The following is a 57,671-nucleotide window of genomic DNA, read 5'->3' as shown; positions in this document are numbered from 1 at the left end:
CTTTTTTTGTTCTTACAATTGGCATTGGACAAGCAAGGCCTTTTGCATCTACCGTAAAGTTTGCTTTTAATGTTTTCATTTAGAAATCCCCCTATTATAAAAATTTGGTTTAGATGAATAAGTTTACATTTCCATCTTCTGCATCAGCCAAGTAGGCTGCTACACCAGCATATTCAACGCCATCAATAATTTCATCTGGTTTAAAGCCCAGAAGATCAACTGTCATCTGACAGGCTACCAGCTTTATATCCTGCTCTTTTGCCATTTCAATCAAATCCTTTACTGGCATCGTGTTGTGCTTTTTCATAATATCTTTAATCATTTTAGGACCCATGCCAGCCATATTCATTTTTGAAAGACCCATTTTTTCAGGACCTCTAGGCATCATTTTTCCAAACATTTTTTCCATAAATGATTTTTTCACTTGAATAGACTCATCTTTCCTTAGAGCATTCAGTCCCCAAAAAGTGTGAAAGATTGTTACCTCATGGTCATAAGCAGCTGCTCCGTTGGCAATGATATAAGCTGCCATCACCTTGTCATAATCTCCGCTAAATAGAACAATTGTTGTTTTCTTCTTATCCATTCTTCTCCCCCTCTTACCCCAATGGGTATTTATATAATCAAAAAAATATAGTTTTTTATTGTGTAAAGAAAATCAGCAGCATCATAATCTCCTCTGCATTATTCATTCAATTACAGTTCATATAATATACCCTATATGGTATTATGTCAATAACTTGATCCAATCTTATTGTCAAAAAAAAACACCCAAACGGGTGTTTTTAATCACTGTCTTAACAGCAATCACTTTCGTTGCCTAATAAGACTAGTCTTTCATTTTCCTGATCATGGTCCAGAATCATACTTTCTGTATGCTGCTTGATCTCCGGGTCAAATGCAACTTGAATTTCATTGATTGTCTCGATTATATCGTCTGCTTCCGGCTCATCCAGAGCCAGTCCAATTTGTGGGCCTCCTCAGCCAAAGCCTGCGAAATAAACTCTAATGCCACCCGTATCTTTCTCTTGAAACACTTGCTTCAATAGGTCACGAGCTGAATCTGTAATTTTCAAGATTACCATCCTTTCTTTAGTTTATAAATGGATTCAAGCTATATCAGTAACTGGTAAGTCATTAAATAACCTATTCCAATACCCCCGCCTGTACACGTTAATATTACTGCAATACTCCTTAGGAAGAAAGTATTTAGTTTATATCCTGTCCATTTTTTAATAAACCTCTTTTTATTGCTCAACCTGAAAAAGACGAACCACTTCAGATGTGGTTCGTCCTCCATTGTTATAAGTATTTTCTATGAATGCTCTTCCCGTCGTAAGTGAAAAGCATATTTTTTCCTTCAACCATGGTTTCCATATGAACTCCTCTTCCCCAAAGCTGGTATACGTATGGGAGTACTTTTTCAAGATATTTAAGATCAAGCTCCACTCCTTCAAACCAATGCTTGAGGTAAAGCTCTCCATTCTTCATATAATCGCCGTCATTAACCGTCAAATACGGGAATCCTCCATTTACACGCATGCTGACAAGCTGATCCCGAACATGCTCCCACTGTTTATCAACAATTTTATAATCCTTTCCCTGCTTTTGAAAAAGGTACATATCTTCTCTCATGACAAGGTCTTTTGTTAAATAATTTCTCAAAAAAGAAATATCGGATTCGATTTCACGCACCTCAAACATTTTTTCCCTGCCTGAACCTGGAACTGCACCGCGCCTCTTCATTTCCTCCGTCGGGTTGTTATACCTCTCTTCAATATCTTCAAAAATTTTCAGGCCCAGATAATATGGATTGATTCCGGTTCTGGACGGCTGAACCACTCCGGCATTCAATTTGGCAAATTCAAGCGCTTCTGCAGATGTCAAATCCATTTCCCTTAAAATACGCTGATGCCAATAGGAAGCCCATCCCTCATTCATGATTTTTGTTTCGAGCTGCGGCCAAAAATAGAGCATTTCTTCCCGCATCATAGTTAAAATATCCCGCTGCCAGTCGGTTAGCTCCCTGCTGTAGCTTTCAATAAATAATAGTAAATCCTTTTCGGGTTTTGGAGGGAATTTCTTTTTCTTCTTCTTTGGCTCATGCTTTTTGTTCCTTTCATCCAAACCCCATAAATCATCATAAGGGCTAGGCGCTGCCGTATCACCGCTGCTTTCATATTCATCTTCCGTACTCCAGGCGAGCTTAGGTCTCATAAGAGACGGATCAATATGTTCTTCAATTGCCAGCACTGCATCCAGGAAAGTTTCCACTTCCTTCTTCCCAAACTCAATTTCATATTGCCTGATTCTTTCGGCGGTGGCAGCCATGCTCTCTACCATGTCCCTCTTTGTGTTTTGAAAACGGACATTATTTTTAAAGAAATCGCAGTGTGCTAAAACATGCGCCACAATTAATTTGTTTTGAATAAGGGCATTGGAATCGAGCAGAAACGCGTAGCAAGGATCCGAATTGATTACAAGCTCATAAATTTTTGATAATCCTAAATCATAATGCAGCTTCATTTTATGAAACTGTTTTCCAAAGCTCCAATGCGAAAACCTGGTCGGCATGCCATAAGCGCCGAATGTATAAATGATTTCTGCAGGACAAATTTCATACCTCATTGGGTAATAGTCCAGGCCAAACCCATTTGCAATTTCAGTAATTTCCTGAATGGCATATTCCAATGACTTATTTTCTTCTTCTCGCATTGCCACTCCCCCTTTTAGTCCTTACCATAATCTATGAACCAACAAGAGGATTGATGAGTAGTCTCTTCATAAGCTTGTAACAAATTACATCAAAAAGCGGAGCATTTCGCCCCGCTTTTCATTTGGATTTACTCATCAAATTCGGCTTTTAATACTTTTCCTGTTTCAGCATCAATATCAACATCTGCTTCGCCTTTATTTGTTTGCAGTTCAACTTCATATAGGATTTGTCCATCGTCTTCATCTATTTCAATTTCTTTCATCGTTCCATTAACTTCTTTTTCAGCTATTTCAATAGCCTTTTGTTCGGAGATTACATTTTCCCGATTTACCTCTTTTTCAGACTGATCATCGTCATCATCGTCGTTTCGCTCTTTATTAATTGAAATGACTTCACCATCTAAGGCGTGAACTTTAATATCGAAATCTTCTTTCCCGTTCTCAATATCAATTTCATAATACTGTTTGCCATTTGCTCTTTCCAATTCAATGCTCTCTACTCTTCCCTCTGCTTCAGAAAGAGCAATCTTTTTCGCTTCTTCAACAGTAATCATATCCTGTGCAGCTTCTTTTTTACTCCCAGTGCTTCCTTTTCCATTCGTATCTGCTGCACCTGCTGCAACAGCACCTCCCAGCAATAAGGCTCCTGTCAAAGAAATAACTGCAAATTTTTTGTTCATTTTATTTTTCCTCCTTTTTCTTTTCTACATGTTCAATATAACCGGTGAAAATGAGAGAAAAAGGATAAGAAAATTAAAATTTGATGAGAAAGGGATTAATCATCCCAGGTAACCGACAACACTTCTCCTGTAATAGCATGGATCTCGACAGCTGCCTCCCTGCCATCATCCTTTTCTATCTCAACAAGATAAGAAGGTCCCTTGTCTGTTTCTCCAAAGCTGATATCATCCACTTCCCCAGGTTCATTTTTTAGAGCAATTTGGACAGCTTCCTCTTCGGTTAGATTTTTTACAGGGACCTTTGTTTCCTCAGCAGCACGGGATAAAACTTCTCCATTCAGAGCATCAACAGTAATCTTAATCTTCTCTTCATCTTTCTGAACGATTGCCTCGAAGGCTGATATTTCTTTATGAGTCACTTTTTTAATGGAGAGTAATTCACCAGATTCTTCTGCCTGAATAATTTCCTTTATTTTTTCTTCATTAAGCTGCTTCTGTTCACCATTAGAAATTTGATCTTTTTTTTCAAAAGAAAGAATTTCTCCTCCGTTTTCACTCAGCTTTATTTGATAGAACCCTTTGCCTCTTTTCATTTCAATCAAATAAGTGCTGTTCACTTTTTTCAAATTCAGAATTTCACCCTGATACCGGTCTTTTATTATCTCCATGGCTTCACTTTCAGTAATTGATTCTGAAGCCGAGACATTTGTGAATTGTATTACAGCAAATACAAGGAGCGCAGCCAGCAGAAGCCCCGAAGCTGAAATTATTATAAGTTTATGCTTCATTTCCTTACACCTCTCCACTTGGCTTATTTCTCTATTATCTGATAATAAAATGAGAAAATGATGAGAATGGTTAAGATATTTTAATTCTTATGGATGCTGCAGTTCCCAATCCTTCAGTACTTTCGAGCCTGATCTCAACCCCAAGAGCATCGGCGATTTCTTTGGCAAGGGACAGTCCCAGTCCCGATCCTCCTGTTTTTCTGTTTCTTGCCTCATCTACCCGGTAAAAACGGTCAAACACTCTTGGCAGATCCTTCTGAGGAATACCCATGCCGCGATCTTCAATCCGGATATAAACCTTACTTTTCTCTGTCCCGATAGTAACCCTTATGATATCATCACTGTATTTCCTGGCATTATCCAGAAAAATAAACAGAAGCTGCTTTAATTTATTTTCATCCGTTTGAATAAAGGTATTTCCAGCCAAACTGGATTCCAACTGTATAGTCCTTTTAAAAGCATCTCCATAAGTCCGGATGACCTGGGTTAAAAAACGGTTAAGATCTATCATCTTCAAATCGAGCATCCACTGATCATCATGCCGTGCAAGCAAAAGAAGCTGTTCTGTCATTTCCTTCATTCTTAATGCCTCTGAATGAATGGCTTCTATTGATTCATTAAATAATTCAGGTTCTTTCAATCCCCTTCTCTTAAGCAGGCTTGAATAACTCTCAATAACAGTTAATGGGGTTTTTAATTCATGGGAAGCATTTGATATAAAAAGTTTTTGCTTTTCATAATTGGATTCAAGAAGATCTATCATATGGTTGAAGGTTTCACCCATTTGATGCAGCTCATCCTGGGATTTCCCCTCCAGTTCAAGACGCTTGAATTGGCCGCTTTTTCTAATTTCTTTCATGGTGGTTGTCATTGTCGCAACTGGCCTTGTAATAAACTTACTGAGGATAGCGCTGGAAATTAGAACTGGAATCATTGCCAGGACTGTGACAATCCCCAGAACGAAGCGCAGAGTCCTTAATATATTTTCTGCACTTTCCATGCTTCTGGCCAGCTGAAAGCTCCCTATTTCACCATCTGGAAGGATCACAGGTGCAGACGCAAACATATAGACCTTCTTATCAATCTCCATTGTTTTTATCAATTCACTGCTGATATACTCTGCAGGTATTTTACTGAGCGCCTTTTCATCGGAGGATGCGGAGGTTACTGCCTTTTTATCTGGCTGAACCAGTCTCACCATTCCGCTTGACGGAACAAAAGCTCTAAGCAAATCATCTTCTGGAACATTCCCGATTGATCTTTGCGCAATCTTTGTAATATTAGCCATTTCATTTGAAATGGATGCCTGCTCATTTTCATATATTAATTTGCTGAAAACAGCATACACAGCGATATTCATGATAAGCAGAAGTACTGCAAAGAGAACGGTTGTATACAAATATATTTTCTTCCGAAGATTCATTTCGTCTCCTTTAATACATACCCTACTCCGCGAATTGTGTGAATAAGAGCTGGCCTCTCAGGCATGTCTATTTTCTTGCGCAAATACCTGATATAAACATCAACTACATTTGTGTCCCCCAAAAAGTCATATCCCCAAACGGCCTCCAAAATCTGTTCCCTGTTCAGGACCTGTCTTTTATTTGTCATTAAATAAACAAGCAAATCAAATTCTCTTGGGGTGAGTTCTATGGCCTTATCTCCCCGGCTGACTTCTCTTGTTTTTTCATTAAGCTTTAAATCTGACACTTCCAGACAGTCATGAACTGCAGGTTCCTCTGTACCTGCTGACTTTATTCTTAGTGCAGCCCGTATCCTGGCAAGCAGCTCTTCAATCTGGAAAGGTTTTGTTATGTAATCATTGGCACCCAAGTCTAAACCCGATACTTTATCTTCCACTGAGCTTTTAGCCGTCAGGAGCAAAATGGGGGTTTGTTTATCCTTGCTGCGAATTCTTCGCAGAATTTCTATCCCGCTAAACCCAGGAAGCATAATATCCAGAATAATTAAGTCCCATCTTCCAGTCCGGTATAACTCCATTGCCTGATAGCCATCCATTGCCTTTGTCACTTGATAGCCCTCGAATTCAAGTTCAATTTCCAGAAGCCTCGCAATTTTAGCTTCATCTTCCGCAACAAGAATTGATTCCTTCAAAAAACTCACTCCCTATATTTGACGGTTTTATTCATAACCCAAGAGTATCAGAAAAATATTTTTTTATCATTATTTTAAATAAGGAGTTTGTTTGCCAAATACAATGAAAAAAGCTCCCGAAGGAGCTTACTGCGTTTTTCTCTCTACAGATAGGCTTACCGCTTTGTTATCCTTAAGGTTATGTGTGACCCTAACCAGCACGGTTACAGGCTTCCCATCTTCCTTTACAGTAAAAGTGAAGGTGTCTGTTACATCTGTTTCAGTAACTTTTTGCCTTCCTCCATACTGATAATCCACCACTTCTTCTCCAGGATAGTCTTCTTTCACAACTGCGATGGCAATTCTCCCATACTTTTCATAATCCGGTTTTTGGACAGCTCCTGCCAGTGAGCCTCCCCCGGCTAATAAACAAACCAGCATAAACATCGATAAATACTTTTTCATATATCCTCCAAAGCATGTGTCGTTAATTATATTTTTGTCCCAGTCATCAATTTTATGTATGGTATTTGTCTTATAAATGGATGTGGCCAATATACAGGTAAATGATGAAAACCCTTGTAAATCAACAAGTCCAAGATTTACTTCGAAATAAAATTCTGCATCATCATAAACTATAATCAACTCCTGAAAGAGGAGGAGAGGACAAATGAATAAAGTGGATTATGACCGGGCGCTATATTATACGCACCGGTCAGAATGGGATAACCTGCTGATCCTGATGGTCAGAACAGATGATCAATTTCTTTCGAAGAAGATCGAACATTTTCTTCATGCCTACAACTTCGAAAAAGACTATTCTGTCATTGAGAAACATTTATATTCACTGCTGAGATATATTGACCATGCCAATGAATTATCGGAAAAACAGCTGCCAAACACTGTATTTTATGAACTAACTTAAAAAAAGAATTCCACCAATAATAAAACACGGATTTTTTGGTCCGTGTTTTTTTTAATTAATTATTTTAATTCCTGCTTAATCTGGCCATATGCCTTCATATATACCTGAAGTTCTTTCATTAACCCCTCAACAAGTTGGGCAGGTTCCTCATAAAGGCCATCATTTTCATAATCAAAACAATGCGGATCCAGGACCAGCTGCTTAGGAATGACATTGGCATATACGCCTCTGCCGGCAATTCTTAAATTATTCAGGGCATTGATGCCGCCTTTTCCGCCTCCTGCCACAACAAGCAAGCCGACTGGCTTATGGGCAAATTGCTCACTTCCGAGAAAATCCAGCGCATTCTTTAGAGCTCCGCTCATGGCACTGTGGTACTCAGGGGAAGCTAGAACGACCCCATCAGAGTCTGCAATCTGCTGGCGCAGCTTTCTAACGGCAGGCAGCTGATATTGATCTTCTGTACCATTATATAAAGGAATTTCTCCAAGACTTAAATCGATCAGTTCAGCGTTATATTTCCTTGCAATATAACGAGACGCTATTCCCGTTCTTCCTTTCAATCGCGGGCTTCCATTAATAATTGTAAGCTTCATCATAAACTCTCCTTTTAGTTCCTATACTACTTAGTATATAGAAGTTTGCATTTTTAAACATCGTCAGTATGGCTGAGTTTTACAAAGCTTATCTTAGGACTAATTCAGTGAATATCTCCTGCAACTTTAGGATGATTTTTCTTAATTTGACTCTGCAATACCATGACGAACTGCATAAAGTGCTGCCTGTGTTCTGTCCGCAAGTTCCAATTTGGACAATAAGTTGGAAACATGGGTCTTGACTGTCTTTTCTGTTATATAAAGGGATGAAGCAATTTCTTTATTGCTCTTCCCTTTTGCAATCTCCCGCAGAACCTCCAGTTCTCTTTTTGTCAGTTCTTCCAGCGGCTGTCTTTCTGTACTGTTTTTATTCGTTAAATGTGTGAGCAGATGGGAGGTGGCTTTTGGATGCAGCTGGTTCTCCCCTTTCATCAGCTGGATAATTGCCTGGACAAGAATATCCGGCTCAATATCCTTCAGCTGATATCCTGAGGCCCCTGCCTCAATTGCCGGAATCACATGATCCTGATCTGAAAAGCTTGTAAGTATCATGATTTTCACTTCAGGGCAGCTCGCTTTAATTTGCCTGGTGGCTTCAATACCATTCATAACAGGCATATCCAAGTCCATTAATACAACATCAGGCTGATTCGTTTGCATCATCTCTACAGCTTCACGGCCGTTCTTTGCTTCTCCGATGATTTCTATTTCCGGCTGTGTTTTCAGAAAAAATACAAGACCCCTTCTTACAACATGATGATCGTCCGCTATTAAAACCTTGATCGCCATCTATTTCCCTCCCTTTTCCAAAGGAATGATAATTTCAATATTCGTTCCTTTGTTTGGCTCTGTTTTTAATTTAAATAAACCATTCAGTGCTTCCGTCCTTTTCTTCATGCTTTTGAGGCCGAGGGAAGGGATATCGTTTTCTCTATAATGAAACCCTCTGCCGCAATCGGAAATCACCATTGAAACTGTTTTTCCATCCACTGTCAGTGCTAAGTCTGCCGTTGATCCACCAGAGTGTTTTTTGCAATTTGCCAGTGCTTCCTGGCCAATTCTCCAAAGTGTCTCTTCAACTTTTCCAGGCAGACAGATCACACCTTTTACTTTTGAATTCAGCTTCAGGCCAAGCATTTGGCTGTATGACTGCATAGCACATACAATCCCATTTTCCAGCCCTCGGGGTTTCAGCTGCCAGATCAGTGCCCTCATCTCGCTTAAAGCTTCCTGTGCGAGATCCTGCATGTAGGAAAAGGTCTCTTTAATTTCAGGGTTATCAGTCATTTCAGCCCCTCCTCTCGCCGTTAAGCTTAAGGAGAACAATAGCTGGTTGACTGAATCATGCAGGTCCCTTGCCAGCCTGTTTCTTTCCGCAGCAAGAGCCGTCTCCTGTTCCAGCTGTGTCAGCTTGATTCGTTTTATAGCCGTTCCGATCTGAAAAGCCACAGATTCAAGCAAAGCCAATTCTTCTTGTGAAAAATGAGTTTTATCAGGTGAGCCGATATTAAGGATCCCAAATTTTTCTTTCCCTGCTCTCAGCGGGACGGAGGCATGATGGGTAAGCCCATTGGTATCCATTCTTTGCTCAGCAATGGCATCTTCTATTCTTTTGCATTCAATAATGTTCGAAGCTTTGTTTAATCTGCCGTCATTATAGCGGTCAATACACCAGCAGTCTCCATTGCACATTGGTTTGCAGTTATCCGCGGCAAGGGCAGGGGGCAGTTTTTCTTCTGCTGCCAGGCGGAACGCCCCTTGGCTATCAATTAAAAATACCCATCCCGTTTCAAGGCCGGTAATATGAAGCAATTTTTGCAGAACCTCTTTAAGAAGGGAATCAATTTCCGTTCCTTCATTCAATATTTCTGCTATTTCTTTTAATATTTTGATTTCAGATTGCCTTTTTTCCCCTAACACCCTTATCCCCCTTGGAACTGTCATATTATGTACTCTCATTATATAACTTTTTTTCCCTTTCTTCCTTGGCATTTGGGAGGAAGCGGACTCCGACCAAAGTTGTATACAGAAAAAACACCGAAGAGCAGGCCTCTTCGGTGAAATCGATTATGCAATTGGATAGTTTTGAACAAATGGATGAAGAACGATTTCGTCTATCATCATGTGCTTCGGCGCAGATGCCATGTAAACAACAGCATTGGCGATATCTTCAACCTTCAGCCAATCTCTTTTCTCTTCAAGCCCCTGCTTAGACTCTGCAAAAAACGTATCTACCATGCCGGGATTAATGGTTCCGACGCGGATGCCGTATTCTCTGACTTCCTGAGCTAAAGACCCTGAAAAGCCCTGCACTGCATATTTCGTAGCTGTATAAGCTGATCCATTGGGGATGGTGTATCTGGCTACGTCAGAAGAAATCGTAATGATTGTGCCGGATTTGCACTCTTTCATGTGCGGCAGTACTGCCTTGCTTCCGAGGAAAACTCCCTGCACATTTACTTCAAAGACCTTTTTCCACTCGTCCAGTGTTGTTTCATCAACCTGCTTAAAAAATCCCACCCCTGCATTATTCACCAGAAGATCAAGCTGTTTGTACTTCTGAAGAGTTTTTTCAACCGCATCTTTTACTTCGGATTCATCCGAAATATCCGCCTGAATGGGCAGTACATCTGCAAATCCCATTTTTTTGAGATCTTCAGCAGATTGATGAATTTCCTCTGACCTTCCAATCAGGGTAAGCTTCATGCCCTGCTGGGCCAGTTTAACAGCAATTTCCTTGCCGATCCCTCTTGATGCACCTGTTACAATTGCCGCTTGTCCCTTTAACATCGAATCTTCCTTTCTGGCTAATCACCTTCTGGATGTTTAACGCTATTGTATTACCGAACTGCCCATTCTTTCTTCAACGATTTGCATAAATTCACTTTGGACAGATTCCAGTTTTTCCTTGCTGCTGGCCAATGTAGAGGCGCTGATTCCAAAATAGAATTTTATCTTCGGTTCTGTGCCTGATGGCCTTAGGCAGATCCAAGTCCCATCTTCGAAGAAATACTTAATAACATTGGACTTCGGCAGGTCGATTACTTTCTCCATTCCATCTGCTTCCGTTCTGATTCCTGTTAAGTAATCTTCAATAGCCTGGACCTTCATTCCTTTAAGGTCTTTTATCGGATTGGCACGGAAGGATGCCAGGGTCTGCTGGATTTTTTCTGCTCCTTCAATTCCTTTTAGAGTCATTGATTTTAACCCTTCAAGAAAATAGCCATATTCGTCAAATAAGCTAAGCAATGCATCATAAAGGGACATGTCCTTCTTTTTATAAAAAGCAGCCATTTCCGCAGCAAGCAAAGATGCCTGGATAGCATCTTTATCCCTTGCAAAGTCGCCGATAAGATAGCCATAGCTTTCCTCATACCCAAACAGGAAACTGTATTCACCCGTCTCCTCATATTCCTTGATTTTTTCTGCAATAAACTTAAATCCTGTCAAAACATCGATGGTTTCTACACCAAATGATGAGGCAACCCTGCGTCCAAATTCAGATGTCACGATCGTTTTTAGCATAATGCCATTGTCAGGCAGTGTATTCTTCTCTTTCTTCTGAGAAAGTATGTAGTGAAGCAGCAGCGCACCTGTCTGATTTCCTGTCAAAAGGACATACTCGCCATCTTTGTTCTTTGCAGCAATGCCAAGTCGATCGGCATCTGGGTCTGTGGCAATTAGTATATCTGCATTAGTTTCTCTTCCATCTCTCATGGCCAGCTCAAATGCAATCTTTTCTTCTGGATTAGGACTCTTTACTGTTGAAAACTCTGGATCCGGCAGCTCCTGTTCCTTTACTACATGCACATGTTCATAGCCCAAAGCAGCCAAAGCCTCTCTAACCGGCTTATTCGCTGTACCGTGCAGAGGTGTAAAAACTACATGAACATCCGTTTCATTTGCGGCATCAGGGTTTTCGGAAATGGTAAGGAGCTGCTTCTGATAGGCCTGATCAACTGTAGCCCCAATCATTGTGATAAGGCCTTTCTCCTTTAAACTATCCTCGTCCATCACTTCAATAAGCAGTTCGTTTTCTATTTCATTTACTTTGCCGATTACAATGTCAGCTTCAGCAGGAGTCAGCTGGGCACCGTCCGATCCATACACTTTATAGCCATTGTATTCCGGAGGATTATGGCTCGCCGTCACGACTATTCCTGCATAAGCATGCAGGTATCGGACTGCGAATGAAAGTTCAGGTGTTGGGCGCAGTTCGTCAAATACATAAGTCTGAATGCCTCTGCTTGCAAGGGTTTTAGCTGCTTCCATTGCAAATTCCGGGGACATGTGGCGTGAATCATATGCTATTGCCACCCCTCTGTTCTTTGCTTCCAATCCTTTTTCTTCTATGTATGCGGCAAGTCCCGCAGATGCCTTGCGGACTGTATATATATTCATGCGGTTTGTTCCCGGTCCTATTTCCCCGCGCATGCCGCCCGTTCCAAATTCCAGTCCCTTATAAAACGCTTCTTCAAGGAGCTTTTCATTTCCCTGCAGACGTTTCAGCTGTTCAAGTAATTCACTGTTCAAATTCTCATGGTTTATCCATCGTTCTGCCGCTGTCTTCCATTCCATTGTATGACCTCCTAAAAAAAGCTTCACCATATCTTTTTCGAGTTCCAGACGGATATTCCTCTTTAAAACATCCGAGTTATTTTGACAAAATCCACCCTAAGATCAGGTATAAAAAGCATTGAGCGCCAGGTGAAAGGCGCTCAATCTGCAACTATATATTACTTCTTATATTTAATGCTGTAAATATCATGCCTGCGGTCTTTTAGCTGGCGCACCGTGCCATCCTGTCTTTGACGGCGGAGAATTTCCAGATCAACATCACCAATCAGGACCATTTCAATATTTGGATTGGTCTCTCCCACAATGCCATCCCTTGCAAACTCAAAATCAGATGGTGCAAAAATGGCAGACTGTGCATACTGAATATCCATATTCTCTGTTTGCGGAAGATTGCCGACCGTCCCTGAAATAACCGTGTATATCTGATTTTCAACAGCGCGTGCCTGAGCACAATAGCGCACTCGCAAATATCCTTGGCGATCCTCAGTACAGAAGGGTGTAAATATAATTTTTGCACCTTTATCAGTCGCAATTCTCGCCAGCTCAGGAAATTCGATGTCATAGCAAATTTGGATGGCTATTTTTCCGCAATCCGTATCAAATACTTTAACTTCATCTCCGCGGCTGATCCCCCACCATTTGCGCTCATTTGGCGTAATGTGGAGCTTATACTGCTTTTCAATCGTCCCATCGCGGCGGAAAAGATAAGCGATATTATAAATCTCATCATCATCTTCTTTAACAAAATGAGAGCCGCCAATTATATTAATATTATATCTGACTGCCAAATCCGTGAATAACTCGATATATTGCTCAGTGTATTCCGTAAGCTTTCTGACCGCCAGGCTTGGTGACCGTTCGTCCAGAAAGGACATTAGCTGAGTGGTAAATAACTCGGGAAATACCGCAAAGTCAGAACCGGAATCAGAAGCAACATCTGTAAAATATTCCACCTGATGGGCAAATTCATCGAAGGATTTAATCTGCCGCATTAAATATTGCACCACGCATATACGGACCGGATAACTTGTTTTGTAAAAGCGCTTAGTCATTGGTCTGTAATCAACATTATTCCATTCCATCAGCGTTGCATATTTATTTGACTGCACATCATCCGGCAAATAGTTCGGGTTAATCCTCATCAGGGTAAAGCCATTCAGTAGCTGAAAGGATAAAACCGGGTCATAGATTTTATGAAGTGAGACCTCATTTACATACTCACGGGGGTTCATTTCTTTCGCGTATTTATGATAATTCGGAATACGCCCCCCTATGATGATACTTTTTAAATTTAAAGATCTGACAAGCTCTTTTCTCTCCTCATACAGGCGGTGGCCAATTTTCATTCTGCGGTAATCCGGATGAACCATTACTTCTATTCCATAAAGGTTATAGCCTTCCGGATTATGGTTTGTTATGTATCCTTTGTCTGTTACATCATCCCAGGAATGACGGTCATCATACTCATCAAAATTGATAATAAGGCTTGAGCACGAACCAATGATTTCCCCATCATATTCTGCAACAAACTGGCCTTCAGGGAAAATATCCAGATGGCTTTCAAGCTGATCCTTCTTCCAGGGTATCATGCCTGGGAAACAGAGCTCCTGCAGGGCAATGATATGATCTATATCTGAATGCCGTGTATTTCTGATAATCATTTTTTTCTCAAACTTCTTTAAATCAAGCTTTGTCAATGGTGGTGCACTCCTTTTGGAAATAATAATTATCATGGGAGCTGATAAGAAAGTTCAGCCTCTCCAGTGACATACGACTCTTTTCCCTTTTTTACTGCATTCATAACACCCTATGAGTTTTCTTAGCCAATTTCCCTCTTATTCTTATCTTGCGTCTTTTCCTTTATATATATTTCTATAAATGTGTTGTATATCTTTTATTAATTTCCGTAATTCCCCCTATTCCTTTCTAATATCAATTAATATTACAAATGCCCTATTTCTGATGGTCCTTTGAACATGTTAATTTACAAGGGATGTCCAATAGCTTTATAATTTTAGAGTACATATTAATAAGGAGATTATTATGGAGAAAACACAAACAGACCGGCGGGAGAATTTGCTGTTTATTGCCTGGGCAGCATCGATTCTGGCCATGTTCGGCAGCCTTTATTTTTCGGAAATCAGGCAATACGAACCTTGCGAGCTTTGCTGGTATCAAAGGATTGTCATGTACCCATTTGCTGTCATATTAGGCTTGGCTGTTATTAAGAAAGATTATCGCATCAGCCTTTATACAATGGTGTTATCTGCAGTTGGAGCAGGGATTTCCATATACCACTATTCCATTCAGAAAATTTCATTTATGGCAGACCATGCAGCAGCATGCGGGAGAGTTCCCTGTACAGGGCAATATATTAATTGGCTTGGATTCATTACGATTCCGTTTTTAGCATTGACAGCTTTTATAATTATTTTTATTTGCAGTTATCTTGTCTGGAAGAAAACCAAGGAGGTAGCAGAATAATGAAAAAGGTCATTATTTTTCTTGCCATTATCATTGCGTTATTCGCAGCTGTTGGAATCTTAACTAAGATGCAAAATGAAGAAAAAGTTTCTGGGAATAATCCATATGAAAAGGATTCACTTCATCCTGAAACAGTCAAACAGCTTGAAGACCCAAATTATCAAAATCTGATTCTTCCTGAAGAATTGGACAAAAAGTTAAATGAAAATGAAGATGTAACTGTGTATTTTTATAGCCCGACATGCCCTCATTGCCAGAGGACAACTCCTATTGTGTCTCCGCTTACAGAAGATATGGGCATTGACCTGGTTCAATTCAACCTGCTTGAATTTGAAGACGGCTGGGACAATTACGGAATTAAGGAGACTCCAACAATTGTTCAATTCAAAGACGGCAAAGAGGTTAACAGAATTACTGGCTACCAGGAAAAAGAAGTCTTTGAACAATGGTTTAATGAGAATTCGAAATAACCAAAAACGCCTGCGGCTGCAGGCGTTTTTCTATACGAGCATTTCATTTGCGGCTTTGGCGTAGACACTGAACAAATTATTCCGCGGCATCCTTTCTCCGCAAAAATGACTGTAGGCAAATGGAAATGACAAACCGAATTCTTGAAGTATTTGAACATTTTTGGCGAAAATCATCTCATATTTGTCATTCATCTGACGGGATTCCAGAATAGCCATTAGCGTCTGCAGTCCTGCTATAACCTGATAAGCCTCCTTTAATGTTCCGAAGTATTCAAAGTGCCGTGTAGAAGTATGTAAAATCTTCTGCTGTTCAAATTCTCTAATGTCATCATCTGTGAAATAAAGAGGAAACACATTTGAATAGAATTTTCTAATTAACTCTTGAATTTTTTGTTCCTGATCAGGAGTTGATGCAAATACAACTTTCACTGATAACCCACCTTTGTAATCCTTGTAATCAGTTCGTAATATATACATAAGAATATCATATTCTGAAAGCCCTTTAGGGTGGTAATTATACCCATGGAGAAGGGATTTGTTGACATTTATTCCTCCTGCGGAAATAGATGGCACAGTCGTAATGCTTTGTAATTAGTTCTAAAGTTCTATATTAACTCCATTTTAAGTAAAATAAAAGGTGGTTTTAAATATTACAATAATAATCTGTGGACATCTATTCCTTTTATCCGCTGATTATAAAGGCTAATATAGTTATTGTAATTAATTTATATGTAGAAAAGTCACGATTATTCAACCAGGATAAGGAGCAATTTATGGTAAAAATACAAAGGTTTGGCGAATGGTGTGAAATAGAGGTGCCTGTTCACTGGGAAGGATATACCGTCGAATACATAGTCCGGACATTATGGGGAGCACCAAAAAAACAGACACACAATATGAGGATGAACAAGAAGGTTGTAACCAATGATGCCCCAGCCAATTGGACAAACCCGCTGCAGGCAGGGGATAAATTAAAATTCCATTTCTTCAGGGAGGAAGATTTGGGACTTATACCCTCTTATTATGACATCGAAGTACTCTTTGAAGATGATCATTTACTTGTTTTGAATAAGCCTGCAGGCATGGACACACATCCTAATTCTCCAGAACAAAATAATACCTTAGCAAACGCTGCAGCCTTTCATATTCAGATGCAGGGCGAATACAGAAGCATAAAACATATACATCGCCTGGACCGAGATACGACCGGTGCCATTTTGTTTGCGAAGCACGCATTGGCAGGAGCAATCCTGGATAAAAAACTGGAAGAAAGAACAATTAAACGTACATATTTAGCATTAGTTCATGGAAGGATTTCTAAGATCAGAGGAACCATCAGCGAGCCAATTGGGCGGGACAGACATCATCCAGCCAGAAGAAGAGTATCTCCCGGCGGCCAGCCTGCTGTCACGAACTATGAACTAATTGAATACTTTCCTAATCTGAAGCTTTCACTTATTAAATGCCGTCTGGATACTGGCAGAACACATCAGATCCGTGTTCACCTCAGCCATATCGGACATCCGCTTGCAGGGGATATTTTATATGGCGGAAAACCTGCTTTTCCACGTCAGGCACTGCACGCCGTAAAACTTGAGATTCCACACCCGTTCTTAGAAGAAACCATAGTCTGTCATGCGCCTTTCTTAGATAATCCTGAGATATTTAAGGGAATTGATCCGTATTGCTTTTAAGAACGATTCATAGCTGCCCTCTAGAGAGGCAGCTTTTTATGTCGCTATAATAAAGAGCAGAGGCTTTCAGCGCAAAAAAAGAAGCCCCATATGGGACTTCTTTCAAATGATTCTATTAGTCATGAGATTTACGCATAGCCTTCATGATGAAGCCTACGATGAATACAAGCACGATAGCACCAATTAAAGCAGGAATAATAGCAAAGTCAGCTACTACAGGACCCCAATCACCAAGAATCAATGAACCTAACCATGCACCAACGAAACCAGCAATGATGTTACCAATAATTCCTCCTGGAATATCTCTTCCCAAAATCATACCTGCTAACCAACCAATGATACCACCTATAATTAATGCCCATAAAAAGCTTAACATTGAAAATCACTCCTCTTTTTGATTTGAATTAGTTTCTGTTCAGATTAAGAATTTCATTCAGCAGCTGCGCAGCTTTTGGTGATCTTATGTGCTTGTATAATTAAATTACCCAGGATTCTCTATCTAAAACCAAAAATTAAAAAACTATTCTTCTGGAAAAATTTTATAATTACCAAAAAAATAAAAAAACATCCCTAAGGATGCTTTTTGAATAGCTTAATTAAAAATCAAAATTGTCCGGGTCAGCCCCAAATCGCTGATCTTTATTTAATGTATTCATTTGTCTCATTTCTTCTTGAGTTAATTCAAAATCAAAAATATTTGCATTTTCCCTTAATCTTTCTTCTTTAACTGACTTGGGGATTACAATAATACTGTTTTGGAAATGCCATCTTAATATAACTTGGGCTGATGATTTGCCGTGACCCGCGGCAATTTCTTTTATGGCAGGGTCCTCCAGCACTCTGCCCCTTGCAATTGGAGACCAGGCTTCCACTTTTATATTGTGCTCATCACAAAATGCCCTCAATTCTTCCTGGGATAGAAGAGGGTGAAGCTCAACCTGATTTACTGCAGGCTTTTCAGCTGAGTTTTCCATTATGTCCTTTATATGATGAATTTGAAAATTGCTCACGCCGATGGCCCTTACCTTTCCATCCCTATACAGCTTTTCAAGCGCTCGCCAGGTTTCCAGGTATTTCTCCTTAACTGGCCAATGGATTAGATATAAATCGATATACTCTAAACCCAGCTTCTTTAAACTTTTATCAAAGGCATCTAATGTTTGCTCATATCCCTGGTCCGTATTCCACACCTTTGTCGTTATGAAAAGCTCTTCCCTGGGAACACCGCTTTCTTTTATTGCCCTTCCAACACCCTCTTCATTTTCATAAAAGGCAGCAGTATCAATTAGCCTGTAGCCTATGTTGATTGCATTTTTCACTGTGTCTTCAACCTGCTGGCCCTCTTCTACTTTATATACTCCCAGCCCGAATTGGGGCATTTCAACTCCATTATGTAAGGTTAAAGTGCTGCTGATATCCTTCATATAATGAAATCATCTCCTTCATGTTTTTTACTTCATTTTATCATTTGCATGAAAAGGACACCTACTATTTACACTTCCAAAACAAAAGCGATTGCCCTAGGGAGGCAATCGCCCATCTATATAAACGGCATATGCCGAGATTGTGATATCGCTATTTTTCGTCACCCCTTCTTATGTAAGATTGATTTTCCCGGTGAAAAAATGTCCTAAACAATGGACAAAAAATACTTTTTGAAGCTCTCCGAAACAATTGAATTTAGGCCAAAAAAAAGCAGCCCGAAAAATCAGCTGCTAAAAGTTTTAACCAATAATAAAATTGTTTCTTTCCATTCCATAGAAATATAACCGGTGCAGAGGCCTTGTCATAGCGACATAAAGAAGCTTAATATCCAATTCAGACTTTATAGAAAATTCTTCCTCAAGCGACAGAATTATGACCCCGTCAAATTCCAGACCCTTTGCCAAATAGGAGGGGACGATGACGATTTCATCCTTTGGTATGCTTTCCTGCTCCTGCAGCAGTTTAAAAGGGAGCTTGGCATGCTTTTTAAAAAGGCCATGAATGAGCAGACAGTCTTTCATCGTTTTCCCGATCACCGCAAATGTTTTATAATCTTCTTTTTTCAATGAAATTACCTGTTCCTCAAGCTGCTGTACAAGCCTGTGGCCATTCTCTCTCTTGATAAATTCAGGACTTTTCCCATGGCGGACAACCGGCTCGACTTCAGGGAATGAATAGGGGAGAAGCTTGAGCAATTCATTCGCCTTTTCCATGATTTCCACGGTGGTACGATAGCTTTTCTGAAGCTCTGTATATGTTGCACGAGGAAAAATAAAGTCAAGAACCTCCTGCCAGCTTGTTAGTCCCCTGTAGGAATGAATTCCTTGTGCAAGATCCCCCACTAATGTGAACATATCCGTATCAAGTGACTTTTTTAAAGAGAGGAGCTCCATGAAACTGTAATCCTGTGCTTCATCAATGACGATATTTTTTGCCTTCAGCTCTTTAGGGATGCCAAAAAGGCTTTCCTGCAAGTAAAGCATTAAAGCTAAGTCTTCTCTCTCATAAACCTTTTTCCTGAACAATTTCCTGCAGTACTCACATAGCAGATCTGCATCTTTTAGAGGCAATTTCCCGCCTGACAATCTTGAAAGACGGTTGGAGTCTTCAAACAGGTCTTTATAATAACGGATAAGGCTTTTTTTCGGAAATTGCTTCATGTATTTTGGCACAGCAGTTCTGAAGCTTTTCTTTAATTCTTCCAGCCTGGCAGCTTTTTTATCAAGCGCATCTGAAACATACTGTCTTCTTTTTTCCGGGTCTTTCCCTCTGTTAAGGGCCCTTTCAATTCTCTCGTCATAATACGTTTCAATTTTCTTTATGATATTTTTCTTTTTCTTAGCAAGATCGTTTTGAAGCACAGCCTTTAATTTTTCAAGCCTTCGATAAAGAGGCAGATAATTGTAATCCTCCAAAAAAAGCTGGAAGAATTTCTTATGGCTGAACAGCCTGAATTTATCTACCATAAAATCATCACTGGGGCAGAAGCTATTATAAATTTCTTTTAGGTAATTGGTGAGGATTGTCTGAAAAACGGGCGATCCTTTAATGGATGATGCCCAGGCTGCAAGGTTTACTTCTTCACTGCCATGGTCTTCAAGCAAGTTCACCAATTTACTGTCATCAGCCATTTTAAGATCCTCACCAAGACATGCCAGCACATATTCCTGGAAGGTAGTCTGGCGGACTCTTTCTACCCCAAGCTCAGGAAGAGCTTCTGAAATATAATCAATGAATAGCCTGCTTGGTGCCAGAATCATAAGCTGTTCAGGTGCAAAATTTTCTTTGTACTGATAAATGAAATAGCTAATCCTGTGCAGGGCAATTGTTGTTTTTCCGCTTCCTGCTGCCCCCTGAACAATGATGGGCTTATTCAAATCAGCACGTATTATTTTATTCTGTTCTTCCTGTATGGTTGAAATAATTTCTGTGAGGCGGTTGCTTGAGCTTTTAGACAGTGATTCCTGAAGCAATTCATCTGTAGTCGTGAGGTCTATATCCCGGATCTCATCCAGAATCCCATCTTCAATCATATATTGCCGTTTCAATGACAGATGGCCCGTAAAGCTTTCTTCATAGGAATGATATTGAACCTCTCCCAGCCTGCCTTCATAGTATAAATTGGCTATCGGAGAACGCCAGTCAACGATAATCTGCTCCTGATTCTCCCTTGAATACAATGAAGTTTTGCCTATGTATAAGATCTCTTTTTCATTTAAATCTTCTCTTAAGAAATCAATTCTGGCGAAATATGGCTTTTTCCGGGCTTTTTTCAATTGTTTTAATTCATCTTTGGACATTTCAAAGAAACGGGCATTTGTCAATAAAGAAGAGTAACTTAAACTGGATTCAAGCCAATCAACGTCTTCAAAAGCTTCTTTCATATTTTCCTGGAACTTATCTTTGCTGGATTCTGACGTTTTAATTACGACATCAATATAACGTTTCGTAAATTCCAGCCGCTGAGTCTCCTGCTGAAAATCGGGGTGTTCAAATTCAGATGGCATATGTTTCTCCTTTCAATTGTTTTTCAGCCGCAATGGAGAAATACATATGAGCATACGCGTGGGCAGAAAAATATATTATCAGAAAAATCTGCAAGAATCAAGGGATGATAAAGACAAATTTGTTTTTGTCGAATTAGGGTGTTAAATGCATTGGCAATCATGTTAATTTATAATATAGAAAAACACTCTTTAGGAGGTGATGAAAGTGGCCATTGCAGTTGCAATGCCTGATAATGCAGCGTCTCATGCAAAGCCTGATATTGGTGGCGATACTTTGCATGAGGCGGTAATAGACTAATTTATTATCGCCCATTCAGCTAAAACCATTTCTGATATCGGCTTTGCACCTTATTCATTTTTTATTAACAAAAATCAATAAGGAGCTGGCAGAAATGAGTTATGTAAAAGCGAATGCCGTTTTACCGGAGACTTTGATAGCAGAAATTCAAAAATACGTTCAGGGTGAGGCAATTTATATCCCCAAGCCTGAAAAGGACTACCAAAAATGGGGCTCACGCTCTGGAGCGAGAAAAGCCCTGGATGAAAGGAATCATTCTATTAAAGGCGCCTTCCAAAACGGCAAAACAATCTCTCAATTGGCGGAAGAATATTTTCTTTCAGTTGAAACAATCAAAAAAATAGTTTATAAAAAGTAAATATTCGCACTGAACCTTGTTCAGTGCTTTTCATATGCCAAGTTCATTTCCTAATCGTTTTATACATTTACATTTTTATGTAATTCTTTTAAAGTGAAGGTGATATATAAAGGTGCTGTAGGTATAGGAGTGTGTATAATGGAACCTTTCATCAGGAATGATCAATATAATTTTATTAAATATCAGACGCAGGTGCTAATTAATGGCCATGCATCTGTCAATGATACAGGAGTGCTGAATGCACTGAAATCTCTTTCTGCTGAGAAGGTATTGGGCCTTTTTGAAGACCTTAGCGAGGAACAGAGACAGCTTCTTTTACCGGTCAGTGATATAAAAGAAAGAGATCAGGCTGATGCCTTTTTAGAACAAATAAAGGAATACGTAATACCGTTTGCATCATTGACGGAACAATCCATCAAAAAGCTGTTCCCTAAAGCAAAAAAATTAAAGATACCAGCACTTGAAGATATCGATTTCAGGGAAATAAGCTACTTAGGATGGGACGACAAAGGCACAAACAGGAAGTATATGATCAGCCTTATGGATGGCAAACTGACTGGCATATATGGAACATTTAAACCGCTGGGCAAAAAAGGGATCTGTGCCATCTGCAACAAATTCGAAGAAACAGGCATGTTCTTAACTGAAACCAAGGGTACTCAGCTGGGTACCTATACAAAAAAAGGGAATTACATTTGCCAGGACAGCCAGAAATGCAATGCGAATTTAAATTCACTGGAAAAGCTTCATGATTTTATCGGAAGGCTTAAAGGATAGATGAATATCTCCATAATTAAGACACCGCCTTATTTGGCGGTGTCTTCTTTCATCTCTTCGTTTATTCTCATTAAACTGGGGAATATTACTGTAATAAAAAAAACTATCATATTTTGTCGATTTCGTATAAAATAATTACGTTTGATTGAATTTTTCCTAAAATAATTGGGGGTAAAAAAATGGTTTTTAAGAAGAAGGACAAGTTTAACACATTGTTAAGCAATATTTCAGTGAATTTAAAAGATAGTGCAATTTACTTTGCCGACTATAAAATTAACAATGTCAGTGATTTAAAAACCTTTTCAAAAACAATGAAGGATTATGAAACAAAAGGCGATTCCTATGTGCATGAAGTCATTAAGGAATTAAATAACGCTTTTATTACACCGATTGAAAGAGAAGATATCCTCCACCTCGCTATGAGCATGGATGATGTGCTCGATGGTTTTGAAGAATGTGCTGATTTATTTGAAATGTATTCCATGACACAAGCTGATGAGTTTATGCTGAAGTTTGTGGATGCAATTAAGAATTGTGCAATTGAAATTGAAAAATGTGTGGAACTTCTTTCAACTAAGAAATTACTGCAGATCAGGGAGCATGCAATCAAAATTAAAGATTACGAATCCAAATGTGATGGAGTCCGCCGTCAATCAATCAAGCATCTTTTTGCTACTGAAAAAGATCCTATCCGGATTATTCAGTATAAAGAAATTTATGAAACTCTGGAAGATATTGCTGACAGCTGCCAGAATGTCGCCAATACGCTTGAAACCATCATCATGAAAAATGCTTAAGGGGCGATTACAATGGATGCAGTATTTATTATTACAATCTTAATTGTCATTGGAGCTCTGGCATTTGATTTTATCAATGGATTTCATGATACGGCAAACGCAATAGCTACCTCTGTCTCCACTAAGGCTCTTAAACCAAGGCATGCCATCCTATTGGCTGCCGTCATGAACTTTGTTGGTGCCATGACATTTACTGGGGTGGCCAAAACCATAACAAAGGATATAGTGGACCCATTTACTTTGCAGAATGGTTCACTTGTCATTCTGGCCGCTTTAGTTGCTGCGATATTCTGGAACCTGCTGACTTGGTATTATGGCATCCCTAGCAGCTCTTCCCATGCGATCATAGGGTCGATTGCCGGTGCTGCGATTGCGGCAGCTGGATTTTCAGCTTTAAATTATCAGGGATTTTTAAAAATCCTTCAAGCACTTATCTTTTCGCCGTTAATTGCCTTTGCAGTCGGTTTTATCGTTTACAGCATATTCAAGATTGTCTTTAAACACAACAACCTTACAAAAACAAACCGGAACTTCAGGCTGTTTCAAATTTTCACAGCCGCTCTGCAATCATATACACATGGAACAAATGACGCGCAAAAAGCTATGGGTATTATTACAATGGCGCTTATCGCAAACAACTATGTCACTTCAACTGATATTCCATTTTGGGTACAGTTTTCCTGTGCATTAGCTATGGGTCTTGGGACTTCCATCGGAGGCTGGAAAATTATCAAAACGGTCGGTGGAAAAATCATGAAAATCCGGCCGATAAATGGAGTGGCAGCAGATTTAACAGGTGCAATGATCATTTTTGGCGCAACATTTATCCACTTGCCAGTCAGTACTACTCATGTTATCTCCTCTTCCATCCTGGGTGTAGGTTCTGCCCACAGGCTTAAAGGAGTAAAATGGGGAACAGCCCAGAGAATGCTTATTACATGGGTAATCACCTTGCCGATATCGGCAACTTTAGCTGGCCTTGTTTATTTAATTTTGAATGCCATTTTCTAATATAAATAAAAGGAGCTGGCTTAGCCCGCTCCTTTTATTAACTCTCGCCTTGCCCCATTATCAGTTCATCAATAGGTATCTCAGAAAAAGCCTTATACCTCATAACCTTTTCATGGAAGGAAAGGAAGTGCGTAACATCATTTGGAACAGCCGCACAGTGCATTCCTGCCTGAACAGCTGCGATTGATCCATTTACGGAATCTTCAATGGCCAGACTTTCTTCAGGCTCGACGCCCATTTCTTCAAGTGCTTTTATGTAAAGAGCCGGGTCAGGCTTTACTTTTTCAACATCTTCTTTTGTTTTGATAGTTTGAAAATGACCCTCAATTCCAAAATGGTCTAAATAATGCTTAACCCATTCCCTGCCAGAGCTGGATGCGACTCCAAGCTTAAGGCCTTTTTCAATGCACTTTTCTATTAGGTCCTGAATCCCTTCCCTCAGAATTAAAATATCCCTCTGACTCTGGAATGCTTTTTCTGTTTTCTCCTGAACAGATTCACGATTAATTTGAATACCTAATTTACTGTCAATATAATTAAATAGAATATCATCTGTAGTGCCAATCCCCTTCGCAAAATCCTCCAGCCCAAGCTCAAATCCATAATCTTCTGACAGGATTTGTTTAAAAACCTCATACCATAAAGATTCTGTGTCTACAATGGTTCCATCAAAATCAAAAATTACAGCCTTTATCATTCTGCCACCGCCTCCTGAATTCTTTCCCCTTACATTAGATGTTACTGCTATATTAAAGTTACTATTTTTGAAGCAAGCCGGGAACTAGCTTCCCGGCTTTTGAAGTATTCTTCTTGTAACCTTTCGGATAATCTCAGGCAAAACTTCAAAAGTATATGGTTTATAGACCCGTTCAGTCCACTTATGGCCAGCCTTCCCATAAACTCCAAGGTTAATGACAGGAATATTTAAATCCCTCATTGCCTTTAATGGAATTGGAAAAAGGTTTTTTATGGCAGGAAAGTTCTTTTTAAGAGATTGTATATCTTCATCCGAGCCGTCAAAAGACAGGAAGCTTCCATCAGATAAGTAGGGAAAATATTTGCGGACCTTGAATGCCTCACCTGTTTTCTTAGCCTCTTCAGCAAGCACTTCCTCCAGGCAATCTTTCAAAAAGACCCCTCTTTCTGTATTCACATCAACTGTGTTGGCAGGAAGAAAAGGTGTTCCATAAAATAAAACCACTCTAGGTTTCTTTTCAGGGTCTGATTGGTGCAAAGCTTCTACAATATCAAAGGCAATCATTCTGGCATCGGTTTCTTTAAGAGAACTTTGCTTCCTCGCTTCTTCCATAACACTCACTGTATCTATGCCCTTCTGTTCAAGATATACAAGAAAATCATCTAGAGCCGTGACTTCTGTTCCCCAGTCCAGCTGTCTTTCCGGCAGCTTATTTACAGTCCGAAAATCTTTATAGGCACCTTTCAGCCGGTGCTCTACTGCGATGGCTGCATCTTCGGCAATCATCCCAAGTTCTTTCGAAAGCTGCTTCAGCGGTTTTTCATAGAAAAAGTAATTGAAGTAAACTCGGCAGCCGACAGCCGTCTGAACGTCATAGCGTTTTTTATCATCTCTCATATATAAACAGCTTGGAGGAAGCACCAGCTCTCCTTCAAGCTTCTCAGTCAGCTGAAAATTCTGGCTTATACGGGCAGTCAGCTCTGCAGCAATTAATGTTGGATCAATCCCTGCCAGACTTTCGCCTGCATGGGTCTCCCTTCCGAAAATGGAGAAACACGGCAAGATTTTTCCTGCTGTACCGGTGTATATATACTTTGTCGTGTCCCCATCATACAATGGCGAGATAAAATCATTATTAATTGCAGCCAAGTATTCCAGGCCCATTTTTTCTTTCAGCCTTAGCAATTCGGCTAGGGCGGCTCTGCTTCCTTTATGCTCGCCCTCTTCATCAGCATTGAACATGACGAGCAAATTGCCGTTCAATTCGTCGGGATTTTCCGAGAAAAACAGAAGATTGGCCAGATGGACAGCAACTCCGCTCTGCATATCCAATGCCCCTCTGCCAAAAAGCCACTCCTCAGACAGGGCATCTTCCTGCACTTCCGGATCAGAGCCATATTGTACAAAGAACTCCTGGAGCTTATCCGGATCATGGGCCATGCCCTGAATCGGGCCAAAATCCTCCGTGCCGACCGTGTCTAAATGCGCCAGATATAGAATAGTCCTTTTGCCTCCGGAACGCCCCTTGAGGAAAGCAAACACATTCTTGCGGCCCAATTCATCACCAGGTATTTCCTGAGTCCATACTAAATTATCATTATCATTAAAAGATGGATACGAATGTATTATTTCTTTTAGAAAGTCAGCTTTATGCCTTTCTCCATCTGAATGGTTGTAGCTCTTCATCTTCACAAGGGCCTTTGTTAAATATTCGGCCTGCTGACTCAAGTTCATTGATTTAAGATTTGCAAACATAGGCCAACCCCATTTCGTCATCGTTTGACACTAGTGTATAAGCATAATCCATTAATAATCAACCATTTGTATATAATGGCTGTTTCACGGAAAGCAAGTTTCCGTATCGAAGCTTTTTTCTTTATATAAGGATGAAACCGCCAATATATAGAATAATAAAATTAAGGTCTTGAAATCTAAACCAAAAACGAATATTATATTATTTGTGCTTTCTAAACGTTCGTATTTATTGATAACACATACAACCTGAAAGAAGTTTTAGTTTATGGGGGACTTTATATGTTCAAACTGAAAGAAAATCAAACAAACGTAAAGACCGAAATTCTGGCAGGCATCACCACTTTCCTGACTATGGTGTATATTGTGGTCGTTAATCCTGTCATATTATCTGATGCAGGTGTACCTTTTGAGCAAGTCTTTTCTGCAACCATTATCGCAACCGTTGCAGGTACTCTTTGGATGGCACTGTTCGCCAATTATCCGATTGCCATCGCACCTGGAATGGGCCTGAACGCCTATTTTGCCTACTCCGTAGTCGGCACACATGGAAATATTGATTACATGACAGCATTCTCAGCAGTATTTATTGCAGGGATTATTTTCATTATATTGTCGCTTACCCCTTTCCGGGAAAAACTGATCATTGCGATACCAGATAATTTAAAGCACGGAATTACTGCCGGAATCGGCTTATTTATTGCATTTATCGGCTTGCGGCTAACAGGGCTGATTACAAGCCACCCAACAAATCTTGTTGCACTAGGGGATTTGCATTCTCCCCAATCCATTCTTGCTCTGGTCGGCCTTGCTGTGACTTTAATCCTCATGACTCTCGGGATTAATGGGGCTTTATTTTTCGGAATGATTCTCACAGCTCTGATAGCCTTCTTTACCGGCCAGCTCTCTTTTGACCAAGGATTTGTTTCACTGCCTTCGCTTCCGGATGGAATCATCATTTTAAATCCATTCGAAGCAATTGGAGATATTATCCAGCATAGTTTATACGCAGTAGTTTTCTCCTTTCTGCTTGTAACGATTTTTGATACGACTGGAACGATGATCGGCGTTGCCCAGCAGGCGGGATTAATGAAAGGCAAAACGATGCCTAGAGCTCGTGAGGCGCTTTTGTCAGATTCCATTGCTACTTCAATCGGCGCCATGTTTGGTACAAGCCCGACTTCAGCTTATATTGAATCTTCCACAGGTGTGTCAGCCGGCGGAAGAACAGGATTAACAACCTTGACTGTTGCAGGTTTGTTCCTGCTATCAGCTTTCTTCGGACCGCTTGTCAGTGCGGTGTCAGGTCTTGCCGCTATTACTGCACCAGCCCTGATTATCGTTGGAAGCCTGATGATGGGCAGCATTTCACATATTAAGTGGAATGAACTTGATGAAGCATTCCCTGCATTCCTGATCATCTTAAGCATGCCGCTGACATCCAGCATTGCAACAGGAATTGCGCTTGGATTCATCGCTTATCCGCTTATGAAAGTGGTAAAAGGCAAATGGAGAGAAGTTCATCCGCTGGTTTATTTATTTGCAGTGCTATTCTTTTATCAGCTTGCTTTCCTGCCGCACTAAAAAGAAAAGCGGAAGCGCCTTATAACAAAAGCTTGTCCAAATCGGACAAGCTTTTTTGTTTTTTACCGCTTCTATTTAATACCTGACCATTCATATTCTATAAGTATACAATTGGACAAGTTAGGGTGATAGCTTATGTATGAAAAGCTGTTTGCAACTTTAATGGGAAGTTTATTATTAGGCATAGGCATTAACGGCTTCCTTGTCCCCCACCATTTGCTTGATGGGGGCATTATTGGCATAGGGCTGATCCTCCATTATTATTACGAGCTTCCCACTGGATTAAGTATGATTGTCTTAAGCATTCCATTATATGTACTTGCCTGGTTTTATGAGAAGAAATATTTTTTCTATAGTCTGCACGGCCTCCTGATTTCATCCTTCATTATTGATTTGCTTTCTGCTATGCGAGGACATTTTAATCTTTCCATATTGCCCAGCTCGATTTTAGGCGGCTGCCTGGTTGGTTTTGGGATAGGCCTTATGCTCCGCTATGAAACCAGCACAGGGGGAACAGACCTGCTGGCACAGCTGATGACAAAGCTCCTCCCTATTAATATCGGCGCTTTGATATTTGCAATTGATGGATTGGTCATTTTAAGCGGTTTAAAAATTGTCGGTATTGAAAAATTCCTGTACTCGTTTTTAACCATCATATTTGTAGGCGCCATGACATCGTTAACAGTTATAAGAAAAGAGCAGAATATCGTTAAATGAAAAAAGCGACAGGTGCCCGGCACCTGTCGCTTTTCTTATGCTTATGCTTCTGCTTCTATTTTTTCATTCATGTCGCTATAAAGATTTCCATCAATTTCACCGGTGATACGGCTCGTTAAGATGCCGGAGGTCATGGATCCGCTGACGTTAACAGCTGTGCGTCCCATGTCTATCAGCGGTTCAATTGAGATCAGCAAGCCGGCCAGTGCAACTGGCAGGTCAAGGGCAGATAATACCAGGATCGCTGCGAACGTCGCACCGCCGCCGACCCCTGCCACACCAAAGGAGCTGATCGCTACAATGAGAATGACGGTAAAAATAAATCCTGGTGACAGCGGGTTAATGCCCACAGTCGGAGCAATCATTACCGCCAGCATTGCCGGATAGATTCCAGCACATCCATTTTGGCCGATGGAAAGACCAAATGACCCTGCAAAGTTGGCAATTCCTTCAGGAACACCCAGTGACTTTTGTGTTTTAATGTTCAATGGCAATGCACCGGCACTTGTTCTAGATGTAAAGGCAAATGTTAATACAGGAAATGCTTTTTTCATATAGGTAATTGGATTTAAACCGCTCAATGTTAAAAGCAGCAGGTGAATCAGGAACATAATGGCAAGTGCCACATAAGAAGCTATAACAAATTTCCCTAAGTTTAAAATGGAGTCGAAATCACTCATGGCCACTGTTTTCGTCATGATGGCCAACACTCCGTACGGAGTCAAGCGCAGAATTAATGTTACAACACGCATAATAATTGCATAGAACGCATCCACAATTTTTGCGAAAAGCTCAGCCTGCTCGGGTGATTTCCGTCTGACACCCAGGTATGCAATTCCTAAAAAGGCTGCAAATATTACAACTGAAATGGTGGATGTAGGTCTTGCTCCTGTAAAATCAAGAAATGGGTTTGCCGGAAGAAGATCAAGCATCTGCTGTGGGAATGTTCTTCCTTCAATACCCTGATAGGTTTCTTCCAGCTGTTCGCCGCGGGCTGTCTCTGCATCGCCTCCGCTGATTTGGACTGCCTCCAAGTCGAAACCGACAGCTGTTGCAATCCCTATAGCGGCAGCAACTGCAGTTGTACCTACAAGCAGACCAAGGATAAGCACACTGATTTTCCCTATATTATTTGTTAATTTAAGCTTAGTAAAAGCTCCTAAAATGGAAATGAAGACTAATGGCATTACGATCATTTGCAGGAATTTGACATAACCCCCGCCTATTAAATTGAACCAGTCTGCAGATTTGGCAATGATCTCAGCACCCGGTCCGTAAATCAGCTGAAGGGCGAAACCAAACAAAATCCCTAATCCAAGCGCTGTAAACACACGCTTTGAGAATGAAATATGCTTTTTTTGCATAAAGAATAATACGCCTACAAGCAGAAGCATAATGGCAATATTTAAAACTAATAGTCCTGTACTCATCGGACTGAATCCTCCCCAAAAGATGTTCTCATAATGACTTACTATAATACATGTATTCCTATGAGTCAAGTCGGAATTAAAATTTAAATTTTCTTATTATATATTCCATTCTGCCATGAAATGTTCAGTATTTTTCCTTTTGATTTGCGCCTAAATTTCACGAACCATTAGATAACCCGGCAGTTGTATAACTGCCGGGTTTAGGTTAATAAATCTTGTTTAATTGTTTTTCCCTGAAAGAGCCTTTGTTTTTTCAAAACATTGATCCATTGCACTCATTACCGCTGCACGGAACCCTTTTCTCTCCAGCTCGGCAACTGCTTCAATCGTTGCCCCACCTGGAGTACAGACCTCATCCTTTAATTCCGCTGGATGCAGACCTGTTTCCAGCACCATCTTGGCAGCCCCCAAAACAGCCTGTGCTGCGAGCTGATAAGACTGTTCACGGGGCAATCCTGCTTTTACACCGCCATCTGCCAATGCTTCAATGAACATATAGACGTAAGCTGGAGAAGAACCGCTTATAGCAGGAATCGCATCCATCATCTTTTCTTCCATAAAAGCTGCTCTTCCAATGCATGAAAATATTTTTTCCACTTCCTCCATATCATCTGGAGATACTGATTCATTAGCTGAAAGGACGCTCATTCCTTCTCCTACTAATGATGGCGTATTAGGCATGATTCGAATTGCTCTAACTTTCCGGCCAAATGACTGTTCCAGAAAGGTTAGACTAATGCCGGCCGCAATGGTTATAATGATGGCATCGGAACGGACGCTATCTTTAATCTCATCAATAACTTCCCCATGTGCATCAGGCTCAATAGCCAAAAACACTATATCCGCTTCTTCCGCTGCTCCAATATTGGAAAGGCGTGTTTGTATATTCCACCTGCTTTTTACATCGTCAAGCGTCTTCTCCGTTCTTGCTGAAGCAATAATCTGGCTTGGATTTACCAGATTGGATTTGAGTATTCCTCCAATTATGGCCTGAGCCATTTTTCCACATCCGATAAAACCGATATTTTTATTCATCAATGCCCACATCCTGTATAGTATTTCCCTTTGCTATTATACTGCAGGTATGGTTATGAAAAAATAGCAGAGGGTAAAAACATAAGACACGATGCTGCAACACTAATAACATACTGTTTGGAGAGATTGATCTTGAAAGATATAAAACCATATGCCCCACTGCCAGAAGACTTCTTTCAGCAGCCGACACTACTATTGGCGGAAGCACTGCTGGGCTGCTTATTGATCAAAGAAACGGAAGAGGGCATCGCCTCAGGCTATATCGTTGAGACAGAAGCATATATGGGCCCGGAAGACAGGGCAGCTCACAGCTTTGGGAACAGGAGAACAAAGCGGACCGAAATCATGTTCAATGAACCCGGATTTGTCTACACGTATGTGATGCATACCCATTGTTTGGTTAATGTTGTGAGCGGCCCAAAGGAAAAGCCTGAAGCTGTATTGATCAGGGGAATTGAACCTGTAGACGGCCTTGATTTAATGAAGAAAAGACGAAAAATGGATGATCTTAAGAACCTAACTAATGGACCTGGTAAATTAACCAAAGCTCTCAATATTACAATAGATGATTATGGGCGGCGTTTTACAAGCCCTCCTCTTATGATTGCTAAAGGAATTCCTCCCGGGAAAGTCACACGCGGAAAACGAATCGGAATTGATAATTCCGGTGATGCGCGGAATTATCCCTGGAGATTTTGGATTGCTGAAAATCCTTATGTTTCACGGAACAGGAAGTAAGAGGAAGGAAGAAATTAATAAACAGCAAACCGGAAAAACTCTTCAAAAGAAGAGATTTTCCGGAAATTTTTATGCTATTAACCGGAATTCTTCTGCACCCGTGAATGGATCCAGGATGATAACTGAAACAGCAGCATGCCGACCAAAGCTGCAATCAGGATATAAGCCCCTGCAAATACTTTAAGGCCTCCTGTGGCCAATCCGGCAATAATTACAGAGAATTCTCCCCTTGATGATAATGATAATCCCGCCCCTAGAGCTTCCTGTTTCGATAGGCCATACCATTGCCCTCCAAAATATCCTGCAGCAAGCTTGTGAATGATGGACCAGGTAACAATAATAACCAGAAGATCCAGAGAAGGAATTTCTTCATTAAACTCAAGCGAAAGCCCGAAATTCAAGAAGAAAAATGGGAGAAACAGATTCCTGACGGGAAGTACAACTTCCTCTGTTTTTTCTTTCACCTCCGTTCCGGCAAGTATGATGCCGGCAAGAAATGCGCCAATAACCTCTGATAGCCCTAGAAATACTGCAAATCCTCCATAAGTAATCGCAACTCCAAGAACAAGAATCAAAAAGGAATCTTCATGAGCAACTTTCTTCATCCAATGCTGGGCTTTATGAAGAACTATTCTGCTCATCCAAACCGCAGCGCCAGCAAGGAGAGATACCTTCAGAAAAATAAACAGAAAGTCTGCAGCGGAGAAACTATTTCCACCGCTCAGCCCAATCAGAACGGTCACAAGAATCGGGGCAGCGAGGTCTTCAAAAATCAGAAGAGATAGAATATATTCAGAGTCTTTATCTTCAAGGCGATTCTTTGATTCCAGCAGCTTAACAGTAATTGAAGAACTGGTTGCATATACGATTCCGCCTATCAATAAAGAGACAAACATATTTTGACCTGCTGCATAGGCAATTCCCGCAGTCACTCCCACTCCCAAAAAAACATCCAATAGCCCGGATTTCCAGACCTTCCTTCCGTTATTCCTTAATTCTCGCACAGAGAATTTTGTGCCAAGCAGAAAGAATAGCAGAATTAAGCCAATTTCACCTGCAGCTTCAATTACTTTCGCCTCTTTGTAAAATCCAAAAATACCGATGCCTGCTCCTAAAATAATATAAATAACGATATCGGGAATTCTTAAGATTTTAATCCCAATTATTGCAGTTATATAAAGGGCAATAAAAATGAGCCCAATTGCAAGAGGCATATTCATATTCCGTTATTCATCCTTTTCTGAAACCGTATTTTTACGGACTATTAATACCCTCTTTGTCTAAATTTCACTCCTGTCAATTAGATCCAAAATCGGATAGCACAAATTGTGTCATTCCCTCCAAGGATTGTTTTTTCGGCTGTATTTAATTTCGGAAATGAATACTTAATTATTTATATAAAGAAAATTCGACAGGTACCTGGCACCAATAAAATTTGTCGATAAAAAAACGAGCTATATTACTGGACTTTTTTTATTAAAGCGTTTATTTTACTATAAAAAGGCAATATTCTATGTATAAGTTCAATAAAACCGAATGGGATGGTGTTACGATGGCAGACAAAAAAAATGTTAAAACTCCCAACAAAGATCTAAATATTGGTGCTAATGTTTCATTAAACGGCCTGGTAACAGCTGTTTTTGATAATATGGTCCATGTCCAGATTGGCGCTAAGATTGTAACGGTCCATGTAAAAGACCTTTATTCTGGATTAAATAATCCTTTGTTAAAAAACCAGCAGGCATAAAGTGAAACTTCAATCAGCGGGGGCTTTATACCCCACTGATTATAAGTTGAGGCCCACAGGACAAGGAAGGCTTCGTCTGCATGAGCATCGTACGACCAAATGCGACAGCTTTTGGGCGGAAGTATGTTACAAAGACATTGCCATAGGACAAGGAAAGCTACGGCAGCGATACATCGCACGACCGAAAGCGCAGCTTTTGGGAGGACGTGGCGTTTTTAGTCTTTGTTCTGCGGTCGGGCCTTTATGGGCAGTGGACTCCCACTTATCCTCTTTCGATTCCTCTGAGTCTTGAAGAAGGAGGCTTACTGCCCGTTAGACTGCGATAACATCCACCATCTCTAAACATACTTCAGGAGGGGCAGCTCATAAGCTTGCCCCTCCTGTTTTTTCATTATGTTTTCAGGTTATACCGTCTGTACCTGTTTATTTTCCTTTACAGCCGGAGCATAGTCTCCAAGCACCTGATAAGCCTTCAAATCTGATGTATCTAATAATGACACAGCTTCCAATGATGCCTTAAAGATGAAGACATCTTTTGACACTTTACTGATTATTTCACATCCCTCAGGCAATCCTGCATTAGCATCACCCCAAATAATCCAAACTGGCTCGTCAAGAACAGTCCATTCCGACTTGCCTTCCTCAAAGACTGAAGGAATATCTGTTCTGCCTACATGAATCAAATCTTCAATAATTGCGCTGGCTGTCGGAAACATGCCGGCTCCAGGACCCTGCAGGCTGATATTCCCGACTATATCCGCATCAATTGAAACTGCATTTTGCACTCCTTCTACTCTGTACAAGGGATGTGCCTCCGCTGTCAGGACCGGTTTTACAGTACAGCGGATAGCATCTTTTTCCCTCTCAATCGATGCTACATGTTTAAATTTCAGTCCCAGGGAGTCAGCCATACGGATTTGTTCAATTGTAATGTCAGTAATGCCTTCTCTAACAGATGTTTCCTGCGCCGGTGCTTTCCCGAACACCAGCTCACTCAGAACAACCGCTTTGAAAAAAGCGTCATATCCCTCGATATCGTTTTTGGGATCGGCTTCTGCATATCCTTTTTCCTGAGCTATTTTCAGTGCTTCTTCAAATGATAAGTTCTCTTCGCGCATACTTGTCAAAATGAAATTGGACGTGCCATTTAATATACCTTCGATCCGTTCAATCTTGTTCGCATTCAGCAGCTGCTTGATAGTCTGAATTATTGGGATTCCGCCTCCGACTGTTGCTTCAAATCCTAATGATACATTATGTTCTTTTGCGAGCCTCGCAAGCTCACTTCCATGGAATGCAAACATCTCCTTATTTGCAGTAATGACATGGCATCCTCTCAATATTGCCTGGCGCAAATACGTATAGCCTGGCTCCCTGCCAACAATGGCATCAATTACGACATCAAGCTTGGGAAGCTCAATAATTTCTTGAAAATCATCAGTTAAAAGCACGTCATCATCAGGCACAGAATGCTTACTCACATTTTTGACAAGGATGGCGGAGACCTTCACTTCTTTCCCGAATATCGCCTGAAGCCTTCCCTGATGTTTGCTGATCGTTTCATACACTCCTTTTCCAACTGTTCCAAACCCCAATAGCCCAATCGTTAACGCTGACATTTCTCATTCCCCCTGGTTAATATTTAAAGAGCAGATACCTATAAAAACAAAAAACCCCTTCCGTCTATTACAGACAAGAAGGGGTTTGAATTTACATTCCGTTCATTCCGCCTTCTTATCTTCGGAAAATGTATTCCTCTGAATTTGGCACCGTGCATAAATGCTGGTTGCCGAGGCTTCATAGGGTCAGTCCCTCCGCCTCTCTTGATAAGAAGTTTCTAAGTATTCAATTTATATGAATCATAAACATTTATAAGGACTTCGTCAACCTTTTTTGAAATTTTTTTCTTCAACCGCTTTCATTTTCCTCGAAATCTTCAATAATGATTTCAAGAAAATGCTTAAGAATTCTGGCAGTGAGCCCCCAAATAACCTTATCCTCAAAAAAGTAAAATACTTCTTCTACTTTCCTTGTCTGCCAATTGTAATTTTCACCTCCGGCAATCAAGTCAAAAGGAAAATTTTCTTCGGGCTCTACTTTAAAATTCACGTGATACGTTTCCGGCTTTACTCTTTTTAGAAAGGAAAGAGGCACGGTAAAAACTTCTTCTACTTCGTCAGGGTTTGGCACGATCTGGTCAGGATTATGGATAATGCCTGCATAAGGGTAAATAATTTGTCCGAAGGAAATCATGTAATCCAGCGGGGACACATCTGTGATGCTGTCTTCGCTTACGCCGAGTTCCTCTGAGGTCTCACGGATGGCCGTATGCTCCTCATCCCTGTCTTCCGGATCTATTCTTCCGCCGGGGAAACAGACCTCCCCAGGCTGCCTTCTCATTGTAAGTGAACGCACCTCAAAAAGGACATGTGTTTCCTTATTTATCTCTACAAGCGGAAGCAAAATAGCGAATTTCGAAAATCGCTCACTCCCTAAAATGACTGGGGTCCTGTTACTTAACCTTTTAGCCAGTTTTTCAATCTCCATATACCCCACCTCCAGCAGCAATTCCAATTTATTGGCTACATCTTTATCATACTGTATTTACTGTGTTTTATTAATTCATACGGCTTGTACCATGTAATGATACAGGACAGTCTAACTGTCCGCCCTTCAAAAGAAAAAGAAAGTTTCTCCTCCTGCAAATCAGGGGAAATAGAAAATATAATATGACATGAGGAGTGAAAATATGAAGAAAAATATATTAATAGGCGGGTATGCTACACAGGAAGAGCTACGAGAAGCTATTGAAGGGGCAGAGTCAAACGGGTATCAGAAAGACAACCTGGTGATTGTTTCAAAAGATGGAGCGAATCTTGAAAGCTTTGCAGACAATCATGGAGTGAACTTGCGAATAGTCGGATCCCAGGAGCTCGGCAATCAGCGCTTTCTTGATTCAGTGAAAGCCCTTTTTATGGGAGAAGATCCAGCCACAAGTTCAGGAATGGATCCTGATAAAAAAGATGGTATACGGTTTGATGAACATGACTTGGATAAATACGCAAGCATGGTGTTTGATGGAAAATATGTCTTAATCGCGGATTACTACGGAAACTATCCCACTACCCAGAAAGGCAATCAGAGGGTCAGTGCTGAAAACTCAGAAGGGTACCTCGAAAGCGCTTCAGCACGGGAAGTTGACCATGAAACAGATATCAAAACACTGGCAGATAAATCCGGTAGCTCATGTGCTGCCGATAATCAGGAATTCACTCGTGTTCATGTTTCACCAAAGTCTGAAGTTGTGAAAACCAGTGCTGAATTAAACTGGGATAATCGGCTTACAAAGGAAAGGGACAAATAGCAAAGGGCCCCCCGTGTGGGGTCTTTTTTCCCGAATAAAAAAGAGAGGTTCCCCTCTCTTAAGCATACTTCTTCTTATCTTCCTCCTGTTTGAAGAAACTCTTCATCGCATGGAATACATCTGCTTTTTGCTTAAGGATATAATAGCGGAAATCCTCATTTTTAATATTTTTATAGGCTGACATCAAGGTCGAGTGGCGGTTATACTGGTTGACCTCACCGTACCCGAACATATTGGACACCTTCATAAGATCTTCCACCAGCTTAACACAGCGGGCATTGTCAGAGGTCAGGTTATCACCGTCTGAGAAGTGGAAAGGGTAAATGTTATATTTGCGCGGGTCGTATTTGACATCAATCAGTTCAAGCGCTTTACGGTAGGCAGATGAACAAATGGTTCCCCCGCTTTCTCCTTTTGAGAAGAAGTCCTCTTCTGAGACCACCTTTGCTTCAGTATGATGGGCAATAAATTCTATCTCGACTGTCTCATATTTGGTCCTCAGGAACCGGGTCATCCAGAAGAAAAAGCTTCTGGCCATATACTTTTCCCAAATCCCCATCGATCCGCTCGTATCCATCATTGCAAGCACGACAGCCTTTGAATCAGGCTTTACAATTTCATTCCAGGTCTTGAACTTCAAATCTTCCTTATAAATTGGGTGGAAAGCTGCCTTTCCATTCATTGCATTCCGCTTGAATGCCGACATCATGGTCCGTTTCTTATCAATATTGCCCATTAATCCAGTCTTTCTGATATCATTAAATTCAATGTCCTCTACCAGATTTTCATCCTGCTCTTTTCTTTTTAAATTAGGCAATTCCAATTGTTTAAATAAAGCTTCTTCAATTTCCATCAATGATACTTCTGCTTCAAAATAATCCTCGCCTGCCTGGTCGCCTGCCCCTTGCCCTTTTCCGGGTCCTTTCTGGCTGCCGGATCCGTCACGTGCCACTACATCTCCAATCTGGCTATCTCCATCGCCTTGGCCGACATGTTTGTTTTTATCATAGTTATAACGGATTTTGTATTCATCCAAAGAGCGAATTGGAATCTTCACTACTTCCCGCCCATTCGACATTACAATGTTTTCTTCCGTTATTAAATCAGGCAAATTGTTGCGGATTGCTTCCTGGACTTTATCCTGATGACGCTGCTGGTCATCATAGCCTTTGCGATGGAGGGACCAATCTTCTTGGGAAATCACAAACTGATGGTTATTGACATTCGTCATGTTAACCCCTCCTTTTAAATTAAATTTCACACATTACAGCTTTCCAACATACAATATCGCGAGTGTCAAAAAATGATGAAACATCCCCAATTCAGCAGTCTGCCTTCTTTTCATAGACTCATTTCCTGGCAGCAAATTTATTATTAATGACCAATACAAAGAAATGTTTATTACTCTATCATATGCGAGAAGACAAAATAATTTACAAATAATTTTGACAATAAGACATTCGCATCATCTTTTAGACAAGCCCATTTTTTAATATGGGGATTTGCCTAATTAAACAAAAATGAACCTCCGCTTTTAGCGAAGGTTCTTGTCCTTGTTTTTATGCTGAATGGGATCGGGATATTTATCATAATCCTCTTTTAATTCTTTATTGGTCCGCAAATTTTCCATCTGCTTTCCCAGGTTTTCCATTTCTTCAATATTTTCTGCCATTGAGCTGTTTCTCGGTGTATAATTCTTATCTAATTCTTTCTTTTTCATGAATATCACCTCTGCTGTATTTATACCCCCAATTGGGCGTATCTAAACTTTTAGGCAGAATCTGCTGCATAAAAATGGCCAAGCGAAAATAGGATTATACTAAAAGGGGGGGATTTTTATGAGCGAAATCCTTTGCTGCGGCTGGTGTGGTGAATTATCACTGTATGATCGGACAGTTTATCTTGAGAACAAGCCAATTTGTCCTGAATGCCAGAAAAAAAAGAAAGAAGCTGCACAAAATATAGAGAAAAATAGATGAAGGGGCTTTCGGGCCTCTTTTTTTATATGGGGTATTTTTTCCTGGAGTCTATCATTTTTAATACATTTGGCGGTTTGCTTTCCGATTCTGACTTTTTCTTGATTGCGACGCTTCTTCAATTATTTGCGCTGATGCATTTGATTTTTGCGCCGCCACCCGTGATATTTGCGCCTTCCTCATTCTTTATTGCCTCTAGTATCATAATTACGCCGATATACAGCTGATTTGCGCTGCCCATTTTGATTTTTGCGCTGTAACCCATGTCATTACGCCTTCCCTATTCTTTATCGCGTTCTCTTTTGCCATGATTGCTCCTGAACTCCACTTATTTGCGCCCTTCCTAATTCAGCTCTTTATTCATCCGCAAAAAAAGCCTGGCAGCTATCCTGCCAGGCCATTTTTTAACGATTCAGCAAGCTTCCAACATAGCGGAGCAGTTCGTTTGCTGATGTTGAGTTATAGCCATGTTCGTCAATTAATCTTGCTACAACTTCATTCACCTTCTTCAGCTGCTGCTCATCCGGCGTTTTTGAAGATGTGGTGATCTTCACGACATCTTTCAGGTCAGCGAAAAGCTTCTTCTGGATAGCTTCACGCAGACGGTCATGCGAATTATAGTCAAAGCGCTTGCCTTTTCTTGCGTAAGCTGAGATGCGGATGAGGATTTCCTCCCTGAATGCTTTCTTCGCATTCTCGGAGATGCCGATCTGCTCTTCGATTGAGCGCATCAGCTTTTCATCCGGACTGATTTCCTCACCGGTTAATGGGTCGCGAAGCTTCGCTTTATTGCAGTATGCTTCAACATTATCAAGATAGTTTTCCATAAGCGTTTTTGCAGATTCTTCATAAGAGTAAACAAATGCCTTTTGTACTTCTTTCTTCGCAATATCATCATATTCTTTGCGGGCCAGAGAAATAAAGTTCAGGTATCTTTCCTTCAGTTCTGGAGTAATGGATGGATGCTGATCCAACCCTTCTTTAAGCGACCGTAATACATCCAGCGCATTGATGCTCGTGATATTTTTACGGATGATTGTAGAAGAGATCCTGTTGATGACATAACGCGGGTCAATACCGCTCATGCCTTCATCTGCATGCTCTTTTTTCAATTCCTCCACATCAGCCCTGTTATAGCCTTCAACGCTCTCTCCATCATACAAACGCATTTTCTTAACTAAATCTATATCGCCTTTTTTCGGATCCTTCATGCGGGTTAAAATCGTAAACATCGCTGCAACCCTCAGGGTATGAGGTGCAATGTGCACATTGGAAACATCGCTTTCTCGGATCATTTTATCGTAAATCTTCTCTTCCTCTGAAACCTTTAAATTATATGGGATTGGCATAACGATAATCCTTGAGTGCAGAGCCTCATTCTTTTTATTGGAAATGAATGAACGATACTCTGTTTCATTCGTGTGAGCAACAATTAGCTCATCCGCTGATATCAAGGCGAAGCGCCCTGCTTTAAAGTTGCCTTCCTGAGTCAGGGACAATAAATGCCATAAAAATTTCTCGTCGCACTTCAGCATTTCCTGGAATTCCATCATCCCTCGGTTTGCTTTATTTAGTTCCCCATCGAAACGATAGGCACGAGGATCTGATTCTGAACCATATTCAGCAATGGTTGAAAAGTCAATGCTTCCAGTCAGATCAGCAATATCCTGGGATTTTGGATCTGATGGGCTGAAAGTGCCAATTCCCACCCTGCGGTCTTCTGAGAAAATGATTCTTTCAATTAAAACATCTTCTATACGGCCGCCATACTCCTGTTCGAGACGCATACTATTCAATGGCGAGAGGTTTCCTTCAATTCTTATTCCATATTCATCATGAAAGTCTTTACGGAGGTGATGCGGGATTAAATGAAGCGGATCCTCATGCATTGGACAGCCCTTAATAGCATAGACCGCTCCCCTATCAGCGTGAGAATATTGCTCTAAACCTCTCTTTAGCATTGTCACTAAAGTTGATTTACCGCCGCTGACCGGCCCCATTAATAAAAGAATCCTTTTGCGGACATCGAGGCGTTTGGCAGCAGGATGGAAATACTCTTCTACCAGCCTTTCCAATGCTTCTTCTAATCCAAAGAGCTGATTGCTGAAAAATTGATATCTTTTTTGCCCCTTCACTTCTTCGACACCGGCATCCTTAATCATATTATATACCCGTGAATGTGCTGACTGGGCAACCCATGGCTTCTCTTTAACAATTTCTAAATACTCTCCAAAAGTCCCTTCCCATTTAAGCTTTTCTTCCTCGTGTCTGTACATCTCAATTTTTTTTAGAATATCCATAAGGACCTCCCCCTGTCGCATTATCAGAGACGATTAATATACTCTATGCGCCCCGGCAATCGAACATGCGTAAACTATTGAGAGTTTGGTTTGTACTTTTTATGGGGATTAATTATAAGGAACACTTTACTGCGGGATCTAACTGTAAAAAAAACTCCATACTTTTCATTCACAGTTATTCATTTTTGGGCTATAATAAGCTTATATTTACAAGCTTGCCTATTGATATACCGCTAAAGGAGGATTACATATACATGGGTACAATTATTATTATCGGTGTAATGGTTGCTTTCCTTGCTGCTATTTTCACTGCTGGTTATGATGACAAGCCAGGCGTTAGCAAAAAATAAGCTGCTGATCATTCAGCAGCTTTTCTCTTATTTCGGAACACAGGCTCTTGGTTATACCCCTACCTCAAATCCATCTTTTTCTTCTGTACAAAACCCTTCATATACATTCGTGTCTGCTTTTCAAGCATGCCGGCGATTTGACCAGTCCACGTGTCATTCCGCTTGCCGCCCGTACGCTCATCATAGTACTCGGAAATGATTTTATTATACACTTCCAGCTCTTCGCGGTAGGCAGTTTCATCCTGCTTATATTCATTTTCATGGTATATGTGCTGAAGAGGAAGCCTTGGCTTTTTATCGTTCTTTTTGGAAGGATAGCCAACAGCCAGTCCAAACAAAGGAATTACGCGATCCGGTGTTTTTAAAAGTTCAGCTACACCTTCAAGATTGTTTCTTATTCCGCCAATATAGCATATTCCCAATCCCAGCGATTCAGCAGCAACCGCAGCATTCTGTGCAGCCAATGCTGCATCAATGACAGCCACCATAAATTTCTCTGTGCTTTCAATGGAGGGAATTACATTGATATTTTCCATTTGTCCCATTACTTCATGACGATGCAGATCAGCACAAAATACGAAAAATTGGCCATTTTCTGCTACATAATTCTGGTTGCCTGCAAATTCAGCAAGTTTCGCTTTCTTCACTTTATCGGTAATACCGATTATTGAATAGGCTTGAACAAAACTTGAGGTGGACGCAGCTTGAGCAGAAAGTACAATCGTTTCTATCTGTTCTTTGGACAGAGGCCTATCTTCAAAATTCCGCACGGAGCGATGGTCCATCAGCAAATTGATCACTTCATTCATCACAACTCATCCTTTCCATATATACTTTTTCATTTTACCCAGAAAGGAAAGTATTCTCCAAAGGAAAAGGCCCGAAAAATACCAGGCCAGCTGTTTCCTATTTTAAATGCAAGTAATCCTGCTGCCGCAGTGCTTCATAAACAAGAATGGCTGCAGTGTTGGATAAGTTAAGCGAACGGACTTTATCGTTCATTGGAACCCTTAATGCGCGTTCTTTGTTGATTTCAATGATATTCTTCGGAAGGCCCGTCGTTTCTTTGCCGAAAATAAAATAATAATCCTTCCCGACATTGCTGTAATCGAAAGTGGAATGCGGCTTGGTGCCATACTTCGTTAAGTAGAAGTATTCACCGCCTTCGCTGCTATTAAAGAAATCGTCCAATGATTCATGATAGACGATCTTTACAAATTGCCAATAATCCAAGCCTGCACGCTTCAGCATTTTATCATCTGTCGAGAAGCCAAGCGGCCGGATCAGATGCAATGTCGTATCAGTAGCCGCACAAGTACGGGCTATATTACCAGTGTTGGCCGGAATTTCCGGCTGATATAATACTACATGCAACCCCACTTTTTTCACCTCTAAATTAAATCTGCATGTGTTATTATATCATTTTGAAATCACCTTACAAATTACTGGTCATCAGTTATAGACAAAAATTTATATTTAATATTCGGTGTATAGGCTGTTGAATCTTCATAAGCCCAATAACGCATTCGGCTGTTATAAGTATGGGCATTGACCAGGGGCATTCCTGAGGCATCTTTTCCCGTCACGATCGTTGTATGGTCAAATCGCCCGTCTCCCTGAAAATCATAGCAAATAACATCTCCAATTAAGAGCTGATCCGGACTGGAGACTTCCTCCGCTCTTAACCCCGAATTCGAACTCGGCAGATACCATCGCAATGAATTCGCTACCGTCCAGCTGTAGCTCCAATTTCCGCTTCTCATCCACCATCCTTTTCCGCGGTTAGGATACCCTCTCATCGGGCCGCCGCCTACATGAAGGCACTGTGAAATATAATTGGTGCAATCCACTTCAAATTTTTTATAAGCCGGATTATAGCTGTTCCACCATTTTTCTGCATACTGCACTGCTTTCATGCGGTCATACTCATATACAAGCCTTTCTTCCTCTCCATATTCATGGTCTGGAGACGCTTCATCTTTTTGAATCTCATTAAAAGGGTTTTTCTCCCGATCCTCGACGAACACTCCTTTATAAAAGTCGGCTGTTCGCTCTTCAATTTCTTCTTCCATATAGAACACGCCTTTTTGCTTAATTAAATATCTAAAGTGAACTCTGTATTCAACCTGCTTCACGTCATCCTTCTCCCCGCCGACCTTGATCACTTTTCCGGTTGCCTGGGCTTTAACAATCTCACCGGACCGGGCGGTAAGAGATTCTTTCTTCTTTTCAATCTTAGGGCAGGTATGAATTGAACTTCTTGAATGGGAAACGCACTGCTGCACTCTTTTTATTAACAGCTCCTGAAGCTGGTCCCTCACGCATCTCACTCCTCTCCTATTCAATACATATGAGAGAAAGCAGAGGACTTTGCTTAATTTTTCGTGCAATATAACAGTAAGTCAGCCGGACTGAACAGTTTCTCTGCATTTGAATTTTACTCTTTGCATATTGTTGGACTGAGGAAAAATTAGAATTTTTCATAAAAATGGCCATAGAAAAAGAGGGAGATTCCTCCCTCATCATTTCTCAATAAAACTTAAACCTTTTTCAATCTCAGCAATAGCCTCTCCGTCTTTTTCCTGCTGCAAAGCCTTTTCCAGGGCAGCTAATGATTTCTCACCGCCAATTTTCCCAAGTGCCCAGGCAGCCGTTCCACGGATCACCGGCCGAGGATCTTCTGTCATGACTTTAATCAGATCTTCTACAGATGTTTCGTCTTTGTAGTGAGCCAAGGCGATAATGGCATTTCGCTGGATCGGCTTTTTCCCTCTCCAGGAGCCTGAAACCGGACCATATTTTTCTTTAAATTCACGGTTGCTGATAAATAAAAGCGGCCTTAAAAGCGGCTTTGCCACTTCCGGATCAGGCTCCATCTCTTCGTGCAGATGAAAATCCTTGCCTTTATTTTCAGGGCATACGGTTTGACAGGTATCACACCCATAAAGTCTGTTACCCAGTTTTTCTCTATACGGCTCAGCAAGAAAGCCTTTTGTCTGTGTCAGAAACGCGATGCACTTCTGTGCATCAAGCTGACCTCCCTGAATTAAAGCACCAGTCGGACAGACGTCTACACATTTATTGCAGCTGCCGCATCTGTCTTCCATTGGTTTATCCGGCTCAAATGGCAGATTCGTAATCATTTCTCCTAGATAGACATACGATCCGAATTCCGGTGTAATGATGGAACAGTTTTTTCCGCTCCAGCCAATTCCGGCACGCTGCGCTACGGCCCGATCCACAAGCTCACCTGTATCCACCATGGATTTGCATAACGCCTCAGGTATTCTTGACTGAATGAATCCCTCAAGTTTCTGTAGACGTTCCCTCAAGATATGATGATAGTCTTTACCCCATGAAGCGCGGCAGAAAATGCCTCTTCTCTCACCTCTTTTGCTGACCACTCTGACCTTCATTTTGGAAGGGTAAGCAACAGCTATTGAGATAATGGATTTGGGCTTGTCCAATAGGAGGCCGGGATTCACTCTCTTCTCAATATCAGGCTCTTCAAATCCAGATTGATATTGAAGTTCCTGCTGGCGAATCAGTCTATTTTTCATCTCATCAAAAGTGCTGGCTGCTGTAAAACCGATTTTATCTATGCCAATTGTTTTGCTGTATTCAATCACTTCCTGCTTGAAATGGGCAAAATCCATTGTATAACCTCCTTTCATGAAAAATTGATTTATATGAAAGTCTTTAATTTATTGAATCACCGCTTATTATGATAAACTATTTTAAAGTAATTTTGGAGGTGGAAAGCTTGGAAATTACGTTTGCTCCCGAGTTGTGCAGGTTAATTCCCCAATTTAAAATTGGATTCATTACATATAAAAATATAGAAGTCGGACAATCTCCTCAAATGGTAAAGGGCAGACTCCAATTATTTCAGGAATCAATTTATTTTGACTTAGAGGACAAGAGTGTTACAGAATTTGAAGGGATCAAAGAATGGAGACAGATTTTCAAAACAGCAGGCAAGGATCCAAATCGGTACCGCCACTCTGCAGAAGCACTGTACCGAAGAATTAAGAAACAAAATTATCTGCAGCCGGTCAACAGCTCCATAGATATTAACAACTTCTTTTCCCTCGAATATCAAATACCGATTGGCGTGTATGACGCAGATAAGCTTTCAGGCAATCTGACTATCAGGTTAGGCAAAGAAGGCGAAGAATATAACGGTCTAAACGGAAGACCCAACTCACTTGCCAATTTAATTATTAGTGAAGATGCGGCAGGGCCATTTGGCAGTCCGTTTGTCGACTCTGAAAGGACAGCGGTGACGGAACAGACTAAAAATGCCGTTCAAATCGTTTATTTGCGCCCTTCTCTGGAAATGGAAAAGGCTGAAAAAATGGTTGAGTCCCTAATGAACATGTACTCTCAAGTGCATGGTGGAGAAGGAACCTTTAAGGTAATTGGATGTTAAACAAGTTTATTAAAAAATCGAGTGGAATCCGCGGATGCCACCCGATTTTTTTGCTCAATAGCCAAAGAAAATGAAAAAACGCAATACCTCGTTCTTTTTGAACGAAACACTGCGTTGGCTATGTATGGAGCGGGTGAAGGGAATCGAACCCTCATCATCAGCTTGGAAGGCTGAGGTTTTACCACTAAACTACACCCGCATTTATATGAAGTTACTGACTACTGTTTTTTTCCCGTACTTGCATGCCTCTTCCTCTAAAAGCTTTTTCATGGAAGCCTGTACGTCGAGGCAACTCGGAGATGATTCATGGATGTGTTGGCTCGTGGCTGAGGTTTTACCACTAAACTACACCCGCATTTGTGTACTTATATTTAATCAGTAATGAAATTATGCCTAAATCCCATGTCGATTTTTATCAACAGCAAAATAAACATTGTGTCGAATCAACTATTTAATAATACTAAATTCAGCCAGAATGGTCAACCCCAATTGAGAAATTTGTCGAAAATACAGGAAAGGATTTAAAATCCTTCCCTGCTAAGAATGCTACACCCACCACATTTCTGAAGGCTGCTCTTCAATTAAGATCGATTTAAGGTTCCTGACTGCCCTTGTAAATCCTTCTTCTATAGACATAAGCGGATCTTCATGCTCAATGCTGACAACATAATCATACCCAAATGTTCGCAAAGCGCTCATCATATCCGACCATTCCTGCAGGCCGTGTCCGCACCCGACTGACCTGAATGTCCACGCTCTGGTCTGGACATTTCCATACGGCTGCATATCTGTTAAACCGTACATATTAACATTTTCCTTGTCAATATAGGTATCTTTTGCATGAAAATGATGAATGGCATTTTCTTTTCCCAAAATCTTTATTGCTGCCACAGGGTCGATTCCCTGCCACCATAAATGGCTTGGGTCCAGATTGGCACCAATGGCATCACAGGTTTCTTCCCTTAATTTTAGAAGTGTATAAGGAGTATGCACAAGGAATCCGCCATGAAGTTCAAGACCAATTTTCACATTATGGTCTTTTGCAAATTGCCCGGCTTTCTTCCAGTAAGGAATGAGTTTCTCCTCCCACTGCCATTTCAGCACTTCTCCATACTCATTCGGCCATGTTGCAACCGGCCAATTCGGATGCTCTGCCCCTTCCCCATCACCTGCAGTGCCTGAAAAACAGTTAACAACCGGAACATTCATTAAGCTGGCTAACCTAATCGTGTCATATAACACGCGGTCCGATTCCTCTGCAAATGCTCTATCAGGGGAAATCGGATTGCCATGGCAGCTGAATGCGCTGATTTCAAGACCTCTTGATAAAATCTTTTTCAGATAATCAGCCCGAAGTTCTTTACTTTCTAATAGCTCGTTCAGGCTGCAGTGAGCGTTTCCGGGATAAGCCCCCGTTCCGATTTCAACAGCCTTAAGACCTGCAGCTGCCACATGATCAAGCATTTCTTCAAAATTCTTCTCAGCAAATAAAACGGTAAATACGCCAAGCTTCATAAAATCCCCTCCTCGCTTCTAAAGTATTTCTCTTCTGCCCATTTCACTGCTTTTATAAATCGCATCAATAATTCTGGTTGTCTGCAGTGCTTCTTCTGCTTTAACTATGAATTCTTCCCTCCCCAAACAGCTGTCAATAAAGTTCCGTGCCTGCGCCAAAGCATAATCATTCTCCCCCGGCAGCCATTCTGAGCGTGTATTAAGGAGCATTCCATGTTTGGATTGGTTCAAACTGAATGGGAATAAATCAATTCCTCCACCCTGCCCTGAAAGGCTGAGGCTTTCATCATCCCGTTCGATATTGGCCGACCATGAGGTTTCAAAAAGCAGGGATGCCCCATTGGCAAATTTTATATAAGCTGTCACATGGTCATCGACATTAAAGGATTGATGGTCAAAACTTCCCCATAGATTCACCTGCTCAGGCATTCTGCTCAATGTATTATAAGCTGTACCGGAAACCCCGGTTTCCTCCGGGTTTCCCAGAAGCCAAAGCGAGAGGTCAAGCAAGTGGCATCCATAATCAATCAAACTTCCTCCGCCCTGAAGTTCCTTATTGGTGAAAACACCCCATCCCGGCACCTTTCTTCTTCTCATCGCCCGTGCTCTGGCAGCAAATGGAAGACCAATTTCATCTTCTGAAATGAGTTTTTTGGCAGCCTGAGCCTCTTTCATAAACCGGTAGTGGTAGGCAATGGCCAAAACCTTTCCCGACCTGTCTCTGGCTTCTATCATTTTCCTGCATTCTTCTGCTGTCATGGCCATCGGCTTCTCACACAACACATGCAGCCCGGCATCCAGTGCAGCAGCCGTAATCTCAGCATGAAACTTATTCGGTGTACAAATAACTACGGCATCTGTTTCACTGAATACTTCTTTATAATCCGTAAAAACGCTGCTAATTCCAAACTTCCTTGCAGCCAATTTTGCAGTATCCTCATTCACATCGCAAATAGCTGTTATGGAAGCACTATCCGATAATTTTAGTAAAACGGGAATATGCCTGGACTGGGCTATTCCGCCAGCACCAATAATCCCGATCCGAAGTTTCTTCATTGATGCATGCACCTCACTTAATTCTGACAATCTGCTTTGTTTCGCTCGACTCCAGCGCAGCAAGTATCACTTGGAGCGACTTCATTCCCTCAGAACCAGGAATCGCAGGCTCCTGTTCATTTAAGATGCTTTCAAGAAAATGATCAATGACGCCTGAATTCTTTTGTCCTCCTTCTTCATTTGTCTGAATCCCGCCAAGTTCGTACTTCACTGTTTCACCGTTTGCATACTGAACAATGAGAGAATTCACCGGATCATCTTCTAATCTCAAAATTGCCTTTTCTCCATAAATAATTGTGGAATTGTCTTCTTTTGAGACATAAGACCAGCTTGCAGCCAATGTACCGATTACACCGCTTTCCGTTTTTAAAACGCATACCGCTGTATCATCGACATCAGCACCCATCTTGGCACTTGTCTCTACGAATGCTCCTGCCTCAGCAAACTCTTCTCCCAGCAGATAACGCAGCAAGTCGGTCTTATGTACACCAAGGTCGCCCATGGCGCCAATAAAAGCCTGATCTTTTTTGAAGAACCAGCTTTCTTTGCCATCTGCACTCCATCCCTCTGGCCCGCCGTGGCCAAAAGCCGTCCGGAAACTATAGATTTTTCCAGCTTCACCTTTTGCAATCAATTCCTTTGCTTTTTTATGAGATGGAACAAAGCGCTGATTATGAGCAATCATTAATTTCTTTCCATTCTTACTGGCTGCTTCAATCATGTCCTGTGCCTCTTCCATAGAAGTTGCCATAGGCTTTTCACATAGTACATGCTTGCCGGCGTTTAATGCTGCAGCTGATATGGGAGCATGCAGATAATTCGGGGTGCAGACACTCACTGCATCTATATCCTTATTAGCCAGCAATTCTCTATAATCGGTGTACACCTGCGCCCCGTACAACCCGGCAAACACATTTGCACGCTCTTCATCAATATCACATACCGCTGCAATGACAGCCCCGCTGCTTGCATGATATTCAGGCATATGCCGATGCTTGGCTATACTTCCGCAGCCAATTATTCCAATTTTGAGTTTTTTCATCTTAATTCTCCACTCCTTCTTGACTCACTCTGATTCTCTCCAATGGCTTCGCATTTCCATAGACCGGTACGGGAAGATCAGTTGGTTTAGCCCACTTAACAGCATTTTTAATAACCTGCTGAACGTCCTTATGATAATAAGTTGGATACGTTTCATGTCCTGGGCGAAAATAAAAGATTTTCCCTTTTCCGCGCCTGTATGTACAGCCGCTCCGGAAAACTTCCCCGCCTTCAAACCAGCTCACCATTACAAGTTCATCCGGTGCAGGGATATCAAAATGTTCCCCATACATTTCTTCTTTTTCAAGTTCAATATATTCTCCAAGTCCTTCTGCAATGGGATGGCTCGGGTCTACAATCCAAATCCGTTCCTTTTCATCCGCTTCTCTCCACTTTAAATCACAGGATGTTCCCATCAATGCTTTAAAAATCTTAGAAAAATGGCCGGAATGCAGGACAATCAGCCCCATTCCATCCAGCACTCTTTGTTTTACTTTTTCAGCGATTGCATCCTCAACTTCCCCATGCGCGAGATGCCCCCACCAGACCAAAACGTCTGTTTCCTGTAAAACAGCATCACTAAGTCCATGCTGAGGCTCATCCAATGTAGCTGTCTTTACTTTATAATCTTCTTCATTTAAAAAGTCTGCAATGGCACCGTGAATACCATCCGGATAGACAGACCTTACCTTTTCATCCTTTTGTTCATGACGATTCTCATTCCAGACAAGCACGTTGATCATAATCTTCCTCCTTCTGTTAATTCATGCTTCGATATTCATTTGGGGAAATCCCCTCTGTCTTTTTAAAGACTTTGCTAAAATACTTTTCATCCTGATAGCCGACCCGGAAAGCAATTTCATAGATTTTCAGTTTAGGGTTCTGCAGAAGCTCTTTTGCCTTGTTCATTCGGACACTCGTAATAAAATCCGTTATGGTAGCCTGATATTCATGTTTAAACTTCCTGGAAATGTACTCCCTGCTTAAATAAAATCTGTCTGCAATTTCCTGCAGGTTAATATCCTTGTTATAGCTTTCCAGCAAAAACTGTTCTATTTGCTGAATCACATTCATCTCCCCGCCATGCTCCTTCTGGCATTCCTCTGGAGGACTCTGCTGTTTCCATTCATTTATGGCTTTCTCCAGGGTTTCATTCAATATTTCAGGATCAATAGGCTTCAAGATATAATCAAAGCTTTTATAACAGATGGCATTCCTCATATAGTCAAAATCATCATATCCGCTGACGACAATCGTCTTGCTGGATAGATCCGAAGAATGAATCCATTTTAAAAGGCTTATGCCATCTCTCTTTGGCATGCTCATATCAGTGAATATGATTTCCGGGCGATGCTCTTTAATCAGCTTTATGGCCTCATTTCCATCTACCGCCTCCAGGATTGTGTCAATTCCAAAGCGGCTCCAATCCGCAAGAAGCAACAAGCCTTCCCTCACATGTTTTTCATCATCCACAATAATTGCTTTCATCTTATCCACCTTCCATTCTTTTTGGAAGTTTAATAGAAACAAGCAGCCCGCCGCGCTCAAGATTCTTAAGCTGCAGGTATGCACGATTGCCATAATAGAGTTTTAACCGGGTGTAAACATTCTTCAGTCCGATATTCGTTAACTCAACCTTTTGCCCTATCCTGTCATTCATCAAATGCAATCGGATTTCCTCCAGCCTGCTCTCAGAAACGCCGCTGCCATTATCCCCGATCAGAATATCCAGATAAAATTCATCCTGTCTGCAGGTGATACTAACCTCTCCTGTTTTTTCCCGTGCATCAAAGCCATGCTTAAAATAATTCTCCACTATGGGCTGTAAAATCATTTTCGGCACAGGAAACCCCAATGCTTCTTCATCAAGCTGAAAACTGAACTGAAGCTGGTCACCGAACCGCTCTTTTTGCAGCAGGAGATAGGACTTGGTATGTTCGATCTCTTTTTGAAGAGGAACCATATCCTCCTCCATATTCATGCTGTACCGCATGATTTTAGAAAGGCGGGTAACAGACGAATAAATCTGCGGACCCTGATTTTTTAATGCCGCTGTTCCGATGGACTGCAATGCGTTATATAAAAAATGCGGATTAACCTGGGACTGCAGAACCTTTAGCTGATTGGTCTTGTTCTCAAGCTGAAGTTTATACTCCCGATTGATCAAATCATTTATTTTATCGATCATTTGTTTAAATCGATCACCGAGATAGCCAATCTCATCATTGCCAAAAGATTGAAAACGGACATTAAGGTTTCCTTTTTCAACCTGATCAATATATTTCAGCAGGATTCTGATTGGTGAAGTGATTCTAACAGAGATAAATAGAGTGGCAAGAATAACCAGGATGAGTCCGATAACGCCAAACATGATATTGATTTGCGCCACGCTGAATGCACTTTCATATAAAGTGGTATATGGAACACGCTTAACAAGATACCAGCCGCCAGAATTTTGCGATAATTGATCGTATATCATGACGCCGTTGAATGAACCTTCTTTCCATTCAACCGTGCCATTAACTTTATTTGTACTCATTACCCAATCTATCCAATCAGTCGTTTTAGTATCTTCATCAGTTTCATCAGTTGAATGGTAGATCAATTCCCCTTCAGGAGATATAATATAGAATTCTTCATTTTCCTCCGAGTAAAGATTACGGCTGATATTGGTTATTTGATCTGGTGAGAACTCCAGTGAGATATATGCCAATACATCATCTGATGGAATATTGATTAAAGATCTGTGAAGCGTTATTACATTTTTAGGCTTTTTGTCCTCAGGCTCCTTTATCTTATGAATAGGTTCAAGATACATATTGCTTGGACTTTCTTTTGCTTTTAGGTAAAATTCCTGATTGGCATTTGTCAGCTTCTTTGAAAAAATAACTGTAGAGCGCCTGGAAGCTGTTATAAGACGATCTTCCTTTGCAACAGCAATGTTGACCCTTTTAATATTTTCTTCTGCATACAGTATGGTAGAAATTACATTTCTTACAGCTTCCACTGCCTGATAATTATTTTCCTTTTGGGGATCTTTTAAAAAGTTTATTAAACCTGGATTATTGTAAAGGGATAGTGTTAATCCATCCAGCTCATTTATGTAACCCTCCAGGTTCACTTTTCCTTGATATAATAGGTTGCTATTTTCCTTGATGGCCTGGTCTTTCAATGATTCCGCTGTATGATAATAAGTGATGATTATAGACGCCCCAAATGGAACGATCGTTGCTACCATCAATAGAACAATCAGTTTATTCCTAATGCTCTTTTTGAACATGTACATCCCCCGCTGCTTTGTCTTTTACAATAGTATAAAGCGAACTTCCCTTTTTGGGGATGCCTTTTTGCTATGGGGTTTTGCTTATCATTAAAATATAAAACAGAAAGCATATCTTCCGCAGACATGCTTCCTGTTTAGCCAAATTTATTTCAAATTATCCCAGGATGCCTGGAAGCGTTCAACGAGCGTATCATAGTCGATCTTTCCTGCAGCGTATTCCTGGATTGTTGCAGCAAACTCTTTATTTGCACCATCAGGCCATCTGAACCATGTCCAAGGAACAGTTTTCTCTTCCTTAGAATACTCAAGAATATGCTGGCCAAGAGGCCCTAAACCGGTTGGCTCTATATTGTCGAAGGCAGGAATGAACGCAAACTCTTCTGTGATATAACGCTTTCCTGTTTCAGAAGAAACCATCCAGTCAAGGAATAATTTTGCTTCTTCAAGATGTTCTGAATTTTTATTAAGAACCCAGTTGTTCGGAACGCCTACTGGTAAACGGTTTGCTTCAGCTTCATCATCAGTCAGCGGAATTGGAAGGAATCCCATGTTAATTTCAGGGTTGATTTCAAGAATCATGTTTTCTGTCCAGTTTCCCTGCTGAAGCATAGCCGTTTTGCCGGAAGCAAATAGAGTCACTTGCGTATTGTAATCTGTTGTTAATGGATTTTCATTTCCGAAGTTTATTTCAGTATCAAGCACTTCTTTGAACTCTTTAAATTTATCATTGCCAGTAATCTTTTCAGATCCGCTGTATAGGCCCTCAATAAATGCCACTGGATCTTCCTGCTGTGCAAATGGAATATTTAATAAATGCTGACCAATGACCCACCACTCTCCGTAACCGGCAGAGAAAGGAGTAATTCCTTTATCCTTTAGTTTTTCAGCAGCATCCTTCAATTCAGAAATCGTATTAGGCGGTTCAATAATGCCTGCTTCTTCAAATAAATCCTTATTATAAATGAAACCGTATCCTTCAAGGTTTACAGGCATTCCATAAAGTTTTCCGTCTGTATCAGTCATTGGAACTTTTCCAATTGGAAGCACATGCTCTGCCCAAGGCTCATTTGAAAGATCTGCAAGATGCTCCTTCCAAAGCTCCAATTCTTTAAATCCGCCATTGTTAAAAATGTCAGGCTGTTCGCCGGATGCAAACTTTGCTTTTAATGCGGCACCATAATCAGCACCGCCGCCGACTGATTCAAGCTTTACTTTAATATTCGGATGCTCTTTTTCAAATTCACCGATCATTTCCTGAAGCTGATCGGCAATCTCCACTTTAAACTGGAACAAATTTAATGTTACCACTTCATCCTCATTCTTTGAATCATCCTTAGGCTTTTCGTCCCCTGAAGAGCTGGAAGAAGAACAGCCTGCCATAATGCCCGCCATCAGAACCAATGACAGCAGTAATAAAGCAAAGCGTTTCATTTTGTTTCCCCCCTGAATAATTTTTTATATAAACTTTAACAGCCCATATGGCCGCAAAAGTCTCTATAACTACTTGATGGAGCCTTGTGCAATGCCTTTAATAATATGCCTCTGCAGGAACAGGAAGAAAATAACGACCGGTGTAATGCCCATTACAAGGGCGGCCAGTCCCATGTCCCATTGCTTTGTATATTGTGCAAAGAATGAACTTGTGGCCAAAGGAATCGTCCTAAGTTCTGCATCCTGAAGCACAAGAAGCGGCAGCAGATAATCATTCCAGATCCATAATGTATTTAAAATAACAACCGTTACAGTGATTGGTTTTAGAAGCGGAAAAACAATTCTCCAAAAGACCCCAAACTGGCTGCACCCATCAATTCGGGCCGATTCTTCTATCTCTATTGGAACTGTTTTAATAAATCCGTGGTACAGGAAAAGCGATAATGGTACACCAAAGCCAAAATACATAATGATGAGACCTGGTATGCTGTTTGTCAGATTCAGCGTGCCTCCCAGCTTCATCAGCGGTATCATGACCGTCTGGAATGGAATAACCATCGCAGAAACAAATAGGGCAAATAGGATTTTGCTGAATTTCCCCGGGGTTCGGACCATCTTCCAGGCAGCCATGGAACTAATGACAACAAGTCCAATATTGCTGATCACCGTAATTATAAGCGAGTTCCAGAAGGCCCGCGGAAAATTAATAATATCCCATACCTTCAAGTAATTGGAGAATAAAAACTCCTGCGGCCACGCTGCAGCATCAATCAAAATATCTGCAAAACCTTTTACAGAATTGATGATCACGAAATAAAAAGGTATGAGGAAAATGACTCCTAATACGATTCCGATAATCTCGAGCAGAAACGTAACCTTCGTATATCTGGGATTCATTATGCCTCAACCTCCCTTTTCTTGGTCATCATAACCTGAACCGTTGTAAAAATAGCTACAACAAGGAAGAACAGAATGGATTTCGCGGTACCAAGACCATACCGGTTATTTTGGAATGCTTCCTGATAAATATTAATCGCAACAGATTGTGTTGAATTAAAAGGACCTCCGCCTGTCAGTGAAATATTCAGATCGAAAATCTTAAAGGCCATTGAAATAGTTAAAAAGAAACAAATCGTAAACGCCGGCAAAATAAGCGGAATAATAATTTTAGTCAGAAGTGTCCAGCTTGATGCCCCATCGATCCTGGCAGCCTCCAGCAATGTCTGGTCAACCCCCTGCAGCGCTGCAATATAAATAACCATCATATATCCGCTGATCTGCCAGGCAAACACAATTACAATCCCCCAGAATGCTGTTGTCTCATCCCCAAGCCATGGGAGCTTAAAAACGGACAGGTCTGTAAGATTTCCAATTGCCGCAAACCCTTTTACAAAAATAAACTGCCAGATGAACCCAAGCAATAATCCCCCGATAACATTAGGAATGAAAAACACAGTCCGCAATAAGTTCCTGGACTTCAATGCTGCGTTCAATAATAACGCAAGCCCAAAACCTAGTAAATTACTAATAATAACCGAAGCTAGCATAAACTTGGTAGTAAAAATAAAGGAATCAAAAAACTTAGGATCATTCTTAAAGATCTTTAAATAATTTTCAAGTCCTACCCACTCAACCACAGAACTGACACCATTCCAGGAAGTAAAGGAATAATAAATACCCATCAAAAAAGGAATGATTTGAATCACCAGGAAAAAAATCAATGCCGGTCCTACAAAAGCACTGTATGTTAGCATTTTTTTCAGATTTGCTTTTTTCCTGGATACTGTTTTAACCTCTGAATTGACTGCTGCTTCCCCGACCTCAATCTTTGTCTCCAAATCTTTTCACCGCCCCCTTATCTCTTGCAAACGCTTTCCTACATTATATTTGAAACCGTTTGCATATATAGGTGACTGGATTGACTAAAAAGGTGCAATATTTTGACTTGTTTAAAAGGTTTAACTTGTGTTAATCGAAGACATTGCATAGAATGAAGCTATCTTGAATATTAGGGATCTCATATGTTTTGTAATATTCTTAATTCAAAAAATCTTATCTAAGCATTATCAGGTCAATGGATTTGTAAGACATTCTATTATGAACCTTTTTGATTTGTTATGATCAAAGGTAGTTGCACTGTTTTCCCCGCCCTTAAAGCCACCTGTAGCATCTTGAGTTATAGAAGATACAATGTAACTATCCTCTGCTTTAACACAGCTTGTTTTTCGTTTTTATGGAGATGTGGTTACTTTGACGCAGCTTCTTTTCGTCTTTGATGGAGATGTGGTATCTCTCCTATGCTTTAAACTCTTCTTTCTCGCTTGCTAAAAAATGTGTTATCTAACTTGGACGTAACACACATCCGTGGCTTACTTTAGTAATTCAAACCTGGTTATTCTTGTTTCATAGGAACCTTCCGAACAGTTCAGAACCCCATTTCGAAACCACCCTCTGAATCGTTCGGAACCCTGCATTGAAACAACTTGCATCACAATCAGCAGCAGGGCTGCATTGATATTTGCTTTCCGCTTTAAAATTTGCACATAAATTAATTAAACAACAAAAAAGGTTTCCCTATTGGGAAACCTTTTTTTAGATACCGGTGGTCGGGGTCGAACCGACACTCCAGAAGGAACACGATTTTGAGTCGTGCGCGTCTGCCAATTCCGCCACACCGGCATATTAAAATGTAGTAAATCTTGTGGTGCCGAGGACCGGAATCGAACCGGTACGGTAGTCACCTACCGCAGGATTTTAAGTCCTGTGCGTCTGCCAGTTCCGCCACCCCGGCGTATATCAGCGAATCAAGATTTAGATTATGGAGGCGGCAACCGGATTCGAACCGGTGGTAAAGGTTTTGCAGACCTCTGCCTTACCACTTGGCTATGCCGCCATAAATTGAAGTTTATTCTGGAGCGGAAGACGGGATTCGAACCCGCGACCCCCACCTTGGCAAGGTGATGTTC

The 57,671-nt window shown here is 40.9% G+C and carries 57 protein-coding genes, 4 tRNA genes and 1 riboswitch (1 of these 62 running past the window's edge); of the genes, 15 read left to right on the top strand and 46 right to left on the bottom strand.

Annotated features, from left to right (window positions below; translation table 11 throughout):
- From NR125_RS22145 to NR125_RS22110, 8 genes are all read right to left on the bottom strand, one after another.
- Window positions 1-79: the 5' portion of a sulfurtransferase TusA family protein gene (locus NR125_RS22145; RefSeq protein WP_009331499.1), read on the bottom strand. 500 nt of this gene lie to the left of the window's left edge; the window shows 79 of its 579 coding nt (coding positions 1-79); it begins with the start codon at window positions 77-79; its stop codon lies beyond the left edge, outside the window.
- 30 nt (window positions 80-109) lie between these two features.
- Window positions 110-586 (bottom strand): DsrE/DsrF/DrsH-like family protein, encoded by a 477-nt coding sequence (locus tag NR125_RS22140; protein WP_009331500.1) that lies wholly within the window; start codon window positions 584-586, stop codon window positions 110-112.
- 716 nt (window positions 587-1,302) lie between these two features.
- Window positions 1,303-2,715, bottom strand: coding sequence for a SpoVR family protein (locus NR125_RS22135; RefSeq protein WP_009331501.1), 1,413 nt, complete (start codon window positions 2,713-2,715; stop codon window positions 1,303-1,305).
- 128 nt (window positions 2,716-2,843) lie between these two features.
- On the bottom strand, window positions 2,844-3,395 hold the full coding sequence (locus NR125_RS22130) for a PepSY domain-containing protein (protein ID WP_009331502.1): 552 nt from the start codon (window positions 3,393-3,395) through the stop codon (window positions 2,844-2,846).
- Between the two features lie 95 nt (window positions 3,396-3,490).
- Window positions 3,491-4,183: a PepSY domain-containing protein gene (locus NR125_RS22125; RefSeq protein ID WP_192908311.1), complete on the bottom strand. Its 693-nt coding sequence runs from the start codon at window positions 4,181-4,183 to the stop codon at window positions 3,491-3,493.
- A 70-nt stretch (window positions 4,184-4,253) separates the two neighbouring features.
- Complete coding sequence (locus tag NR125_RS22120; protein WP_192908310.1) at window positions 4,254-5,606, bottom strand: HAMP domain-containing sensor histidine kinase; 1,353 nt, start codon at window positions 5,604-5,606, stop codon at window positions 4,254-4,256.
- The gene (locus tag NR125_RS22115) at window positions 5,603-6,298 is read right to left on the bottom strand and encodes a response regulator transcription factor (protein WP_009331505.1); all 696 of its coding nucleotides are present in this window, start codon (window positions 6,296-6,298) and stop codon (window positions 5,603-5,605) included. The genes NR125_RS22120 and NR125_RS22115 overlap by 4 nt, the downstream gene beginning before the upstream one ends.
- 126 nt (window positions 6,299-6,424) lie before the next feature.
- A complete protein-coding gene (locus NR125_RS22110) occupies window positions 6,425-6,742 on the bottom strand; it encodes a DUF3889 domain-containing protein (protein WP_009331506.1) in 318 nt (105 codons plus the stop codon).
- A gap of 205 nt (window positions 6,743-6,947) precedes the next feature.
- On the opposite strand from NR125_RS22110, the gene NR125_RS22105 reads away from it, so the two are divergent.
- Window positions 6,948-7,202, top strand: a complete 255-nt coding sequence (locus NR125_RS22105; RefSeq protein ID WP_009331507.1) for a YhdB family protein — start codon at window positions 6,948-6,950, stop codon at window positions 7,200-7,202.
- Between the two features lie 59 nt (window positions 7,203-7,261).
- On the opposite strand, the gene NR125_RS22100 is transcribed toward NR125_RS22105, so the two are convergent.
- The 6 genes from NR125_RS22100 to NR125_RS22075 form a co-directional block, all read right to left on the bottom strand.
- Window positions 7,262-7,798: an NADPH-dependent FMN reductase gene (locus NR125_RS22100; protein ID WP_019381385.1), complete on the bottom strand. Its 537-nt coding sequence runs from the start codon at window positions 7,796-7,798 to the stop codon at window positions 7,262-7,264.
- 141 nt (window positions 7,799-7,939) lie between these two features.
- Window positions 7,940-8,587, bottom strand: a complete 648-nt coding sequence (locus NR125_RS22095; RefSeq protein WP_019381384.1) for a response regulator — start codon at window positions 8,585-8,587, stop codon at window positions 7,940-7,942.
- The gene (locus NR125_RS22090) at window positions 8,588-9,718 is read right to left on the bottom strand and encodes a GAF domain-containing sensor histidine kinase (protein WP_019381383.1); all 1,131 of its coding nucleotides are present in this window, start codon (window positions 9,716-9,718) and stop codon (window positions 8,588-8,590) included.
- A gap of 147 nt (window positions 9,719-9,865) precedes the next feature.
- On the bottom strand, window positions 9,866-10,588 hold the full coding sequence (locus tag NR125_RS22085) for an SDR family oxidoreductase (protein WP_192908308.1): 723 nt from the start codon (window positions 10,586-10,588) through the stop codon (window positions 9,866-9,868).
- 42 nt (window positions 10,589-10,630) lie between these two features.
- Window positions 10,631-12,376: a phospho-sugar mutase gene (locus tag NR125_RS22080; RefSeq protein ID WP_009331512.1), complete on the bottom strand. Its 1,746-nt coding sequence runs from the start codon at window positions 12,374-12,376 to the stop codon at window positions 10,631-10,633.
- 158 nt (window positions 12,377-12,534) lie between these two features.
- Window positions 12,535-14,037: a bifunctional GNAT family N-acetyltransferase/carbon-nitrogen hydrolase family protein gene (locus NR125_RS22075; protein WP_009331513.1), complete on the bottom strand. Its 1,503-nt coding sequence runs from the start codon at window positions 14,035-14,037 to the stop codon at window positions 12,535-12,537.
- Between the two features lie 382 nt (window positions 14,038-14,419).
- On the opposite strand from NR125_RS22075, the gene NR125_RS22070 reads away from it, so the two are divergent.
- The gene (locus NR125_RS22070; RefSeq protein WP_009331514.1) at window positions 14,420-14,860 is read left to right on the top strand and encodes a disulfide oxidoreductase; all 441 of its coding nucleotides are present in this window, start codon (window positions 14,420-14,422) and stop codon (window positions 14,858-14,860) included.
- The gene (locus tag NR125_RS22065) at window positions 14,860-15,330 is read left to right on the top strand and encodes a thioredoxin family protein (RefSeq protein WP_009331515.1); all 471 of its coding nucleotides are present in this window, start codon (window positions 14,860-14,862) and stop codon (window positions 15,328-15,330) included. Before NR125_RS22070 ends, NR125_RS22065 begins: the two co-directional genes overlap by 1 nt.
- 30 nt (window positions 15,331-15,360) lie before the next feature.
- Here the strand turns inward: NR125_RS22065 and NR125_RS22060 are convergent, their stop codons facing one another.
- Window positions 15,361-15,759, bottom strand: a complete 399-nt coding sequence (locus tag NR125_RS22060; RefSeq protein ID WP_009331516.1) for a YhcU family protein — start codon at window positions 15,757-15,759, stop codon at window positions 15,361-15,363.
- A gap of 344 nt (window positions 15,760-16,103) precedes the next feature.
- On the opposite strand from NR125_RS22060, the gene NR125_RS22055 reads away from it, so the two are divergent.
- Window positions 16,104-17,024, top strand: coding sequence for an RluA family pseudouridine synthase (locus NR125_RS22055; RefSeq protein WP_226280695.1), 921 nt, complete (start codon window positions 16,104-16,106; stop codon window positions 17,022-17,024).
- 115 nt (window positions 17,025-17,139) lie between these two features.
- Here NR125_RS22055 and NR125_RS22050 read toward each other — a convergent pair whose 3' ends face one another.
- The 3 genes from NR125_RS22050 to helD all read right to left on the bottom strand — a co-directional run bounded on the left by NR125_RS22050 (window position 17,140) and on the right by helD (window position 21,016).
- Window positions 17,140-17,400 (bottom strand): GlsB/YeaQ/YmgE family stress response membrane protein, encoded by a 261-nt coding sequence (locus NR125_RS22050; protein WP_009331519.1) that lies wholly within the window; start codon window positions 17,398-17,400, stop codon window positions 17,140-17,142.
- A 220-nt stretch (window positions 17,401-17,620) separates the two neighbouring features.
- The gene (locus NR125_RS22045; RefSeq protein WP_009331521.1) at window positions 17,621-18,448 is read right to left on the bottom strand and encodes an aldo/keto reductase; all 828 of its coding nucleotides are present in this window, start codon (window positions 18,446-18,448) and stop codon (window positions 17,621-17,623) included.
- A gap of 300 nt (window positions 18,449-18,748) precedes the next feature.
- A complete protein-coding gene (gene helD / locus NR125_RS22040; RefSeq protein ID WP_009331523.1) occupies window positions 18,749-21,016 on the bottom strand; it encodes an RNA polymerase recycling motor HelD in 2,268 nt (755 codons plus the stop codon).
- A 392-nt stretch (window positions 21,017-21,408) separates the two neighbouring features.
- On the opposite strand from helD, the gene NR125_RS22035 reads away from it, so the two are divergent.
- From NR125_RS22035 to NR125_RS22020, 4 genes are all read left to right on the top strand, one after another.
- On the top strand, window positions 21,409-21,672 hold the full coding sequence (locus NR125_RS22035; protein ID WP_009331524.1) for a CD3324 family protein: 264 nt from the start codon (window positions 21,409-21,411) through the stop codon (window positions 21,670-21,672).
- Window positions 21,673-21,810: 138 nt separating this feature from the next.
- Window positions 21,811-22,449, top strand: a complete 639-nt coding sequence (locus NR125_RS22030; protein WP_192908306.1) for a FusB/FusC family EF-G-binding protein — start codon at window positions 21,811-21,813, stop codon at window positions 22,447-22,449.
- A gap of 179 nt (window positions 22,450-22,628) precedes the next feature.
- Entirely contained in the window at window positions 22,629-23,246 is a 618-nt protein-coding gene (locus NR125_RS22025) for a DUF47 domain-containing protein (RefSeq protein ID WP_009331529.1), read from the top strand.
- Window positions 23,247-23,258: 12 nt separating this feature from the next.
- Complete coding sequence (locus NR125_RS22020; protein ID WP_009331531.1) at window positions 23,259-24,257, top strand: inorganic phosphate transporter; 999 nt, start codon at window positions 23,259-23,261, stop codon at window positions 24,255-24,257.
- A gap of 37 nt (window positions 24,258-24,294) precedes the next feature.
- Here NR125_RS22020 and NR125_RS22015 read toward each other — a convergent pair whose 3' ends face one another.
- Together NR125_RS22015 and NR125_RS22010 are read right to left on the bottom strand one after the other, a co-directional pair.
- On the bottom strand, window positions 24,295-24,954 hold the full coding sequence (locus NR125_RS22015; RefSeq protein WP_009331533.1) for an HAD family hydrolase: 660 nt from the start codon (window positions 24,952-24,954) through the stop codon (window positions 24,295-24,297).
- Window positions 24,955-25,038: 84 nt separating this feature from the next.
- Entirely contained in the window at window positions 25,039-26,709 is a 1,671-nt protein-coding gene (locus tag NR125_RS22010) for a M20 family metallopeptidase (protein WP_009331534.1), read from the bottom strand.
- 279 nt (window positions 26,710-26,988) lie between these two features.
- Here NR125_RS22010 and NR125_RS22005 point away from each other — a divergent pair, with 279 nt between their 5' ends.
- Both NR125_RS22005 and NR125_RS22000 read left to right on the top strand, forming a co-directional pair.
- Window positions 26,989-28,290, top strand: coding sequence for an NCS2 family permease (locus tag NR125_RS22005; RefSeq protein WP_009331536.1), 1,302 nt, complete (start codon window positions 26,989-26,991; stop codon window positions 28,288-28,290).
- A 135-nt stretch (window positions 28,291-28,425) separates the two neighbouring features.
- A complete protein-coding gene (locus NR125_RS22000) occupies window positions 28,426-29,007 on the top strand; it encodes a YitT family protein (protein ID WP_009331538.1) in 582 nt (193 codons plus the stop codon).
- Between the two features lie 41 nt (window positions 29,008-29,048).
- On the opposite strand, the gene NR125_RS21995 is transcribed toward NR125_RS22000, so the two are convergent.
- Complete coding sequence (locus tag NR125_RS21995) at window positions 29,049-30,437, bottom strand: L-cystine transporter (protein ID WP_009331540.1); 1,389 nt, start codon at window positions 30,435-30,437, stop codon at window positions 29,049-29,051.
- A gap of 219 nt (window positions 30,438-30,656) precedes the next feature.
- On the bottom strand, window positions 30,657-31,472 hold the full coding sequence (proC, locus tag NR125_RS21990) for a pyrroline-5-carboxylate reductase (RefSeq protein ID WP_009331542.1): 816 nt from the start codon (window positions 31,470-31,472) through the stop codon (window positions 30,657-30,659).
- Window positions 31,473-31,604: 132 nt separating this feature from the next.
- Between proC and NR125_RS21985 the strand changes: the two genes are divergently transcribed.
- Complete coding sequence (locus NR125_RS21985; protein WP_009331544.1) at window positions 31,605-32,210, top strand: DNA-3-methyladenine glycosylase; 606 nt, start codon at window positions 31,605-31,607, stop codon at window positions 32,208-32,210.
- A gap of 77 nt (window positions 32,211-32,287) precedes the next feature.
- Here the strand turns inward: NR125_RS21985 and NR125_RS21980 are convergent, their stop codons facing one another.
- Entirely contained in the window at window positions 32,288-33,430 is a 1,143-nt protein-coding gene (locus NR125_RS21980; protein ID WP_256816134.1) for a cation:proton antiporter, read from the bottom strand.
- A 332-nt stretch (window positions 33,431-33,762) separates the two neighbouring features.
- On the opposite strand from NR125_RS21980, the gene NR125_RS21975 reads away from it, so the two are divergent.
- The gene (locus NR125_RS21975) at window positions 33,763-33,957 is read left to right on the top strand and encodes a hypothetical protein (RefSeq protein ID WP_009331548.1); all 195 of its coding nucleotides are present in this window, start codon (window positions 33,763-33,765) and stop codon (window positions 33,955-33,957) included.
- Between the two features lie 404 nt (window positions 33,958-34,361).
- Here the strand turns inward: NR125_RS21975 and NR125_RS21970 are convergent, their stop codons facing one another.
- Window positions 34,362-35,576, bottom strand: coding sequence for a homoserine dehydrogenase (locus NR125_RS21970; RefSeq protein WP_009331550.1), 1,215 nt, complete (start codon window positions 35,574-35,576; stop codon window positions 34,362-34,364).
- Window positions 35,577-35,688: 112 nt separating this feature from the next.
- A riboswitch (SAM riboswitch) is annotated at window positions 35,689-35,790 on the bottom strand.
- A 75-nt stretch (window positions 35,791-35,865) separates the two neighbouring features.
- Complete coding sequence (locus tag NR125_RS21965) at window positions 35,866-36,504, bottom strand: NUDIX hydrolase (RefSeq protein WP_009331552.1); 639 nt, start codon at window positions 36,502-36,504, stop codon at window positions 35,866-35,868.
- A gap of 202 nt (window positions 36,505-36,706) precedes the next feature.
- On the opposite strand from NR125_RS21965, the gene NR125_RS21960 reads away from it, so the two are divergent.
- A complete protein-coding gene (locus tag NR125_RS21960) occupies window positions 36,707-37,321 on the top strand; it encodes a general stress protein (RefSeq protein WP_256816133.1) in 615 nt (204 codons plus the stop codon).
- A 58-nt stretch (window positions 37,322-37,379) separates the two neighbouring features.
- Here NR125_RS21960 and yhbH read toward each other — a convergent pair whose 3' ends face one another.
- Both yhbH and NR125_RS21950 read right to left on the bottom strand, forming a co-directional pair.
- Entirely contained in the window at window positions 37,380-38,552 is a 1,173-nt protein-coding gene (gene yhbH, locus NR125_RS21955; protein ID WP_019381365.1) for a sporulation protein YhbH, read from the bottom strand.
- Between the two features lie 303 nt (window positions 38,553-38,855).
- Window positions 38,856-39,041 carry a hypothetical protein gene (locus NR125_RS21950; RefSeq protein WP_009331558.1) on the bottom strand — a complete coding sequence of 62 codons (186 nt, stop codon included), beginning with the start codon at window positions 39,039-39,041 and terminating at the stop codon, window positions 38,856-38,858.
- 118 nt (window positions 39,042-39,159) lie between these two features.
- Between NR125_RS21950 and NR125_RS21945 the strand changes: the two genes are divergently transcribed.
- Window positions 39,160-39,300, top strand: coding sequence for a hypothetical protein (locus tag NR125_RS21945; RefSeq protein WP_019381364.1), 141 nt, complete (start codon window positions 39,160-39,162; stop codon window positions 39,298-39,300).
- Between the two features lie 401 nt (window positions 39,301-39,701).
- Here NR125_RS21945 and NR125_RS21940 read toward each other — a convergent pair whose 3' ends face one another.
- The 5 genes from NR125_RS21940 to queG form a co-directional block, all read right to left on the bottom strand.
- The gene (locus NR125_RS21940) at window positions 39,702-41,597 is read right to left on the bottom strand and encodes a PrkA family serine protein kinase (protein ID WP_009331560.1); all 1,896 of its coding nucleotides are present in this window, start codon (window positions 41,595-41,597) and stop codon (window positions 39,702-39,704) included.
- Between the two features lie 409 nt (window positions 41,598-42,006).
- A complete protein-coding gene (gene nfsA, locus NR125_RS21935; RefSeq protein WP_256816132.1) occupies window positions 42,007-42,756 on the bottom strand; it encodes an oxygen-insensitive NADPH nitroreductase in 750 nt (249 codons plus the stop codon).
- Window positions 42,757-42,853: 97 nt separating this feature from the next.
- Window positions 42,854-43,327 carry a tRNA (uridine(34)/cytosine(34)/5-carboxymethylaminomethyluridine(34)-2'-O)-methyltransferase TrmL gene (gene trmL / locus NR125_RS21930; protein WP_019381359.1) on the bottom strand — a complete coding sequence of 158 codons (474 nt, stop codon included), beginning with the start codon at window positions 43,325-43,327 and terminating at the stop codon, window positions 42,854-42,856.
- Between the two features lie 62 nt (window positions 43,328-43,389).
- Window positions 43,390-44,268, bottom strand: a complete 879-nt coding sequence (locus tag NR125_RS21925; RefSeq protein ID WP_019381358.1) for an amidase domain-containing protein — start codon at window positions 44,266-44,268, stop codon at window positions 43,390-43,392.
- A gap of 201 nt (window positions 44,269-44,469) precedes the next feature.
- Complete coding sequence (gene queG / locus NR125_RS21920; protein ID WP_256816131.1) at window positions 44,470-45,603, bottom strand: tRNA epoxyqueuosine(34) reductase QueG; 1,134 nt, start codon at window positions 45,601-45,603, stop codon at window positions 44,470-44,472.
- 107 nt (window positions 45,604-45,710) lie between these two features.
- On the opposite strand from queG, the gene NR125_RS21915 reads away from it, so the two are divergent.
- On the top strand, window positions 45,711-46,379 hold the full coding sequence (locus tag NR125_RS21915; RefSeq protein WP_256816130.1) for a B3/B4 domain-containing protein: 669 nt from the start codon (window positions 45,711-45,713) through the stop codon (window positions 46,377-46,379).
- Window positions 46,380-46,504: 125 nt separating this feature from the next.
- Here NR125_RS21915 and NR125_RS21910 read toward each other — a convergent pair.
- From NR125_RS21910 to NR125_RS21845, 14 genes are all read right to left on the bottom strand, one after another.
- A tRNA-Gly gene (locus tag NR125_RS21910) sits at window positions 46,505-46,578 on the bottom strand.
- A gap of 347 nt (window positions 46,579-46,925) precedes the next feature.
- Complete coding sequence (locus NR125_RS21905) at window positions 46,926-47,894, bottom strand: sugar phosphate isomerase/epimerase family protein (RefSeq protein ID WP_256816129.1); 969 nt, start codon at window positions 47,892-47,894, stop codon at window positions 46,926-46,928.
- An 18-nt stretch (window positions 47,895-47,912) separates the two neighbouring features.
- The gene (locus tag NR125_RS21900; protein WP_256816128.1) at window positions 47,913-48,950 is read right to left on the bottom strand and encodes a Gfo/Idh/MocA family protein; all 1,038 of its coding nucleotides are present in this window, start codon (window positions 48,948-48,950) and stop codon (window positions 47,913-47,915) included.
- A 13-nt stretch (window positions 48,951-48,963) separates the two neighbouring features.
- A complete protein-coding gene (locus NR125_RS21895) occupies window positions 48,964-49,992 on the bottom strand; it encodes a Gfo/Idh/MocA family protein (RefSeq protein ID WP_019381353.1) in 1,029 nt (342 codons plus the stop codon).
- A gap of 1 nt (window position 49,993) precedes the next feature.
- Window positions 49,994-50,734 (bottom strand): ThuA domain-containing protein, encoded by a 741-nt coding sequence (locus tag NR125_RS21890; RefSeq protein WP_251157550.1) that lies wholly within the window; start codon window positions 50,732-50,734, stop codon window positions 49,994-49,996.
- Window positions 50,735-50,750: 16 nt separating this feature from the next.
- Window positions 50,751-51,479 carry a response regulator transcription factor gene (locus NR125_RS21885; RefSeq protein WP_256816127.1) on the bottom strand — a complete coding sequence of 243 codons (729 nt, stop codon included), beginning with the start codon at window positions 51,477-51,479 and terminating at the stop codon, window positions 50,751-50,753.
- 1 nt (window position 51,480) lies between these two features.
- Entirely contained in the window at window positions 51,481-53,271 is a 1,791-nt protein-coding gene (locus NR125_RS21880) for a sensor histidine kinase (protein ID WP_256816126.1), read from the bottom strand.
- 147 nt (window positions 53,272-53,418) lie between these two features.
- Window positions 53,419-54,705: an ABC transporter substrate-binding protein gene (locus NR125_RS21875; protein ID WP_192908302.1), complete on the bottom strand. Its 1,287-nt coding sequence runs from the start codon at window positions 54,703-54,705 to the stop codon at window positions 53,419-53,421.
- A gap of 69 nt (window positions 54,706-54,774) precedes the next feature.
- Window positions 54,775-55,602 (bottom strand): carbohydrate ABC transporter permease, encoded by an 828-nt coding sequence (locus NR125_RS21870; RefSeq protein WP_019381349.1) that lies wholly within the window; start codon window positions 55,600-55,602, stop codon window positions 54,775-54,777.
- The gene (locus NR125_RS21865; protein WP_009331574.1) at window positions 55,602-56,543 is read right to left on the bottom strand and encodes a carbohydrate ABC transporter permease; all 942 of its coding nucleotides are present in this window, start codon (window positions 56,541-56,543) and stop codon (window positions 55,602-55,604) included. The genes NR125_RS21870 and NR125_RS21865 overlap by 1 nt, the downstream gene beginning before the upstream one ends.
- A 531-nt stretch (window positions 56,544-57,074) precedes the next feature.
- Window positions 57,075-57,248, bottom strand: coding sequence for a hypothetical protein (locus tag NR125_RS21860; protein ID WP_256816125.1), 174 nt, complete (start codon window positions 57,246-57,248; stop codon window positions 57,075-57,077).
- Window positions 57,249-57,302: 54 nt separating this feature from the next.
- A tRNA-Leu gene (locus tag NR125_RS21855) sits at window positions 57,303-57,384 on the bottom strand.
- A gap of 23 nt (window positions 57,385-57,407) precedes the next feature.
- Window positions 57,408-57,496 (bottom strand) — tRNA-Leu (locus NR125_RS21850).
- A 28-nt stretch (window positions 57,497-57,524) separates the two neighbouring features.
- Window positions 57,525-57,598, bottom strand: a tRNA-Cys gene (locus tag NR125_RS21845).
- Window positions 57,599-57,671: the final 73 nt, after the last annotated feature.

Source organism: Cytobacillus sp. Bac17 (assembly GCF_024519925.1).
GTDB classification, from domain to species: Bacteria; Bacillota; Bacilli; order Bacillales; family Cytobacillaceae; genus Cytobacillus; species Cytobacillus pseudoceanisediminis.
The sequence above is the reverse complement of the archived record's forward strand: the minus strand, read 5'-3'. Positions and strand labels throughout refer to the sequence as shown.

Coding starts and splice junctions, on each gene's coding strand:
- NR125_RS22140 (WP_009331500.1), bottom strand. CDS start 586: ATGGATAAGAAGAAAACAACAATTGTTCTATTTAGCGGAGATTATGAC.
- NR125_RS22135 (WP_009331501.1), bottom strand. CDS start 2,715: ATGCGAGAAGAAGAAAATAAGTCATTGGAATATGCCATTCAGGAAATT.
- NR125_RS22130 (WP_009331502.1), bottom strand. CDS start 3,395: ATGAACAAAAAATTTGCAGTTATTTCTTTGACAGGAGCCTTATTGCTG.
- NR125_RS22125 (WP_192908311.1), bottom strand. CDS start 4,183: ATGAAGCATAAACTTATAATAATTTCAGCTTCGGGGCTTCTGCTGGCT.
- NR125_RS22120 (WP_192908310.1), bottom strand. CDS start 5,606: ATGAATCTTCGGAAGAAAATATATTTGTATACAACCGTTCTCTTTGCA.
- NR125_RS22110 (WP_009331506.1), bottom strand. CDS start 6,742: ATGAAAAAGTATTTATCGATGTTTATGCTGGTTTGTTTATTAGCCGGG.
- NR125_RS22105 (WP_009331507.1), top strand. CDS start 6,948: ATGAATAAAGTGGATTATGACCGGGCGCTATATTATACGCACCGGTCA.
- NR125_RS22100 (WP_019381385.1), bottom strand. CDS start 7,798: ATGAAGCTTACAATTATTAATGGAAGCCCGCGATTGAAAGGAAGAACG.
- NR125_RS22095 (WP_019381384.1), bottom strand. CDS start 8,587: ATGGCGATCAAGGTTTTAATAGCGGACGATCATCATGTTGTAAGAAGG.
- NR125_RS22085 (WP_192908308.1), bottom strand. CDS start 10,588: ATGTTAAAGGGACAAGCGGCAATTGTAACAGGTGCATCAAGAGGGATC.
- NR125_RS22080 (WP_009331512.1), bottom strand. CDS start 12,376: ATGGAATGGAAGACAGCGGCAGAACGATGGATAAACCATGAGAATTTG.
- NR125_RS22075 (WP_009331513.1), bottom strand. CDS start 14,037: ATGATTATCAGAAATACACGGCATTCAGATATAGATCATATCATTGCC.
- NR125_RS22070 (WP_009331514.1), top strand. CDS start 14,420: ATGGAGAAAACACAAACAGACCGGCGGGAGAATTTGCTGTTTATTGCC.
- NR125_RS22065 (WP_009331515.1), top strand. CDS start 14,860: ATGAAAAAGGTCATTATTTTTCTTGCCATTATCATTGCGTTATTCGCA.
- NR125_RS22055 (WP_226280695.1), top strand. CDS start 16,104: ATGGTAAAAATACAAAGGTTTGGCGAATGGTGTGAAATAGAGGTGCCT.
- NR125_RS22050 (WP_009331519.1), bottom strand. CDS start 17,400: ATGTTAAGCTTTTTATGGGCATTAATTATAGGTGGTATCATTGGTTGG.
- NR125_RS22045 (WP_009331521.1), bottom strand. CDS start 18,448: ATGAAGGATATCAGCAGCACTTTAACCTTACATAATGGAGTTGAAATG.
- helD (WP_009331523.1), bottom strand. CDS start 21,016: ATGCCATCTGAATTTGAACACCCCGATTTTCAGCAGGAGACTCAGCGG.
- NR125_RS22035 (WP_009331524.1), top strand. CDS start 21,409: ATGAGTTATGTAAAAGCGAATGCCGTTTTACCGGAGACTTTGATAGCA.
- NR125_RS22030 (WP_192908306.1), top strand. CDS start 21,811: ATGGAACCTTTCATCAGGAATGATCAATATAATTTTATTAAATATCAG.
- NR125_RS22025 (WP_009331529.1), top strand. CDS start 22,629: ATGGTTTTTAAGAAGAAGGACAAGTTTAACACATTGTTAAGCAATATT.
- NR125_RS22020 (WP_009331531.1), top strand. CDS start 23,259: ATGGATGCAGTATTTATTATTACAATCTTAATTGTCATTGGAGCTCTG.
- NR125_RS22015 (WP_009331533.1), bottom strand. CDS start 24,954: ATGATAAAGGCTGTAATTTTTGATTTTGATGGAACCATTGTAGACACA.
- NR125_RS22010 (WP_009331534.1), bottom strand. CDS start 26,709: ATGTTTGCAAATCTTAAATCAATGAACTTGAGTCAGCAGGCCGAATAT.
- NR125_RS22005 (WP_009331536.1), top strand. CDS start 26,989: ATGTTCAAACTGAAAGAAAATCAAACAAACGTAAAGACCGAAATTCTG.
- NR125_RS22000 (WP_009331538.1), top strand. CDS start 28,426: ATGTATGAAAAGCTGTTTGCAACTTTAATGGGAAGTTTATTATTAGGC.
- NR125_RS21995 (WP_009331540.1), bottom strand. CDS start 30,437: ATGAGTACAGGACTATTAGTTTTAAATATTGCCATTATGCTTCTGCTT.
- proC (WP_009331542.1), bottom strand. CDS start 31,472: ATGAATAAAAATATCGGTTTTATCGGATGTGGAAAAATGGCTCAGGCC.
- NR125_RS21980 (WP_256816134.1), bottom strand. CDS start 33,430: ATGAATATGCCTCTTGCAATTGGGCTCATTTTTATTGCCCTTTATATA.
- NR125_RS21975 (WP_009331548.1), top strand. CDS start 33,763: ATGGCAGACAAAAAAAATGTTAAAACTCCCAACAAAGATCTAAATATT.
- NR125_RS21970 (WP_009331550.1), bottom strand. CDS start 35,576: ATGTCAGCGTTAACGATTGGGCTATTGGGGTTTGGAACAGTTGGAAAA.
- NR125_RS21965 (WP_009331552.1), bottom strand. CDS start 36,504: ATGGAGATTGAAAAACTGGCTAAAAGGTTAAGTAACAGGACCCCAGTC.
- NR125_RS21960 (WP_256816133.1), top strand. CDS start 36,707: ATGAAGAAAAATATATTAATAGGCGGGTATGCTACACAGGAAGAGCTA.
- yhbH (WP_019381365.1), bottom strand. CDS start 38,552: ATGACGAATGTCAATAACCATCAGTTTGTGATTTCCCAAGAAGATTGG.
- NR125_RS21950 (WP_009331558.1), bottom strand. CDS start 39,041: ATGAAAAAGAAAGAATTAGATAAGAATTATACACCGAGAAACAGCTCA.
- NR125_RS21945 (WP_019381364.1), top strand. CDS start 39,160: ATGAGCGAAATCCTTTGCTGCGGCTGGTGTGGTGAATTATCACTGTAT.
- NR125_RS21940 (WP_009331560.1), bottom strand. CDS start 41,597: ATGGATATTCTAAAAAAAATTGAGATGTACAGACACGAGGAAGAAAAG.
- nfsA (WP_256816132.1), bottom strand. CDS start 42,756: ATGAATGAAGTGATCAATTTGCTGATGGACCATCGCTCCGTGCGGAAT.
- queG (WP_256816131.1), bottom strand. CDS start 45,603: ATGGATTTTGCCCATTTCAAGCAGGAAGTGATTGAATACAGCAAAACA.
- NR125_RS21905 (WP_256816129.1), bottom strand. CDS start 47,894: ATGAAGCTTGGCGTATTTACCGTTTTATTTGCTGAGAAGAATTTTGAA.
- NR125_RS21900 (WP_256816128.1), bottom strand. CDS start 48,950: ATGAAGAAACTTCGGATCGGGATTATTGGTGCTGGCGGAATAGCCCAG.
- NR125_RS21895 (WP_019381353.1), bottom strand. CDS start 49,992: ATGAAAAAACTCAAAATTGGAATAATTGGCTGCGGAAGTATAGCCAAG.
- NR125_RS21890 (WP_251157550.1), bottom strand. CDS start 50,734: ATGATCAACGTGCTTGTCTGGAATGAGAATCGTCATGAACAAAAGGAT.
- NR125_RS21885 (WP_256816127.1), bottom strand. CDS start 51,479: ATGAAAGCAATTATTGTGGATGATGAAAAACATGTGAGGGAAGGCTTG.
- NR125_RS21880 (WP_256816126.1), bottom strand. CDS start 53,271: ATGTTCAAAAAGAGCATTAGGAATAAACTGATTGTTCTATTGATGGTA.
- NR125_RS21875 (WP_192908302.1), bottom strand. CDS start 54,705: ATGAAACGCTTTGCTTTATTACTGCTGTCATTGGTTCTGATGGCGGGC.
- NR125_RS21870 (WP_019381349.1), bottom strand. CDS start 55,602: ATGAATCCCAGATATACGAAGGTTACGTTTCTGCTCGAGATTATCGGA.